Source organism: Thioclava indica (assembly GCF_000714545.1).
Classification (GTDB): Bacteria; Pseudomonadota; Alphaproteobacteria; order Rhodobacterales; family Rhodobacteraceae; genus Thioclava; species Thioclava indica.
In genome coordinates this window covers 57,672-115,342 of record NZ_AUNB01000029.1, presented here as the reverse complement: position 1 = coordinate 115,342, position 57,671 = coordinate 57,672, and the positions used below count along the sequence as shown (strand labels likewise).

The window sequence follows — 57,671 nt, the reverse complement described above, 5'->3', positions numbered from 1 at the left end:
GAAAACAGCACCAGCGCAAAGCCTGCGCCGATCAGCGAGCCAACCGCCAGCATCACCAAGCCCTGCCCGGTAAACAGGATCTCGGGGGAAGAACTGACATTGGTAAAAGCCGACAGCCCCATGAACAGCGCAAATGTCGTATGCGCGAAGAACACCCAGAACATGAACATCATCAGGATCAGCATCGCCATCGAGGGAATTTGCCGGTCCTTCTGCGAGACGCAACACGAGATCACCTCGCCCCAGATCAGCGGCTCGCCTACTTCGATGCGGCGGCTGACCTCATACAGCCCGATCGCGGCAAACGGCGCAAGCAGCGGAAACCCCAGCGCGAACGGGATCAGCCACCATTCCTGGCCCTCTGCGGCGAACACCATATACAAGATGATCCCGCCCAGAACGTAAAACCCCGAAAAGGCCAGCCCAAAGGCAGGCGCGCGCATGAAATCCCGCAATCCGGCGCGCAAAATCTGTGGAATTTCCGATACCGAGACATCGCGGAACTGCGGCAGTTCCGATGGCTGAGACATCACTTGAGGCATTTTTCTCTCCCTGATTACGCACGCCCTCTCCCAAAAGCGCGTGGCAACAGGTTGCGTCACGAAGCCGTGATCTGTCGAGAGAATTCAACGCTGCAGCGCAGCATCACATCCGCCCAGTCAACCAGAGCGAGAGCCGATACGGCAGGCGTTGCAGCAGCTTAAGCCCCCAAGTCAGGCGGCGCGGAAAATGCGTCTCAAATGCGGTGCCCGCCAGCCCGTCTGCGATCCGGCGCGCGGCGGCGTCGGGCTCCATCACGAAGGGCATGTCGAAATCGTTCTTTTCCGTCAGGCGCGTGTTCACAAAGCCGGGCGAGATCAGCCGCACGTCGATCTCGGGTGCGTATTCGACGCGCAGCGACTCAACCAGATTGATCACCGCCGCCTTGGACGCCGAATAAAGCTGCCCCTTGGGCAGCCCGAAATAGCCCGCGACCGAGCCGAAGAGCACCAATTGCCCGCCCTCGCGCAGCAAGCCCTTGGCGGCTTGGGCAAACCACAGCGTGCCAAGCAGATTGACCTCAACCAACTTGCGCGCGCTGTCGCGTTCGATTTGATCAACATGGCCGGGATCATAGAGCGCCGCAGTCGTAATCATCGCGTCCAACTTGCCGCTGGCCAAGATCTCGGCGCGCGCGTCATCCAGACTTTCGGGGTCGGAAATATCAACCGGCACGACCTCGCCCTGCCCCAGTTCCCTTGCAAGCGTTTCAAGCGGCTCAACCGAGCGCGCCGACAGCACCAGCAGCGCCCCGCGCCGCGACAGTTCGCGTGCCAAAGTCTGCCCGATGCCCGAGCTTGCGCCCACAATCCATATCCGTTTTCCGCTAAAATCCATGCCCGTCGCTCCTTTTGCCGCAAAGGATACGCAGCGGCGCGGCGCTTGGTTTCATCGCAAGCGTTGCAAACAGCGCGCCACAAGGGCGTCCAGATCCTGCGCGCCCGGTGCCTCGATCACCGGTTCCAAGCGTCCCACCAGCCATTCGCGGTGGCGCGCCAGCGAGCGGCCCGAGAAATACGGCTCGTCATAGCTTGCCGCCCATTTCAAAAACGCGATGTGGTTGTGATGCATATCGCCGCCCGGCTTGATGCGCGCACCGAACTTTTCGGCCTCGCGCTTGCGCAAGCGGGCCAGCCGGATCGGCGTGGGCGCGGTCAGAAAGATGATCGCATCCAACCCGCCAAGCGCCAGCTCGCCCCAACCGTCCAAAGACCCGGATAGCACCCAGCCGCCATCAATACTCTGCGCGACCTGATCGGCGGCAATCAGCGCCAGACGGTCCTCAACGGGGCGTTTTTGGGTGAAGGGTGGCTCTGACGGGGCCCAGAAATAGCTATCGGTATCAAGATGGGGCACGTTCAGCGCGCGCGCTAATTCGCGCCCCAGCGATGAGGTGCCCGATCCAGCGGCGCCGGTGATATAAACCCGCGCCGCCATGTGATCAGTCTTCCGCCTGCGCGTCGGCGCGGCTTTTTCCCTCGACCCCCAGCGCAAGGGTCGCGGCCATGAACCCGTCCAGATCGCCGTCCAGCACCCCTTGGCTATCGGAGGTCTCGTAATTGGTGCGCAGGTCTTTCACCATCTGATAAGGCTGCAAGACATACGAGCGGATCTGGTTGCCCCAACCCGCATCGCCCTTGTTCTCATGCGCCTCGTTGATGGCCGCGTTGCGGCGGTCCATCTCCATCTGGTAGAGGCGCGATTTCAGCGCTTTCATCGCGATGTCACGGTTCTGGTGCTGCGATTTTTCCGAAGATGTCACGACGATGCCGGTGGGCATGTGGGTGATACGCACCGCCGAGTCGGTGGTGTTGACGTGCTGCCCGCCTGCGCCCGACGAGCGATAGGTGTCGATGCGGATATCGTTGGGCGCGACTTCGATTTCGACATTGTCGTCCACCACCGGATAGACCCAGACCGAGCTGAATGAGGTATGCCGCCGCGCCGCCGAATCGTAGGGGCTGATGCGCACCAGACGATGCACGCCGCTTTCCGATTTCAGCCAGCCATAGGCGTTGGGGCCGGTGATTTTATAGGTCGCGGATTTGATCCCCGCCTCGTCGCCCGCCGTTTCCGATTGCAGATCGACCTCATAGCCCTTTTTCTCGGCCCAGCGGACATACATCCGCGCCAGCATCGAGGCCCAGTCGCAGCTTTCCGTGCCCCCCGCGCCGGAATGGATTTCGAGGAACGTATCGTTGCCATCCGCCTCGCCATCCAAAAGCGCCTCAAGCTCTTTCGTGTCGGCCTCTTCCTTGAGGATACGCAGCGATTTTTCGGCCTCGGCGACGATCTCGTCATCGCCCTCCATCTCGCCCATCTCGATCAGCTCGACATTGTCGGTCAGTTCCTGATTGATGCGGGTGTAGGTCTCATATTTGTCCAGCAATTGCTGGCGGTCGCGCATCAGCTTTTGCGCGCGCGCCTGATCGTCCCACAAGGTGGGATCCTCAATCATCGCGTTGAATTCCTCAAGCCGGTGCGGCGTGGTTTCCAGATCCATGCGCTGGCCCAGCAGCGTCAGGGATTTGCGGATCGCATCGGCGATATTTTGCGTCTCGGCGCGCATGGGTCATCCTTTGAAACTCTTGGCGCGGTGATACGAAATCGGGGGCGAGGCTGCAAGCGCCGCGCGCGCATCTGGGGCGCTGCCCCCAGCGCGTGCCGCGCCGCCCCCGGGATATTTTGATCAAGAGGAAGAGGGGGAGCCGGGCGCGCGCCCAACTCAATACAGCCCGCCCGCGCTGAGCGTGCCGAAATCGGCCTTTTTCGGGATCACCTTGGTTTTGCCCGTCGAGGTGGTGATAGTCTGGCCACCTTCGTCGCTTTGCCCTTGCGAAAAGAGTGGCAGGTTCACGCCCATGCCAAAGCCGCCATCCACGACCAGCGCGCCCAGACCCGACATATCCTGACCGGGGCGCAGATATTCGGCCTGCACGAACTCGCCCGTGGCGCTGTCAGACAGGCGCTCGCCGGTGTAGCGGTTGAACTTGACCCAAGTGCCGCCCGGGGGAACCTTGAAGTTGGTGCCACCGAAATCCTTGACCGCCTCTTTCATGAACTCGTTGAACACCGGCACACACAGCGTGCCGCCATAGGCGTGTTTGCCAAGCGAGCGCGGGTTGTCATAGCCCATGTAGCATGAGGCCACGATGTTAGACGTAAAGCCGGTGAACCAGACATCCTTGGCGTCATTGGTGGTGCCGGTTTTACCCGCGACCGGCACGTTCAGGTTCACGCCTTTGCCCGAGCCGCGTTTCACCACGCCCTGCATCAGCGAGATCATCTGATAGGCGGTGATCGGGTCGATGATTTGCTCGCGGTGGCTGGTGATGTGGGGGCCGCGCCCCTCGGGGAGGTTCGGGTCATTGCAAGTGTCGCAGGTACGCGTGTCATGGCGATAGATCGTGCGTCCGTAGCGGTCTTGCACGCGGTCCACCAGCGTCGGTTCAACCCGCTCGCCACCATTGGCAAACATCGCATAGGCCGAGATCAGCCGGAACATCGTGGTTTCCTGCGCGCCCAACGCATTGGCGAGGAACTCGCGCATATCGTCATAGACGCCGAATTTTTCGGCATAGGCAGCGATCGTGTCCATGCCGATTTCCTGCGCGATGCGGATCGTCATCAGATTGCGCGAATGTTCAAGCCCGGTGCGCATCGGCGTCGGGCCATAATAGCGGTTTGACGCGTTTTTCGGGCGCCACATACCTTGGGGTGTGTTCACCTCAATCGGGGCATCAACCACAATCGTTTCGGGGCTGAAACCGCTATCAAGCGCGGCGGCGTAAACGAAGGGTTTGAAGTTCGAGCCCGGCTGGCGTTCGGCCTGCGTGGCGCGGTTAAACACCGAGGATTGATACGAGAACCCGCCCTGCATCGCCAGAACGCGCCCGGTATTCACATCCATCGCCATGAACGCGCCTTCGACCTTGGGGACTTGGCGCAAGGTCCAGCGGATGAACGACCCGTCGCTGTCTTTGGTCATCGCGCGCACTTCGACGACATCGCCGGTTTCCAGCAGGTCTTGCGCCTTTTTCGCGCGCGGTCCCAACTTGCCATCGGCGTTCAGCTTGCGCGCCCAAGTCACGTCCTCGGGCGGAATCCAGTGGCCATTGGCGTCGTCTTTGATGCCCTCGATGCCGATGCGCGCCGAGTTGCCCTCAAATCCCAGCACCACCGCAGGATGCCAGCCCACGACATCGCGCGGCGCTTTATTCGTGGGCACATCGGCCAACGCGGCGCGCCAAGTGGCCTCATCGCCCAGCTTGTCTTGCGCTATCTTCGCGCCCGTTCCGCGCCAGACCCCACGACCACGGTCATAACGTTCCAGCGCGCGCTGCAATGCCTTGCCCGCAAGCGCCTGCAAATCGGGGTTTACCGTCGCGCGGATCGTCAGACCTCCGCCGAAAAATTCCTCACGCCCGAAACTTTTGGAAAGCTGGCGGCGGATTTCATCGGTGAAATAGTCGCGCGGCGGGAGTTGCTCGCGGAACGGCGGGTAGTCGCCATTCTGCACGGATTTGAGTGGCGAGGCCTGCTCTTTATCAAGCATCGCCTTGTCGATCCTGCCATCTTCAAACATCCGACGTAGCACGTAGTTGCGCCGCAGACGGGCCTTTTCCATATTGCGCACCGGGTGCAGCGCGGCGGGGGCCTTGGGCAGAGCAGCCAGATAGGCGGCCTCGCCGGGGGTCAATTCCGACAGGGTCTTGTCGAAATAGGTCTGCGCTGCAGCCGCCACCCCGTAAGAGTTCTGTCCCAGATAAATCTCGTTGAGATAGAGTTCGAGAATGCGATCTTTGCTTAGGACGTTTTCGATGCGCGAGGACAGGATCAATTCCTTGATCTTGCGCTCAATCTTGCGATCCGAGGATAGCAGCAGGTTTTTCGTCACCTGTTGCGTGATCGTCGAGGCCCCGCGCACATCGCGCCCGCCCGTCTTCACCGCCGTGATCATCGCCGAGGCAATGCCGCGTGGATCAAAACCGGGATGGTGGTAGAAATTCTTATCCTCAGCCGAGATAAACGCGCCTTTCACCAGATCGGGAATATCCTGACTGGGCACGAACAGGCGGCGCTGCTCGGCGAATTCGTCGATCAATCGGCCATTGCCGTTATAGATCCGCGAGATCGTCTTGGGGCGATATTGCGCCAACTGGTCGGTGCTGGGCAGATCGCGCGAGTATATCCAAAAGATCGCCCCGACGGTGAGCGCGGCAAAAACCAGCCCGGTCACAACCCAGGAAAACACACCACCAATGGAGCTGAGAACGAATCGAACCAAGAGATATTCCTCGCAAGGGGCGCCGTTCGCCCCGGTTTGCCCTGCCTATACATCGCGTTTACGTGACGGTCAAAGTAATGCGCATTCACGCAATCGGGAAGTGGGGTGGCGGTCACATCTTCGCCCGATGCGCGGATGCCCGCGCGTCAACGTCGTTTTGCGCCGCTATTGGCGCAGCAGTTTTGCCTCGGCGGCATCCGATTGTGCCCAGCTTAGAACGCCCTTGGTGATCGCTTCGGCCATGCGCGCGCGCCAGTCGGGGTCTTGCAAGCGCTTGCGGTCGGATTGCGAGGATAAAAACCCCAGCTCGATCAGCACCGAGGGAATATCGGGCGATTTCAGCACCGAGAAATTCGCCCCCTGCACCGGGCGTTTGTGCATCCGCAGCCCGTCGCTTTTGATCGCCCCCGCCAGCACTTGTGCAAGACGAACCGAACGCGGCTGGGTCTCGCGCCGCGCCATGCCGATCAGGATCTTGGCAATCTCATCGCCCTGCCCGTCCAGATCCACCCCGGCCAGAATGTCATCGCGATCATGGCGCGCGACCAGCTTGCGCGTCGCCTCATCCTCGGCGTGATCGCCAAGACGGTAGATCGCAGCCCCCGAGGCCCAGCCCTCGGCAATCGAATCCGCATGCAGCGAAATGAACAAATCTGCCCCCGCCGCGCGCGCCACCGTAACGCGCGTTTCCAGCGGCACGAACACGTCCTGATCGCGCGTCATCACCACCGTCATCCCCGCGCGGCGCATCTTGTCGCGCAACTGGCGCGCAAAGCTTAGTACGATGTCGGCCTCGTGCAGGCCTGCGTCCTCGGCCCCCGGATCAATCCCGCCATGCCCCGGATCAAGCACGACTTTCAGCGGGCGCGATCCGTCCTGGCGACGATGGGGGGCGGTAACCTCGGCAGGCTGGGGCAAGCCCCAAAGCGCGCTATCGGCCGCGCCTTTCTCCGCTTTGAAATCGGCCGCAGGAACCGAGCGCAGCGCAAGCCGGATTTGTGGATTGTCGCCGCTGCGCTCCTCGGCCGAGACCAGCACCATCGGGCGCGACAGTTCGGCGACCATGCGCGACCAACCGGGGCGAAATGCGCCCCAGCGCAGATCGGTCACCGTGCTGGCGTGGCCCAGCAGCGCCTTGGGATCATGGCCGGTAAAATTCACTTCGCGGAAATCGACCACCAGCCGATAAGGATCGGCCAGAAGAAAGGCGCGATAGGGCACCGGCTGGCTGATCCCAATCGCGATATCGGTCTGCCCGCCGCCTTGGCTGATCTTGGAACGCGCAGGGTCCAACTGCGCCAGCGCCGACAGCCCCTGCGCAGGCGTTTGCGCGAAACTCGGGCCCGCCAGCGCGCAAACCGCCGCGAGAAGAATAAGAATCTGCCTGATCATGCCCGTCGCCAACCTTCATGCCGCCCTGTTGTTTTGCGCGCCACTATAACGAGGCGGCGCGCAAGGGGCAAAGGCTCAGCGCGCGGCCATAAACGCCGCGAGACGTTTCAGCCCTTCGGCGATGCGCTCGGGCGATTGCGCGTAAGACAGCCGGATCGTGGTCGCGCCACGCTCGGCGTCGAAATCCCTTCCCGGCGTGACCGCAACGCCCGCACTCGCCAAAATCTCGGCGGCGAAAGCGGCGCTATCCTCGGTAAGCGTCGACACATCGGCGTAGATGTAAAACGCCCCGTCGGGCGGTGCGATGCGCGAAAAGCCCATCTTGGGCAGCTCCTCCAGCATCATCGCGCGGTTTTGCGCATAGGCGGCGCGGTTTTGTTCCATCTCGTCAAGGCTTTCGAGTGCGCCAAGCGCTGCGATCTGCGAGGCATGGGGCGCGCAGATGAACATATGCTGGGCGAGGCGCTCGATGGTGCGCAGATGGCTTTCGGGAACCACCATCCAGCCCACGCGCCAGCCCGTCATCGAGAAATATTTCGAGAAACTGTTGATCACAAACACATCGTCGGAAATCTCCAGCGCCGAGACTGCGCGGGTGTCATATTGCAGCCCGTGATAGATCTCGTCGGACACAAAGGCGATGTCGCGCGCGGCGCAATGGGTCATCAGCGCCTCTAGCTCCTCTGCACCCAGCATCGTGCCAGACGGGTTCCCCGGAGAGGCCACGATCAACCCGGCCAGATCGTCGGGAATTTCGCTGGGCGTGGGCTGATAGCGGTTTTGCACCTCGGTCGGAATGCTTACCGGCTCGATCGACAGCCCCTTCAGGATCTGGCGATAGCTGGGATAGCCCGGCGCGCCCAAGCCCACCTTGTCGCCCGCATCAAACAGCGCGGTGAAGGCCAGCAAGAACGCCCCTGAAGACCCCGAGGTGATCACCACCCGCGCCGGGTCCAGATCGACGCCATACCAACGCTTGTAAAGTGCTGCGATCCCCGCACGCAGCTCGGGTAGGCCCAAAGCCACGGTGTAGCCCATCGCCTCTTGTTCCAGCGCCTGCGCCAGACGGGCGCGCGCAGCGGCAGGCGCGGGCGTGGCGGGCTGGCCGACCTCCATATGCACAATGTCACGCCCGGCGGCCTCGGCCTCAGCCGCCAGCCGCATCACATCCATCGCAAGAAAAGGCTCGACCTGACCCCGTTTCGACTGCCGCATGGTGTTTCTCCCGTTTTCGTGACTGATCGGGGGCGGGTTAGGCCCTGCGCCCTGCCCCGTCAATGCGCTGTAACGTCCAGCCGCTGTCACTAACCCTTGAACCTGCGCGCGCAAAAGGCCAGTTTGACGCGCAACAGCACCGAACAAAGGAAACGCCCGATGCTCCGCACCCTTTTGGCCGCCACGGCCTTTGCCGCGCTTGCCAGCGCCGCGCCCGCGCAGGACTTCGATTTCTCAAAAATGAGCGCGCCGCAAAAAGCCCAGTTCGGTGACGCGGTGCGTGACTATCTGATGGCCAATCCGCAAGTTCTGGTCGAGGCGATCAACGAGCTGGAATCCAAGCAGCGCGCCCAGCAGGCCGATAATGATGCGCAACTGATCCAGACCAACGCCAAGGACATTTTCGAGGATGGTCATAGCTGGGTCGGTGGTAATCCCGATGGCGATATCACCATCGTGGAATTCACCGATTACAAATGCACCTATTGCAAAAAAGCGTTCGGCGAGGTCAATGACCTGCTTAAGAATGATGGCAATATCCGTTTTATTATCAAAGAGTTCCCGATCCTCGGGCAGCAATCCGAACTGGGCTCGCGCTTTGCCGTCGCGGTGCAGCAGCTTGATGGCGATGCGGCCTATGAAAAGGTGCATAACGCGCTGATGAGCATGCGCGGCGATCTCACCGTCGGAAGCCTGAGCAAGCTGGCCAAGGATCAGGGGCTGGACGCCGATGCGATCCTCAAGCGGATGAATGAAGACTCCGTCAGCGACGTGCTGCGCGCCAATTACCAACTTGCGCAACGCATGGCGATTTCGGGCACACCCGGCTTTGTAATCGGCGATCAACTGCTGCGCGGTTATGCGCCCGAAGCGGCGATGGCGCAGATCGTGGCAGAAGAGCGCAAGGCCAAAGCCGACAAGTAAGCGCGAAACGAAAACGGGGGGCCAAGCCCCCCGTATACCCGATCAGAAACCGCAGGCACAAAGGTCTGCGGTTTTTTCGTGCGGTTATTCGGCGGCGTCTTGGGCGGCGTCCAGTTCGGCGGCGCGTTTTTCCACCAGTTCCACGATGTGATCAATCATCTGATCGTTGGACAGTTTGTGGCTTTGCTTGCCCGCCAGATAGACCATCCCCGAACCGGCGCCACCGCCGGTAAAGCCAAGATCGGTCATCAACGCCTCGCCCGGACCATTCACCACGCAGCCGATAATCGACAGGCTCATTGGTTGCTTGATATGCTCCAGACGTTGCTCCAGCGCCTCGACGGTCTTGATCACGTCAAAGCCCTGACGCGCGCAGCTTGGGCAGGAAATGATCTGCACACCACGGGTGCGCAGGCCAAGTGATTTCAGGATTTCGAACCCGACTTTGACCTCTTCAACCGGATCCGCCGACAACGAGACGCGCAACGTGTCGCCAATGCCCATCCACAGCAGATTACCCAGACCAATCGCCGATTTCACGGTGCCCGAGACCAGCCCGCCTGCCTCGGTAATCCCTAGATGGATCGGCGCGTCGGTGGCCTCGGCCAGCCCTTGATAGGCGGCGGCGGCGAGGAACACGTCCGAGGCCTTCACCGAGATCTTGAACTCGTGAAAGTCGTTATCTTCCAGTAGCTTGATATGATCGAGACCGCTTTCCACCATCGCCTCGGGGCATGGCTCGCCGTATTTTTCCAGCAGGTGCTTTTCAAGGCTGCCCGCGTTCACGCCGATGCGGATCGAACAGCCGTGATCCTTGGCCGCCTTGACCACCTCGCGCACGCGCGACGCATCACCGATATTGCCCGGATTGATGCGCAGACAGGCCGCGCCCGCCTCGGCCGCCTCAATCGCGCGTTTGTAGTGGAAATGAATGTCAGCCACGATCGGCACCGGGCTTTCGCGGCAAATCTCGCGCAGCGCACGGGTGCTTGATTCATCAGGCGTCGAGACACGCACGATATCAGCGCCCACATCGGCGGCGCGGATGATCTGATCAAGCGTCGCGCGCACATCCGAGCTGTCGGTATTGGTCATCGTCTGCACGCTGATCGGCGCATCGCCCCCCACGGGCACGTTGCCAACCATGATCTGACGAGATTTGCGGCGGTAGATATTGCGCCAAGGGCGCACCGGGTTGAGCGACATCGCCCCCTCCTTTGCGGATTTCGCCCCAGACATAGGCCAAGCCCTGCGCGGACGCAACGCTTGGGCACCAATTGTGAGCGGCTATTTACTGCTGCGCGGCCTCGGACTGGGCGCTGATCGGGCCAGCATCGGCCACCGCGATCATCTTGGCCAGATCCTTATCCTGCCCCAGATCGGCGACCGGATAGCTGTCATCCAGATTGCTCGGCGAGAGCGTGATGTTCTTGGTCACTTCGCCACGCTTGCCAACCGGGCCATGCGTCACACCGTTGACCGCGAAATAGATCGCGCCGGATTCGCCTGTGCGCATGCTGGGCGCTTCGGCCAGTTTGGGCAGCGCGAAACGTTCGCCCGCATCCATGACTTTCTCAAAGATCGTCGCGCCATCGGCGGATTTGATGCGCACCCAAGACGGGCGCACAGCCATCACCACCACCTGCGGCGCATCCGCGCCAAGCGCTTTGGCAACAGCCGACTGGATGTCGCCTTCAGGGCCAGCGGCACTCGCCACTTGAGCCGGCGCAACGCCCGAGAAATTCGGCGTCAGATCGGGGGCAATCGCGCCCGCAGCTTGACGCAGCAAGCCATTCGTCGCGTTCGGATCAATCGAGGCAATCGGCCCATCGCGCGAAATCAACACCGGCGCATCCAGCGCAGCGGGGCGATAAATGCGGTCCGTTGCCTCGGGCTGGGGCGTGTCGGGCAGCGTGTCGGTTTGCGCGACCTGCGTCACCGAATCAAGCGGATCAAGATCGGCCACCACACCGGGAGCCTGATCAACCGGGGACAGTTGCACGCGCTGCACCTCTTGCAAGACGGTCCAGCCACCGTAGCCAATCCCGCCTGCGATCAGGGCCAGAACCATCAGTGACCCAACGGCGCGCGGTTCGATCTGCGACCAAAGCGCCTTCTTCTTGGGGATAAACGTTGCGTTCGGATTGGCCAAAGCATGGGCCACATCACTCGGATGGCGCTGCGGTTTGGGGCCAGAGGCTGCCGATGACATCCCGTGAATCGGTTGATAGCCGGATTCGGTTGAAAACCGTTGGAACGCCCATTCGGGATCAAGGCCAAGATAGCGCGCGTAAGAGCGCACATAGCCTGCGATGAACGAGGGCGTATCGAAGGCCTCAATATCGCAACTTTCAATGGCAGCAATATAGGCAGCTTTGATGCGCAGCTCACGCTGAACATCCAGAAGCGATTTCGCAAGCGTTGCACGCTCACCCCGCATCACATCGCCTAGGCGCAGTTCGAAATCGTCAAAGCCCTTCGGCTTAGCGTCGTCCTGCGTCGAAGGTTTCGCCCTCCGCCCGATCATGCCGCTTGTCCCTGCCCCAATTTTTTGCCCGTTTTGCCTGACTCGATTCGCGGCATATAGCCACTTCGATTAAGAAAGACTTATCACAAGCAGGAGAGCCGTGCACCTGCAGAAATCGGTTAAGCTGATGCTTCGGCGCGATTTAGCTCACAACGCGACCAGAGCTGATCGATGCCCTTGACCAATCCATCGATCATCCCAAGGTCGTGCACCGGCGAGGGAGTAAAACGCAAACGCTCGGTCCCGCGGGGCACGGTGGGGAAGTTGATCGGCTGCACATAGACGCCGAATTCCTCAAGCAGCATGTCCGAAAGCGCCTTGGTGTGCTTGGGATCGCCAATGATCACCGGCACAATATGGCTGCCATGATCAATGATCGGCATCCCCATCGCTTTCAGGCGCATTTTCAGCACCTTGGCGTGGAGCTGCTGCTTATCACGCAGCTCTTGCCCCGCCGCCGTCTTGAGAAACGCGATCGAGGCCGCCGCACCCGCTGCAATTGCTGGCGGGATCGAAGTGGTAAAGATAAAGCCCGGCGCATAGGAACGCACCGCATCCACCATCTTGGCACTGGTCGCGATATAGCCGCCAAACACGCCAAATGCCTTGCCCAGCGTGCCGTTGAAAATGTCGATGCGATCCATCTCGCCCAGCTTTTCGGCAATACCGGCCCCGCGCGGGCCATACATGCCAACAGCGTGCACCTCATCAAGGTAAGTCAGCGCGTTGAATTCTTCGGCGAGATCGCAAATCTCGGAAATCGGGCCGAAATCGCCATCCATCGAATAGACCGACTCAAACGCGATCAGTTTGGGTACGTCGGGGGCATCAGCGGCCAGCAATTCGCGCAGATGCGCCACGTCGTTGTGGCGAAAGATGCGCTTTTCACCGCCGTTGCGCTTGATCCCCTCGATCATTGAGGCGTGGTTCAGCGCGTCGGAATAAATGATCAGGCCGGGAAACAGCTTGTGCAAGGTGCTCAGCGTTGCGTCATTGGCGATATAGGCCGAGGAAAACACCAGCGCCTGTTCCTTGCCGTGCAGATCGGCGATCTCGGTTTCCAGACGTTTGTGATACACCGTGGTGCCCGAGATGTTGCGCGTGCCACCCGAGCCTGCGCCCGTGGCATCCAGCGCCTCATGCATTGCGTCCAGAACGACCGGGTTTTGACCCATCCCGAGATAGTCGTTGCCACACCAGATGGTGATGTCTTTCTGGGTGCCGTCTTCCTTGGTCCAGACGGCCTTTGGAAATGCGCCCTTCTCCCGCTCGATATCGATAAAGACGCGGTAGCGACCCTCGGCGTGCAGCTTGCCAATCGCCTGATCGAGACCCTTGTCATAATCCATCTTGCGCATCCCTTGCTATTCCGTTCGCTGGGGTTAGTCCTAGAGAGACTAAACAAGCGTTACTTTGACTGATGTCAAATTCCTCACTCGAGGGGTGAAAATGTCTAAAAGATGTGCGAAAAGCAAACATTCATTTTACACAATTTGTCACACCCTCGCGTCAGCCGCTCTGGACAGTGCCGCGTGGCGCCTTACGCTATGGCAAAACAAAGGAGGTCCGAATGGGTCTGAACGACGTGCTAACCGAAATCGATTCCGGTCTGGAAGACGCAATGACGCGGCTGTTTGATCTGCTGCGCATCCGCTCTATTTCCACCGATCCCGCGTATAAATCCGAAACGAAAGACGCCGCCGAATGGATGGTCAAGGAATTGAATTCTCTTGGCTTTGAGGCAGAGCTTCGCCCCACGCCCGGCCATCCGATGGTGGTGGCACATCACCGGGGCGAAGGCCCGCGTCTGCTGTTTTACGGCCACTATGATGTGCAGCCCGTTGACCCGCTGGAGCTGTGGGATACCCCCCCGTTTGAGCCCGAGATTCAGGACACTCCCAAGGGGCGCGTGATCCGGGGGCGCGGCGCGTCCGATGACAAGGGTCAGTTGATGACCTTCATCGAAGCCTGCCGTGCCTATAAAGCGGTAAATGGCACCCTGCCCGGCAATTTGACGATCTTCCTTGAGGGCGAAGAGGAATCAGGCTCGCCCTCGCTGATCCCGTTCATGAAAGACAATGCCGAAGAATTGACCTGCGATCTGGCGCTGATCTGCGACACCTCGATGGTCTCACCCGGTGTGCCCTCGATTGCGGGTCAGTTGCGCGGGATGCTTAAGGATGAGTTTACTCTGCGCGGGCCGCGCATTGATCTGCATTCTGGCCATTACGGCGGCCCCGCCCTGAACCCGCTGCGCGAGATTTCCAAGATCATCGCCAGCTTTCACGACGATCAGGGTCGAGTTGCGATTGACGGCTTTTATGACGGCGTGCACGAAGTCGCGCCCGAGCAGCTAGACGCGTGGAAAACCTGCGGCTTTGACGAGTATGAGTATCTGTCCAGCGTCGGCATGACACAGGCGCATGGCGAGGCGGGATACTCCGCACTTGAACAGCAATGGGCGCGCCCGACGTTGGAAATCAACGGATTGTGGGGCGGTTATCAGGGTGCAGGGTCGAAAACCGTGATCCCCGCAGAGGCACATTGCAAGATCACCTGCCGGCTTGTGGGCGATATGGACCCCGATCATGTGCGCAAAGTCCTGCGCGCCCATGTCGAAGCCCGACTGCCCACCGATGCCAAGATCAGCTGGGATAACGATCTTGATGGTGCGCCGGCTGCGGTGATGAACACCGACCGCCCCGAATTCGAACAGGCCCGTCAGGCGCTGTCGGATGAATGGGATCGTGAGGCCGTAATCACCGGCATGGGCGGCTCGATCCCGATTGCCTATTACTTCAAGTCGATCCTGGGGATGGATGCGATGCTGATCGGGTTTGCCAATGATGATGACGCAATCCACTCGCCCAACGAGAAATACGATGTGAAAAGCTTTCATAAAGGCATCCGGTCTTGGGCGCGGATTCTGGATCGTATCGCCAAATGACGAGCGCCGGGGGCTTCGCGCCCCCGGACCCCCGCGGGATATTTTCGTCAAGAGGAAGTAAACGCGTTATGATCTTCCTCTTGACCTAAATATCCCGGGGTGAATTTGCGCAGCAAAGAGGGGCAGCGCCCCTCTCTCCCCTCATCCGATCATCGGGCTCGCGCCGCCATAGGTTTCGTCATAATGCTGCTTGAGGCGCTGCAAAGCGATGCGCAGCACGATTTTGCCCGAGCGCGCCGACCAGCCCAGCCGCTTTTCTGCTGTCTCCAACCCTTCAAGGAAGCAACAGCAGCGCAGCGCCATATCGCCAAGCCCGGGCCCAAGATCACGCAACGCTAGGGCAACGCGTTCACGCGCGCGCTCCGACCCGCCACCACCTTGCGTCAGATCGGGACGATATTGCCCGCGCCCGCCGCCACCGGTCAAAAAGCGTTCCCAGTTCTGCCCGACGCGCGGCCCCATCTGCGCCAGCTCGAAATCCTCGCGTAGCTGCTCGCCGGCGGCGACCAACTCGGCGCTTAGAAACGGCGCACCATGCTTGTCACGCCGCCGCGCCAGCACGCCCAGAGGGCTTTCGGCAAGGTTGACCCGCATCCGGCGGCGCTGGCCATCGGGCGCAACGGTTTCGCGCGTATCAAAGCTGCGATGTTGGGCACCAAAGGGCTGCGCGTCGTCTTCACTTTCACCGACAACAGGTTGATCTTGTTCGAGTAAACGCTTAAGCGCCGCGCGCCCTGCCTGCGTTACGCGATAGCTGGTGACGCGGCCCACATGCGCCACCTCGATCCAGTCTTTCAGCGCAAACGCCTGCGCAACGGCGCGTTCCAGCACCGCCGTGCGCACCGTGCCGCGCAGCACCACCGATTTGTCCATATCTGCCGCGACAATGAGCAGCGCGGTGGGTTCACACAGACGGCGCAGGATGCGCTTGGCCTCGCGCAGCAGGGTCGTTTCATCGGCGGGGATTTCGCTGGGGCGGAAGGGGGCAGTCATGGGCAGTTCGTCCTTATCAGGGACGGTTGCAGGGGGGGGCGCAGGTTCATTGGCAGCGCTTTGAACGGCACTCTGGCCGAGCCGTGCCAATGCTTCATCGACCAGCGGATCATCCCGCCGTGCCTCGATCCGGCGCACGCGGCGCAAAATGGTCGAGGCAGCGCATCCTTCGGCCCGTGCAAGCGCCCGGATTGGCACGCCCTGCTCTACATGGCGCAGGTATAGCCGGGCGTGGTCAGGCAGCCAGGCGGGCAGATCCGCCAAGACCGGTGCGGTCGAATTCATGTGTTCCCCCAGATAGCACCGCGGTTAACCGGCGCGTCCGTTTCATACAACCGTGAGTTGCTTTGATTACCCGTTCGTTAATAAATCGGGCAGAGGAAAGAATTCCTTAAACTTCCTAAACAAATCCTTGCAAGGCGAACGCTGGAACCCCGGCGCGCGCAACACACGCATAGGTTGAGTCATGGTGTGCCCCATCATTGACAGGAGATCGCCATGACCGCGCCCATCACCGCCCCGCTTATCCCAGACCTGCGCCAGACGCTCGAAGCGTTGCGCCGCCCGCCGCTTTTGGTGCGCGCCGCACGTTTCGGAGTGCAGGATTATAGCCGCAAGCGCGATCTCAAACGCTTGTTGCGTACGCCCGACCTGCCCCGCCCCGGTGCGGCGCTTTTTCAGTTGATCGAGATGGAAGCCGACCAAGACGCTCTGCGGCGTGCGGGCGAGGCCACCTATATTCTGACCCGCCAGATTGATCTGTTGATCGCAATCATGGCCGAGTCTCGCCTGTTGTCCCGCGCGCCCAACCTGCACTGACCGCTAGCGCGATTTGAACAGCGACCCCAGCACCCCGCGCACCAGCGCCTGCCCGGTTTTGGTGCCAAGTTGGCGCGCCAAAGATTTCCCAAAGGTCGTCACAACCGAATCAGACCGGCTGGATCGCGTAGAGGTTTTGCGTGGCTTGGCTTTGCTTGCAGGCTCGTCCCGGCGGGCGTTGTTGAACTCGGCAAAGCTGTCATCCAGCTTGCTTGCCGCCCCCGATTGCGCGCTCGCTTTGGCCTCGGCCTCGGCGGCTTCTTTCGCCGCCGCATCCGCCCGACGCGCCAGAATTTCCTGCGCCGAGTCGCGATCGACCGTGGTGTCATATTTCGCACCAAAACCGGAATTGGCCATGACATCGGCGCGCTCGGCATCGGTGAGCGGGCCGAGGCGCGATTGCGGCGGGCGCACCAAAGTGCGCTCGACGACGCCCGGCACACCCTTGGATTGCAGGAACGAGGTCACAGCCTCTCCGGTGCCGACCTCTTTGATCGCAATTTCCGTGTCAAAGCGCGGATTGGTGCGGTAATTTTCGGCGGCGCGTTTGAGATCACGCTGATCGCGTGCGGTAAAAGCGCGCAGCGCGTGCTGCACCCGATTGCCAAGCTGGCTGAGGATGCCATCGGGCACATCGGTCGGGTTTTGCGTAATGAAATACACCCCGACCCCTTTGGAGCGGATCAGCCGCGCGACCTGCTCGACCTTGTCCACCATCGCTTTGGGCGCGTCGTCAAACAGCAGATGCGCCTCGTCGAAGAAGAAAACCAACTTGGGCTTATCGGGGTTGCCGACCTCGGGCAGTTCTTCGAACAGCTCCGACAGCAGCCACAAAAGGAAGGTCGCGTAAAGCTGCGGGCTTGCCATCAGTTGATCGGCGGCCAGCAGGTTGATCTGGCCCATGCCATTGGAATCAGTGCGGATTAGATCACTCAGCTCCAGCGCAGGTTCGCCAAAGAACTGATCGCCGCCTTGGTTTTCCAGCACCAAAAGCTGGCGCTGGATCGCCCCGACCGAGCGCACATCGACATTGCCATACTCCAGCGCGATTTCCTTGGCCTGCTCGCCGACATGGCGCAGCATCGCACGCAGATCATCCAGATCGAGCAGCGCCAGACCCTCTTTATCGGCCAGATGGAAGGCAATATTCAGCGCGCCTTCCTGCGTATCGTTCAGCCCCAAAAGACGGCTCAGCAGAAGCGGCCCCATCTCGGACACTGTGGTGCGCACCGGGTGACCCTTTTTGCCAAACATATCCCAGAAAACAGTGGGATAGCTGCGGTAGTTCAAGTCAAATCCAATAGTCTCTGCGCGCTCCATAAAGGGTTTGTGCAGCTTGCCCGTTTCAGACCCTGCCGCCGCGATTCCCGACAAATCCCCTTTTACATCGGCCATAAACACCGGCACGCCCGCGCTGGAAAAGCCCTCGGCCAGAATTTGCAGCGTGACCGTTTTGCCCGTGCCGGTCGCCCCCGCGATCAGCCCGTGACGGTTGCCATATTTCAACGTCAGCTGCTGCGGCACGCCGTAGCCTTCACCGCCACCGCCCACAAACACCCCGTCTTCGGTCAAAACACCCGTCATATCCGCCGCCTCTGCCAAATTATCTCGCCCCGACAATACAAAATTAACCTTTTTGCGCCAGTCTGTTCCTATCCCATCCCCAAGTTCTTTTGGCGGATCGGGCACTTCCTCCCTGTCAGACTGGACCGCGCCCTTTTGGCGCGGTCTTTTTTCAGGCGCGCCAGTGGCTTGAGCCACCTAATGTCGCGCGCCCTGTCCGATCACGATTCATCACGATTGCCTGTTGACCTGTAAAAATTTCCGCCATAGCTTCGCCTCAATAACGAAGTCGGCCAGTCCGGCAGGGGGAATAAGGAAGGGGTCCACTGTGGCCCCTTTCGACTTTTACGCCCCCATATCACGCCCAAGACGCCATCGTTTCACCGTCATCGGCAGCTGCGCGCTTATCCGTGATTAAACGACCCCATATTGGCCCTGACATGTCTGAAAGGGCATGATAAGCCGCACCCGATGAAGTTCAGGAGTAGAGTAACCATGTCTCAACTGACGAAGCCGCTTATTCTGGCGCTGACGCTTGGAATGGCGCATGGCGCTTATGCGCAAGACGCCACAACTGCGACCGATCAGACCGCACCCGCAGCTGACGCCGCAACCCCGACCCCGGCCGCCCCGGCAAGCGATGCCACCGCGCCGACGGCAGATGCCCCGGCAGCGACAGCCCCGGCCGCAGATGCAACGGCCCCGGCGGCTGACGCCGCGGCACCGGCTGCGAGCGCCGCTCCGCAGCCGCCCGAAAACAACACCTACGTCAAAGCAACCTATGACGACTGGGAAATGCAGTGCATCAAGACCAAAGATGGCAAAGATCCCTGCCAGATGTATCAGGTGCTCAAGGATGCCAAAGGCGGCAATGTCGCTGATATCTCGCTGTTCGGCCTTCCCGCCGGAGGCAAGGCAGTGGCTGGTGCGACGATCATGGTGCCGATGGACACGTTGCTCACGCAGAACCTGACGATCCAGGTCGATAGCAGCGAACCGCGCGTCTACCCGTTCACCTTCTGCCAGCCGATGGGCTGTTTTGCCCGCATCGGTCTGACCCAAGGCGAGCTTGACGCCTATAAAAAGGGTGGCAAGGCCACGATTACCATCGTGCCGCTGGCATCCCCGAACCAAAAGGTCACGGCGGATATCTCACTGAAAGGGTTCACCAACGCCTATAATGCAGTTGTGAAATCCAATGAAGAGACCGGCGCAGTCAAATAATCTGCGTTAAGACCGTCGCGTAAGTGACTGAAAAACAAGAAACGCCGCGCCCAATCCGCGCGGCGTTTTTATATCGCGCGCAAGGCCAGCACCGCGTTGAACCCACCAAAGGCGAAGGCGTTTGATAGCACGGCCCCAACCTGAGCGCGCCGCGCCTCATTCGGGACGACATCGAGATCGCAGTCGGGATCGGGCGCGCCGTAATTGATGGTCGGCGCAATCACCCCGTCTTGCAGCGCCATCAGGCAGGCCACCAATTCGACCGCGCCGGTCGCGCCGATGCAATGACCATGCATCGATTTGGTCGAACTGACCGCAACATGATCGGCGGCCTCGCCAAAAACGTGACGGATCGCGGCGGTCTCGATACGGTCATTGGCCGCCGTGGCGGTGCCATGCGCGTTGATATAGCCGACCTCCTCGGGGGCCATCCCGGCATCCTTCAGCGCCTCTGCGATTGCGCGCGCGGCGCTGTCTTGATCGGGCATCACGATATCGCTGGCATCACAATTCATCGAAAATCCGGTGATCTCGGCCAAGGGCGTGGCCCCGCGCGCAAGCGCCGCGTCAAGCGTTTCCAGCACGAACACCCCCGCGCCCTCGCCCTGCACCATGCCGTTGCGATCTGCCGAGAACGGACGGCAGCCATCGGGAGACATCACGCGCAGCCCCTCCCACGCCTTGAGCCCGCCGAAGTTCAGCATCGCCTCTGCCCCGCCTGCCAGCATCCCGTCAACCATGCCCGAGCGCACCATCTGAAACGCCAGGCCAATCGCGTGATTGGAACTTGCGCAAGCCGTCGAAACCGCAAAACCGGGGCCTTGCAGATGAAAGCGGATCGCCAGATGCGCCGGCGCAGCATTGGCCATCAGCTTGGGCACGGTCAGCGGATGCACGCGGGTCTTGCCCTGCGCATAGACCGCGCGATAGGCGTCATTGGCGGTGCCGTGCCCGCCCCCCGCCGTGCCGATGATACAGCCCCAGCGCGCAGGATCGGGCGCATTTTCCAGCCCTGCCTGCGCCATCGCTTCGGCCCCCGAGACCAGCGCATATTGGGTAAACGCATCATACAGCGCGAGCTTGCCCGGATCGAAACGATCCTGCGGCGCAAAGCCGTGGATCTGCGCGCCGATGCGCACATTCAACCGCTCAACATCAGGGAATTGAAGCGCCCCGATCCCCGAACGCCCCGCCGCCAGCGCTGTTTTCGTCGCGCCCACCCCCTCGGCCAGCGCGTTGATCGAGCCAGCGCCAGTGATCACGACGCGGCGCATCACGCGACCGCCGCTGAGGGGGACTCTCCGGACATCAACCGCTCGACCGCGCGCACAATCGCGCCCACCGAGGAAATATCAAACTGCGCTTGCGCCATGTCATTGGCGTTGAAGGGCACCGAAATATCGAACTGCTCTTCAATGGCGAATATCACCTCGACCAGCCCAAGACTGTCGAGCCCCAATTCCTCAAGCGTCATATCCGCGCGCAAATCGGCGGGCTCGCGATGCGCCTCGCGCGCGATGATCGAAAGAACCTGATCGTGCACCTGTGACCTCATTGGCTGCTACTCGGCGCCCCCTTTTTGCGTGAGTCGCGTAACAGTTTCCCGAAGGTCTTTGACTTGCGCAAACAATCTGGGCAATCGACGCAGCGATTTGTTGATCTCGACCTGCGTGTCCATCTTCACCGCCGGACTGCCCCAGACCACGCGCCCCGAGGGCACATTGGTATAAACATCCGTGCCCCCGCCGGTGATCACGTCATCGCCGATAAAGATATTGTCCGACACGCCGACCTGCCCGGCCAGCACCACGCGATCCCCGATTGACGTAGACCCCGCGATCCCGACCTGCGCGCAAAGCAGGCAATCGCGCCCGACCTGCACGTTATGGGCGACATGCACAAGGTTATCGAGCTTGGTGCCCGCCCCGATTTTCGTCGCGCGCACCGTGCCGCGATCAATGCAGGAATTGGCCCCGACCTCGACATCGTCGCCAATCTCAACCGTGCCGAGAGAATGAATTCTCACCCAAGGCTGCTCATGTATTTCCGCATGTTTTCCAAGGCTTGCACGCGCTTCTTCAACCATAGACGGTTCGGGCGTGACAAAGGAAAACCCGTCTGCCCCGATCCGTGCGCCGGGCTGACAGATAAAGCGCGCGCCAATCACCACGCGCGCGCCGATATGCACCTGCTCAAGGATCAGCGCGTCGCTGCCAATTTGCGCATCTTGCGCAATGCTGACATGGCTGGCGATGCGCGCATTCGCCCCGATCACCACATCGCGCCCGATCACGGTAAACGGCCCGATCGCCGCCCCCGCGCCGATCACAGCGCTTTCATCTATGACCGCACTCGGGTGGATGCCGGGCGCAATCTCGGGACCGGGATCAAAGGCGCGCGACAGACCCGCCATCGCCAAACGCGGGCGGGTCACGAAAATCGCAGCCTCTAGCCCGAAGCTTTGCCAATCCGCGCCCTGCCACAAAATCGCAGCGCGCGCATGGCCCTGCGCCAGCCCCTCGCCATATTTCGGGTTCATCGCCAAGGCGATCTGATCGGCGCGTGCGCTGGCGGGTTCAGAGGCGCTGCCCACGACAAGGTCCAGATTGCCCACGGCCTCGGCCTCAAGCGCCTGCGCGATCTGCGCGATTGTCTGCGACATGAGAGCAGTCCTTTTTGCAGGTCAAACCAGAACGGCGGGCGCAGCCTTTGCCCGCGTTCCTAGATTTAACCCTTTGACCCGGGCAATTCCACCCCGGCGCGCTGCAACGCTGTGAAAAGCGTCGCGTCACGTCCGTATACATCGCGGCGATACTCCACATGGCCCGAGGGCGTGGGCCACGCGGTGAAATACACCAGATGCACCGGCACGGGTTGCTTCAACGGCACCGTGGTTTCGCGCCCGGAATTCAGGATGCGCTGGAATTCCGCGCGCGGATCATCGCTTTGCGCGCCCAGCAAAACATAGGCCAGATCAAAGGGTTGCCCGACACGCACGCAACCATGACTAAAGGCGCGGCTCTCTTTTTTAAACAACGACTTGGACGGCGTATCGTGCAGATAAATGTTCCACTTGTTGGGAAACAAAAATTTCACCAACCCCAGCGCATTGCGGTTCGAGGGCGGCTGTTTCATCGCGAAGGGAAAATTGCGCGCGCTATAGGCTGCGAAATTCACCGCCGAGCGCGGCACCACACGCCCACGCGAGTCGATCAGATCCAACTGCCCCGCCGCGTTGGGATTGCGCTGCATCATCGGCAGGTATTCTTTGGTCACAATTGAACGGGGCACATGCCACGCGGGGTTGATGACCATCCGCTCCATCTCATCGGAAAACTCGGGCGTGCGCCGGTCGGAATTATTCTGCCCCACCACCGTCACCGAGCGGAACGTAGTCTTGCCATCATCGACCACACGCACCGAGAAATCGGGGATATTCACCCAGACGTAGCGCCCCGACAGATCCAGCCCGTTCAACCAGCGCACCCGCTCCAACGCGACAAGGATCGACTTCATCCGGTCTTCGGGCGATTGATTGATCTGCTTCAGCGTGCCTGCGCCCGCCACACCATCGGGCGTCAGCCCCTGATCGGCCTGATAGGCTTGCACTGCCTTTTGGATATTGGCGTCATAAACAGCCGTGGCCGAGCGCCCGAGATACCCCATCTTCTGCAAGCGGTCGCGCAGCGCGATCACCGCGGGGCCGGTATCACCGGGCTGCAATTTCTTGGCCGAAACACGTGCGCCCCAGCCGCCCTCACCCAGTTGCGCTTGCAGATCCAGCTTGGCTTTCAAAAGCTGCGCATATTGAGGCATTTTCGGCGCCAGGTCGCGGATGAACAGCGCCGGGTTTGCACTCGCGGCAAAAGCCGTCAAACGCGCCTGCGGATCGGCGCGCAGCGGCTCGCGCTTGATATCAGATAGCACTTTATGCGGATCAAGCACGCCATGCGAAACGTCATGGGCGTAATCCAAAAAGACCTTGCTCAGCGCGACTTCCAACAAACCGCGCTGGCGTTCCGACTGCACCGAACCAAACCGCGCGCGCAACGCTTTGGGGTCATAATGCGCTTGTGGCAAGCCCTGCATCCCCGACACATCAAGCGCGGAAAACAGCGCGGCGCGGCGCGGCGCATCATCGGCAGAGGTCCAGATTGGGCGGTAATCGCGCGCGGCGTAAAACGCCGCAAGCGCGGGATCAGAGGCGGCCGCCTCGGCAATTGCCTGCGTGAAACCGCTAAGCTCAATACCGCTGACGGGCGACATCGCGCCTTGAGCTGCGATCTGCGCGGTTCCCTGCGCGAACGCTCCAAGCGCCACACCCGAAACTGTTGCCGCAAGCGCAATTGCGCGCAAACCGAACACCATAAGACTGCCCCAACACTACTAAACCCATCTTTGATCTTTCAAATTTGGGGCCGTGAGTCCAGAAAAGCTTTGACAAATCGGGGTAAAATCGGCGCGCATCAATCGAAAGATGCACCAACGCAACAGCTTTGATTATAGCGCTAACCGGCGAGATTTTGCCGATTTTTGATCACGCGAGCGTGTGCGACAATTCGATTCTTTATCGTTAGAATGGTCTATGCCATAACGGTGCCACAGTTTGGGATTATGCTTTCGTTAGTCGCCCGACCAACAGGGTGAAATGAGAGACAGGCAACGACAGGACAATGAGCATGACGACATTTTCCCGGCGCGGAGTATTGGGCGCCTTCGCCGCGACCATGGTAACCGCAGCGCCGACGATGAGCAGCGCATTTGGTCTTCTTAAAGGTGCTGGCGATATCCGACGTATTCGCATGTATAACGGGCGCACGGGCGAAAGCCTTGACACCGTTTACTGGATTGAAGGGGAGTACATCCCCGAGGCGCTGAAGGAAGTGACCTATTTCGCCCGTGACTGGCGCACCAATCAGCTCAAGACGCTTGACGCGCGCACGATCGATATCGCTGCCGCTGCGCATAACCTGATGGATATCAACGAACCCTATCTGCTGTTGTCGGGCTATCGTTCGCCCAAGACCAACGCAATGCTGCGCTCGCGCTCCAAAGGGGTTGCGAAACATTCGCTGCATATGGAAGGCAAGGCCACCGACCTGCGTCTCAAATCGCGCTCGGTCAGCCAAATGTTCCGCGCCGCCTCGGCCTGCCATGCTGGTGGTGTTGGCAAATATTCGCGCTCGAATTTCGTGCATATGGATTGCGGCCCCGTGCGCCATTGGGGTGCCTAAGCCCGCCATCTTCTAGACAGATCCCGAAATAGCGTCGCTCTCGCGGCGCTTTTTCTTTTGCGCTATTGTCCGGATATTCAGCTGAAGAAGACATCCTCCCCAGCGCATCACCTACGACAGGCAAGCCGCAGGCCACCCTTTCATCTGGCCAGAAATACTCCCGCCGGAGGCTTCGACACAGGCCAAGCCGTGCGCCATGAAAAAGGGGCCTCTGGAAACAGGGGCCCCTTTTGCGTTGAATGATCCCGCCGCGTCAGTCGATGATCCGCCCGGTCTGACGGAAATACGCCTCTGCTTCGGGGGTCAGATCGACCTGCTCATACCCCGTCACCATCGGGCGCACATGGTGGCGGAAGCCCCCGATCGTCAGCAGATAGACATGGATCACCACAAAGCTGGCAATCGCGAAGGCCGCAAGCACGTGGAAGTTTGCAATGATCTGCAGCAAAAAGCTGCCGCCATCCAGATGATCCCAAAACCCGTAGCTCAGATACGCGATGCCAGAGATCCAGATCGCGGGGAAAAGCGCCGATTTCAGCACGAAATAAGACGCAGCCTGAAGCGGGTTATGACGATGCTCAAAGCTTTTGTGGTAAGGATGTTTCTCGCCCTTAAAGACGCCATAGGCGTAAAAGCGCGAGACCTGCCACATCCCCGACAGCCGCGGCACGAATTGCCGCCAGCCCCCCGTAGTGAACAGCCAGAACGTTGCAAACGCCCATAGCAGCAAAAGCGCCAGCGCCACCACCGTATGCACCACGACCGCAAGGCCGAACGGACCCAACTGATGCAACCCCAATAGCCGCGCACCGGTGAAAAACAGCAGGAAGATTGAAACAACCTGCGACCAGTGCCACAGCCGGTTGAACCGCGAATAGACCTTAACGCAACGCTCAGCCATGATGGTCCCCTTTTCCTTTAGCGCGAGAAATGACACGCAGCAGCCCGTGACCAAATGCGCCCAGTATAGCCATCAGGAATATCGCCAGACCGATTTTGCCGCCCAGATTGATACCGGCACCGGGCACGTAGATCCCTGCAAGATTGGCCATCCGACCGTCCTGCGCGTGACAGCTTTCACAGCTCACCGCGTCTTCTTTGGGCGCGACCATATGGGTGATCGGCCAATACATGTAGGTATCGACGAACCCGAAATCGCCCGAATACTCCAGCCCGACATAGTCCATCCCGGCCTTGAGCGATTTCTCCCAATCGTAATATTGCCACAGCGCCGTGCCATCGCCCGGACCATAGACATGGTTATAGAGCAAGACATCGCGCTGCTTGTCATAGGCTTGCGAGCCATCAAGGCGCTTGAACGGGAAGATCCGACTATCCGCAGCGCCCGGCGTGCCGCCGATCTTGTTGATTTCGACAACCTTGGAGGGATCAATTTTCTCCTCGGGCATCGTGTAGGTCATCTCGCCATTGGACCATGCGTAGGTCGGCACGACATCCTCGCCATACTCGAAATCACCCTTGATTGTCAGATAGGTATGCAGGTGCTCGCCATTGCCTTGAACGTAATTCTCTTCCGAATAGGGCTTGCCGTCTTTCAACTTACCAGCCGTCGACCAGTCCCATTTCATCTTGGTCGCAACACCGCCACGCGCAAAACTGGGGATGTGGCAGGTCTGACAGGCCAGCGTATCGGTGTGATCGTTCAGCTTGGCCGCGATCAGCACGTTTGGCCCCTTATGTGGTGTGTCGGAATGGCACGACTGACACGCCGCTGCATCATGACCCGCGCCCGCCATGCGGTCGGGATGGGGGTCAACCACATCCGTTTCATAGCGCGAGCCTTCAAACACGTGCTTGTCCGACACATGGCAGGTGGCGCACACAAAATTGCCGCCATCGGGGGACATATGCACATCGACATCGCGCGGCGGATCAAACAGCACCGAGCTGAGATCGCCGTGCTTTACGTTATCGCCGCCACCGCCGTAGAAGTGGCAATTGCCGCAATTATCGCGCCCCGGAGGCGGGCCAACCGATTGCGCAGCCTCGGCCAGATCGACGGGCCAAGCGGGTTCGCCCGTAATGGTCTTGGCCCCGGTTGCGACCGGCTCGAGCGGAGGCTCGCCTGCCAGATTGTCCTGCTTGGTATATTGGCCCGATTTGTCATGGCACACGAGACAATCGACCTTGGTCGGATCATCGGGCATTTCGGCGCGAACATCTGTCCAGCCATAACCAGTGTGACATGACGTGCAGCGCACCTCGTTAGAGGCGACATTGCCGCAAAACGCGTTCATCTCATGCGCTTTGCCCAGCAGTTGCCCGGTCTTTTCGTTCTGGTATTCCCATTTCCAATGCACCGAATGCATCACCTGATTGCCCGCCTCGGTATGGCAGGACAAGCAGGCCTCGGTGACCTGAGTGCCAGAGGCGAACGGCCCCTTGAGCTTCATGAATTTCGAGTGATCAGCCGTGCTCTTGGAAACCGGGTCGCTCATATGAGCAGGCGTCGGCCCGGCGGGGCGCGATTGCGCACCGATTGCGGGTGTCTCTTCCGCGGGGGTGGCTTGCTGCGCATATGCAGGTAGCTGGCCCAAAATTACGGCTGAGACGAGTGCCGTAATCCGCAACGCGGTCTGTCTCATCAGTGCTCCAATTGCAAACGGCCGTGGGGGCGAATTTTCAAATTGCAAGGCCTCAGCCTCACGATTGCGCGAATTTCCGTAAATATCAAGTGACCAACTGTCGCACCAAATTGTCACAAAAGCCTTAACAAGCGTGAAACTGCGTGTTGGAACGATGCTTTATAGCATGGGTTATCAGGGTATCTGCGCGCGCAGGCTTGGCGATTGGCGCATTTTTCGTCCGCAAGAGTTCAGGAGTTTTTTCATGTTCAGAATGTCTCAAATGCTTATCGCAAGCACATTCGCCCTTGGTCTTGGCGCGTCCGGCGCGGTCGCAGCCGGCACGGATGCCAGCGCCAAAACGGTTTGGGTTAATCCGGTTGTTAAGGATTACGGGCGGATGAATCCGGTTCCCAACGGCGCGCTGCAACCCGACCCCGATAAGACCTGGAAGGTGGTTTTCGACGTGAATAACGGCTCATCCGATAGCGACGGGGTGAATTCTGCGCTTTGGCATGTGGCGCGCGCGGTCAATGTCTATGCCGAGGCGGGCGTGGATCACGAGCACCGTAAATTCGCCGTGGTGCTGCATGGCGGGGCAACGAAAGACGCGCTGTCAGCCGAGGCCTATAAAGCGAAATTCGGCCAAGATGACCCAGATACCAAGCTGATCAAAGAGCTCGCGGCGGCAGGCGTACATTTTTACGTCTGCGGGCAGGCACTGGCCGATAACGGCTTTACGCCCGATCAAGTCAGCAGCCATGTCGATGTCGCGCTCTCGGCGCTTGCGGCAGTGCCCGTGCTGGAAAGCGAAGGCTATCAACTGTTCGAAATGTAAGCGTTAAAGCAACGCGCCCGGTGGCGTCACAATCATCGGTCGCGTGGCTTAACCCTTGTTGAGGAACTCTAGAACCGAGCGCGCGGCGCGCAGGCCCGGTGCCTCGCCCCCCTCGCCCAGCCGCGCCATCGTCTCTTCCATCGCGGCCATCTGCTCATTGCGCGCGCCGTCTTGTTCGAGCACTTCCAACATCTTGCGCGAAATCATCCGAGGCTTGCAGTCCGGCCCCAGAAATTCCGGGATCGCACGCGTGTCCGACACCAGATTGACCAGCGTCACCGTGTCGATCTTCATCAAATGCCAGATCAGATGCCATGTCAGGAAATTCGCATCATAAGCGATCACCATCGGCACCCTGTTCGCCGCCAGCTCAAGGCTCACCGTCCCCGAGGCCGCAAGCGCGATATCGGCGGCGGCAAAGGCGGCGCGCTTATCTGCCGAGTGCTCAACCACGATCGGGGCGATAGGCCAGCGCGCGCTCATCTCGCGCACCATCGGCGCGACGCCATGCACCGTCGGCAGCACCACGCGCAAACCCGGCTCGCGGTCGCGCAATTGCATCAGCGCCTCGTCAAAGCGCTTGCCCAGACGTTTGACCTCTCCCGCGCGCGAGCCGGGCAGACACAGCGCAAGCGGCTGATCGGCACCGATCATATGGGTCTCGCGAAAGGCGGCGGCCTCAGCCTTGCTCGCGCGCGGCTCGGCGACCACAGGGTGGCCAACGAAATCGCAGCTCATCCCGGCGGCCTGCATAAAGGGCGGCTCAAACGGCAGCAGTGCGAGCACATGATCCACCACCTGCGCCATCTTCGTCGCACGCCCCGGACGCCACGCCCAAACCGAGGGCGCAACGTAATGTATCACCTTGAGATCAGGCAGTTTTTCACGTGCAAGCCGCGCCACGCGCAGGCAGAAATCGGGGCTGTCGATGGTAATCAGCGCATCGGGGCGCATCTCGATCACCGCCTGCGCCGTTTGTGCGATACGCCGCTTGAGATGGCGGTATTTCGGCAGAACCTCCATCACGCCCATGACCGACAATTCCGCCATATCAAAGCGGCTTTGCAAGCCCTGCTCGGCCATGTCCGGCCCGCCGATACCCTGCCATTCGATCCCCGGCGCAAGCTGCGCCAAACCCGCCATCAGCGCCCCGCCAAGCTTGTCCCCCGAGGCCTCGCCTGCGATCACAAACAGCTTCATGGCGCACAGGCCCATAGAAACAGATCGGCGGCGCGCGCCGCTTCGATCACCGCATCACGGTCAAGCAACATCACGCCGCCTGCCTCAAACGCAATGCCTGACAATCCGGCAGCGGCGGCGTTTACAACCGTTTGCACCCCGATGGCCGGCAGATCGGCGCGGCGATCCTGATTAGGTTTCGGAGCCTTGAAAAACACCCCGCGCACTGATTTAAGATCATCCCGCAAGCCTTTGTGAAGGCGCACGAAATCCAACATCGCATCGGTGCCTGGTAACGTCTCTACCGCCAGACACAAACCACCCGCGACAACCGCGCCCTGACCGATATCGGCGCGGCCCAGATCGGCGACGATGGCCGCTGCACGCTCTGCATCGGCGTGGTCACGATCAGACGGCGCACCGCAGATCACACCGGGGGCACAGACCAGATCGGGCGCAATTTCATGTGCGCCCACGACCTTGAAATCCCAGTCCTCGAAGATCTCGATCACTGCACGCAGCGTCGCGTCATCGCCTGCCTGCATCGCCATCGCCAGACGTGGCACAAGCTGCGCCGAGCGAGGGTCGATCATCTCCATATCAACATGCGGACGCTGCAACGCGCCGGCAAACACCACCCGCTTGATGCCGCGATCTGCGAGCGTATCGAGAAAGGGCACCAACCGCTCAATGCGAAAGCGCAACGTGTCGGGCGTGCCGATGTCGCTGGGCGTGCCCTCCATCTCGCAAACCAACACCCCCGGCGCGGCGCGCGCAATCAGACCGGGCAAGGCACCCTGCCCTGCGATCACAGCGATATCGGCCCCGCCGCTCATTTATGCGGCGTCAGAAAGCTGCGATCAGAGGGGCCGAGGATGAACTCCAGCACTTCGCGCGCCAGATCGCCCTTCACCTCCCCTTCGGACAAATCACGCGCCGTTTCGCGAAAATTACCCTTGGAAAGTTCAGCGAATGTTGCGCGCAACGCCGACAGCTCCTCACGCGAAGTGCCGCGACGCTTGAGACCCACCAGATTGAGCCCCTCAAGCCCCGCGCGCGGCCCCGCAACAAGCGCGTGGGGAATAACATCGGCCGTCACCATCGAGAGCGCGCCAATAATTGCGCCGCGCCCGATGCGCACGAATTGATGCACCCCCGACAAACCGCCCACGATCACGTCATCTTCCAGCACGCAATGCCCCGCCACCGCGACCGAATTCACCAAGATCACCCGGTCGGCAATCTTGCAGTCATGCGCGACATGGCAGGACGACATGAACAGCCCGTCATCGCCCACCTGCGTCAGCCCGCCGCCGCCCTCGGTGCCGGTGTTCATCGTCACATATTCGCGGATGCGGTTGCGCGCACCAATTTTCAGTCGCGTCTTTTCGCCTTTGAATTTAAGGTCTTGCGGGATCTGGCCGAGCGAGGCAAACGGAAATACCTCTGTTTCATCGCCAATTTCGGTGGCGCCCTGAATGACCACATGGCTGTGCAGCACAACCCCGCGCCCCAGCTTAACCTCGGGGCCGATCACGCAGAACGGGCCGATCCGGCAATCGGGGCCGATCACGGCCCCGTCCTCGATCACCGCCGAGGCGTGGATTTGCGCGCTGGCATCAATGCTCATGCGGCTCAGTCCTGCAGGTCCATCATCGCGGTGAACTCGGCTTCGCAGGCCAGCTCTCCGTCAACCAGTGCGCGGCCCTCAAACTTCCAGATCTTGCCGCCACCGCGTTTGACCGTGACGTGCAGCTCCAGCACATCGCCGGGCACAACCTTGCGGCGGAATTTGCACTTGTCGATGCCCATGAAATAGGTCAGCAGATCGCGATCCACCACATTGAGCGAAATCCCGACCACAACAGCTGAAGTCTGCGCCATCGCCTCGACAATAGTGACGCCGGGCATGATCGGCATGTCAGGGAAATGGCCTTGGAAATGCGGCTCGTTACAGGTCACGTTCTTGATCCCGACAGCGCCCTTCATCGGCACAATGTCGCGCACCTTATCGATCAGCAGGAACGGGTAGCGATGGGGGATGATGCGCTTGATCAGAGACAGATCGGCTTCGGTGTAGGGGGCGGGTTCGGTCATCGCAAAAGGCTCCTTCAACTCAGACCGCATCCGGTGCGGCCCGCTCGATTGAATTGTTGCTAGCAACGGATCAGGGGCTTGGCAAGGATTGCCGGGACAAGATCAGTTCTGCGTCTTGGGCTTGCCCAGCCCGAATGGCGGGGTCGGGTCGGGCGGATCGCCGCCATTAAGCGCAGGATCGCCGCCGGTTTTTGCCTTTGTGTTCAGGCTGTCATCGACATAAACGCCGCCCTCTTTCGCCTCAGCCGAATCCGCCGGCGCGCCCGCAGATTTATCCGCGCCATCTTCGGGCGTCGCATCCTTGGCATCTGGGCTTTGCGCCCCGGCAACCGGCACGCTGGCTTGCACCCGTCCTGCCCCGTCCCCAACTTCTGCATCAATTCGTTTGCCAAGCTGCTCGGTCACATCCGCCGAGGACAGCCCGCGAATGATCACCCGCGAATCCAGCACGACCTCGGCATTGCGCGCGTGCAGCACCTCGTCAAGCTTGGGCATCACCGCTTGCAAAAACCCCTGCCGCTCGTTGTTGATCTGCTGCTGAATCGCTTCGGATTTGGCTTTTTGCGCGGCACGGATGGCCGTGGCGCGTTTGTCAAACGCATCCGCTGCAGCTTGAAATGCGGCCGGGTCCATCTTGGGGCGGCGATCGGTCAGATCGCGTTCTTCGGCCTCAAGCTGGCTTGCGATGCGGTTGTTTTCGGTGCGCAGATCATTCGAGGCGGCCTCAATTTCACGCGCGACCCGCTTGCCCCAAAGCGACCCTGTATAAAGCCGTTCCCAATCAAGCGTCAAAACCGGGGTTTGAACGCCCGCCGGAGCGGGCGCATCAGCGGCCTGTTGCGCAAGCCCCGGCACGGCGAAACTTGTCATCACCAAAGCCAGAGCAAGCGCAGTTTTCATCCGGTCAACCCAATCAGAATTGCGTGGACAAAGTCAGGTCGAAGTTCTGCGTGTTGTCGTAATCTTCTTTCTTGATCGCGCGCGAGAAGTTCAGGCGCAGCGGGCCGATGCCCGAGTTCCAGAAGATCGACACGCCAACGGCGGAGCGCACATGCATGGAGTCGTCAACGGGATCTGTTCCCGCTGTATTATCAAGCCCCCAGACAGACCCGACATCCCAGAACACGCCGCCGGTGATGCCGTATTCTTCGGGCAGACCAATCGGGAATTGCGCCTCGACCTTGCCGACCCAGTAGTAGTTCCCGCCCAGTGCATCTTTGTTTTTCGCACCAAGATCACGCGGACCGATGCCGTAGCTTTCAAAGCCGCGGACCTGGCTGCCGCTGTAGCGCTGCAAGATCGTGGTGCCGCCCGAGGCATGGACCGCGCCGCCCTCTAGCGAGGCACGCAACGTGACCTCTTCGTTCATGATCTTGCGCTCGCCCTGAATCTTGGCCGAGGTAATGCCGCCGGTAATATCGCCACCCAGCCCCCAGAAATCCTGCGAGACCGAGAACTTCATGTTGTAGCGCGGGTCGATCTGGTCAATCGAGGTATCGAAGGTGTAGGTATAGCCCAGACCGGAATAGACCTGCTTGCCCAAGTTTTTTTCTTCGTCAATCAATATCTGAGAAGAGTCGGTCGTATTGACGTTTTTCAGCTCATCCTGGCCGACCTTATAGCGCACTTCCAGACGACCCCGCTCGGACACGGGGAACTCAAACGCTGGCGAAATCGACATGCGTTTGGTGTCGTAATAGGTGTTCGAAGCATCGCTTGAGGTGGTGTAATAGGCCCCAAACGAGAATTTCACGTTACGCCCCAAAAAGCGCGGCTCGACAAAGCGCAGCGAGGACGAGTTGTTATCCGACGTCGTGCCCAGCGACAGACCCAAGAACTGCCCACGCCCGAGGAAGTTGTTTTCCTGCAGAGACGCGTTCAGCCCGATCCCGTCGCTTGCGCTGTAGGACGCCCCAAACCCAAGAGAGCCGGTGGGCTGCTCTTCAACGTTGACGTCAACCACGACCTGATCGGGCGAAGAGCCCTGCTTGGTGCTGACATCGACATTCTTGAAATAGCCCGTGGCGCGAATGCGATCTGCGGCGTTCTTGATCTCACGCGGGTTATAGGCGTCGCCCTCAACAGTGCGGAATTCGCGCCGCACCACCCGGTCAAGCGTGCTGGTATTGCCTTCAATATCAATGCGCTGCACGAAGACGCGCGGCCCGCGCACCAATGCGAATGTCACGTTGACCGCTTGCGTGCGCGGATCTTCGGTGATGCGCGGATCAACACGCACGAATTGCTGGCCATCCCTGATGGCCTGCTGCTCCATCCGCGTTACGGCCAGTTCGATCGCTCTGGGCGAATAGGTTTGCCCGGCACCGATCTTTGTCAGCTTGTCGTATTGCGCAACGTCCAACCCGGGAATTTCCGAGACCGTATTGACCGCGTTGAAGTGGTATTTCTGCCCTTCGATCACGTTGAAGGTCATGTAAAAGGCGTCACGTTCGCGCGTCATCTGCGAGGACACACCCGTAACCTGCGCATTTTTGTAGCCACGCGCCCGATAGAAATCGAGAAGCTTTTGCTGATCGACAGGAACACGATTGGCGTTAAAGGTGTCGTTCTTGACGAAAGTGCGGAAGATACCGGCCTGCTTCGTCTCCAACACCTGACGCAAACGGCGGTCGGAATAGGCGCGGTTGCCGGTGAAGGTCACGCGCTCGACCGAGGTGATCTTGCCTTCTTTTACCTCGAACGCGACATCAACGCGGTTGTCCGCACGACGGATCACTTTGGGCGTGACGCGCGCGGCCATGCGACCATCTTGTGCATAGGCCTGCACGATACGCTGGGCGTCGGCCTCAACCTCTGAGGGTTTGTAAACGCGGTTCGATTTGCTTTTCACCATAGTGGCCAACTGCTCATCCTTGATGCGCTTGTTGCCCTCAAAGTTGATCACGCTGATCGTGGGATATTCCTGCACCTGGATCAGCAACGTGCGACCCTGCGGCGTCAAAGACACGTTCTCAAACAGGCCCGAGCCGGAAATGCGTTGATAGGCGGCATTCAGATCGGCGGATGAGACCGGTTGATTGCGCGCGATTCTCGCATAGGTCAGGATTGTTGCGGGCTCGATGCGTTCGTTACCCACCACCTTGACCGAAGAGAAACTGTATTGCTGTGCCTGCGCCACCTGCGGCATGGCCATCCAAGCCATTGCCACCGCTGGGAAAACAGCGCTCGCCCGAAGGGCGTTTCGCGTCGCACAGATTCTGAGCATTGATTGCAAGCCGATCGACATCGCCCTCTCCCGCCTGTATTCACTTTTCTTTGGTAAAGTGACTACCGAAGCGAACTCGCGTTGTCAAAGTCCTGTGCTCCTCTAAGGCGCAACTATTTGCGGTAGGTTACGCCAAGGACACAACTGATCGAAAGTTATACGGGTCTTTAGATGCGATTCAGCGATGCCGGATCAATGCCAAGCACGTCAATCAGTTGCATACCAATGACGCCCGCGCCCAACAAAGCGATGATGATGGCGACGGGGATCAACAGGCGATCCGAGATGATCTCAAAGATAACGCCCATTCCGCGATAGCTTTCGGCAATCATCATAGACATGGTTCAACCCTCCGTTGGCGCAGATTGGCGCAAGCAAAGGGGTACAAACACAAGATGGCGCAATTCGGGGCCAATTGGGGCAAAATTACGGCATCTGCGCAATTTGCCCCCTAACCTCCTAGCAGGTGATGTCGTTCCACAAGCCAAACAACATCAACGTCGCCACCAGCGCCAAGCCGACCGACATGAACAGGTTCATCAGCCGTTCCGAGGGCGGCTTGCCCGCAATCGCCTCATAGGCGTGAAACATCAGATGCCCGCCATCCAGTATCGGTATCGGAAACAGGTTGAGAAACCCGACCGCCGTGGACAGCACCGCGATGAACCAGATGAATTCGACGGGGCCAGACTTTGCTGCCGCTGCCGAGGTCTCCGCGATCCGCAGCGCGCCCGACAGATTGCACGACGAAATTTGCTGCGCAATCATCGCCTTGATGCCCGAAACCGATTGCGCGACAATGCCGTAAGTCGATTTCACCGCACCCGTAAGCGCATCCACCGGACCCACCGAAACCGTGATTGGGGTGAACATGTAGCTGCCTGTCGCCCCGATCAGAAACCGCGTTTCAAAACCACCCTCGCCATTGGGCAGATCGGTGCGTCGCGGCACAAGCGTGACGTTGAACTCTTTCGGCGCGCCCGTTTTTTCGGGCCGCCAGATCGACAGCTCCATCGGCGCACCCGCGCCTGCCTTCACCGCATCTTGCAACTCGGAAAACTGCCAAACCGGAGTGCCATCAATCGCGGTGATTACATCGCCTCCGCGCAGCCCCGCATCATAGGCCGCCGATCCCGGCGAAACGCCCGTAAAGCGCGCGGGGAACAGTTGCGGGCCGCTCACATCAAGCGTTTTTCCTTCACGTTCAACGGTGTAGTTCACCGTTGCCCCCCCAGGCAGAGCGTTACTCGCATCCTCCAAATCGGCGTAATCTGTGATTTTGACACCGTTGACAGCCACGATCTTGTCATCATGCTGCAACCCGCCCGCGCCTTGAGGTAACGCCACGATGGTATCGATATCGGGCGTGTCGGTCGCCTGCCCGCTCCACATCGACAGCCCGGTGATAATCGCAATCGACAGGATAAAGTTGAACACCGGGCCCGCCGCAACGGTCGCCGCGCGCGCCCAAAGCGGGGCGCCATGCATCGTGTGGCGTCGCTCGGCCTCGCTGAGCTGCGCCATCTCTTCTTCATCTGCCCCAGCCGAGGCCGCATTCGCATCGCCCAAAAACTTGACATAGCCACCCAGCGGGATCGCCGCGATCTGCCAGCGCGTGCCATGTTTATCCACGCGGCTCAGCAGCTTGGGGCCAAAGCCAAGCGAGAACACCTCGGCCTTGATGCCCGACCAGCGCCCGACGATATAATGGCCAAACTCATGCACCGCCACGATGATCGAAAGCGCAACGACAAACGCGACAATGGTATAAAGCAGATTGCCGAATTGGGGCAGAAGTTCCAAAGCCTAAATCCTTTTTTGATCACACAGCGCGAAGGCCAGCCTGCGCGCCTCGCCATCGGTGTGCAGCACGTTATCAAGGCTCATCGCGGCATTTCCAAGGCCCTGACGCGCACTCATTTCATCTAAGACCTGCTCCACCACGCGGCTCATATCGAGAAAGCCGATCCGCCCTGCGATGAACAAATCGAGCGCGGCCTCTTTAGCGGCATTAAACGCAGCCCCCGCCATCCCGCCGATCTCCATCACCTCGCGCGCAAGGCGCAAAGCCGGATAGCGCACGGGATCAGGGGCGCGAAACTCGAGTTGGCCGATCTTAGCCAGATCAAGGCGCTCGACGGGCAGCTCACGCCGCGCGGGCCAGTTCAGCGCATAGCCAATCGCGTGGCGCATATCGGGCACGCCCATATGCGCCATCAGCCCGCCATCGTTAAACCCCACCAGCGCGTGAACGATGGATTGCGGATGCACGACGACCTCGATCCGATCCGGCGACATGGCGAAAAACTCTTTCGCTTCAATGACCTCCAAGGCCTTATTAAACATAGATGCGGAATCAATCGTGATGCGCTGGCCCATGTCCCAATTGGGGTGAGATGAGGCCTGCGCAACCGTCGCGCTTGCCAGCTTATCCATCGGCCAGTCACGAAACGCCCCACCCGAGGCGGTGATGATGATGCGCTCGACCGCAGCGATATCCTCGCCCACAAGGCCCTGAAAAATCGCGGAATGTTCGCTGTCCACGGGCAGGATTGTGGCACCATGCGCGCGCGCCTCGCCCAGCAACAAAGGCCCCGCCGTGACCAGCGATTCCTTATTGGCCAGCGCCAGCGTGCGCCCTTGCGACAGCGCCGCAAACCCCGGAGCCAGCCCCGCCGCGCCGACAATCGCCGACATCACCCAATCGGCGGGGCGATGCGCGGCCTCAACCAGCGCCTCGGCGCCAGAGGCCACCGCAATCCCGCTGCCTGCAAGTGCCGCAACCAGATCGGCGTAGCACTCATCATAAGCGGTCACGGCGATCTCGGCGTGCAGCGCACGCGCCATCTCGGCCAGCCGTGTGACATTACGCCCGCCAGTTAGCGCGACCGTGTGAAACGCCTCTGGCCCGCCTTGGCGCATCAGCAAATCAAACGTGCTTTGCCCAATCGAGCCCGTCGCCCCGAAAATCGAAATCCTGCGCATCGCTTAGCCTTCCGTCAGCGGCAGCGGCATCACTTGCGTCAACACAATAAGCACCACCACCGCCCCGATCAGCGCATCAAAGCGATCCAGCACACCGCCATGTCCCGGGATCAGCGCAGAGCTGTCCTTAACCCCGGTCGAGCGTTTGAGCGCGCTTTCCACGATATCGCCCATCTGACCCGCAAAGGCGAGCAACGGCGAGATCCAGATCAGCGAGGTCGCCGCCCCGAACTGCACGAAAACCACCCCAACCAGCGCCGCGCCAACCCAGCCCGCAACCGTGCCAGACCATGTTTTCTTCGGTGACACCTTGGGCCAGAATTTCGGCCCGCCCAGCATCCGACCCACGAAATACCCAGCAACATCAGAGACAACGACGATCACGACGATCCAGAAGATGATGGTCAGCCCCGCGCCTTCACGCAGCGCCACCAGCCCATAGCCCGTCAGCATAATCGCAAACGCATAGGCCGCGCTCACCAAACGCCGCCCGCGCGCATAGACAAAGGCAAGGATCGGCACAATCAGCAGGAAAATCAGCCCGAACGGATTGTGCAGCCAGAACACTGCCACCAGCACCGCCGCCGCGACAATCCCCAGCCCAACCGCATTGGCCGCGCGATCGGGCGCAAGCATCATCATCAATTCCCAGACCATCAGCGCGCTCACCAGCACGGCAAGCCCGGCAAAAACCGGTCCGCCAAGCCAGATCGCCAGCACGCCCACGACGATCATCGCAATGCCCGACGCGGCACGCGGGACAAGATCGCCCCATTTGCCGCCAATCTTGGGCGCGCTCACGTTTTGACCCCGCCAAAGCGGCGCTCGCGACTGCTGAACCGCGCGAGAATATCGGTGAGTTCTTGCACCGTGAAATCCGGCCAGAGCGTTTCAGTGAATTCATATTCGGCGTAAGCCGCCTGCCAGGACAGAAAATTCGAAATCCGCGTCTCGCCCGAGGTGCGGATCACCAGATCGGGGTCGGGCATGCCAACGGTATCAAGGCGCGCCGCCAGCGCGTCGTCGTCGATGTCCTCAGCCGCGATGCGGCCCTCGGCACAATCGAGCGCCAACTGGGCGGCGGCGCGGCGCAATTCATCGCGGCCCCCGTAATTGATCGCAACCGCCAAGGTCAGGCGCGTGTTGGTCTTGGTGCGCGCCTCGATCGTGTCCATCGTTTCGCGCAACGCGGGATCAAGCCGCGAGCGATCGCCGATAAAGCGTAGATGCACGCCTTCCGCCGATAGCGCATCCGCCTCGCGCCGGATCATGAAGCGAAACATCTTCATCAGGCCCAGCACTTCGATCAAGGACCGCTTCCAGTTCTCGGTGGAAAACGCATAGATCGTCATGTAGCGGATGCCCAGATCCGGCGCTTCGCGCACGATTTTCTTGATCTGTTCGGCGCCTTTGCGATGGCCCGCAAGACGTGGCCAGCCGCGCTTTTTAGCCCAACGCCCGTTGCCATCCATGATGATTGCGACATGGCGCACGCCATAATCGGTCATCTCGGGTTGCACGGGCGTCTTGGCCGTCTTTTTACTTTGCAGCGCCATAGGTGGGGTTCTTTCGCCTCAGACCTGCATGATTTCGGCTTGCTTGCCCTCAAGTGCCTTATCCACCAGCGCGGTGTGGGTATCGGTCAGCTCTTGCACAGAGGTTTCCCAGAACTTCACGTCATCCTCGGACATGCCATTGCCCTTGGCCTTCTTGATCTGGTCCATCCCGTCGCGGCGCACATTGCGGATCGCGACGCGCGCGCTTTCGGCGTATTGCGCGGCGACCTTGGTCAGCTCGCGGCGGCGTTCCTCGTTCAGCTCGGGGATCGGCAGCATGATGATCGTGCCATTGGTCTGCGGGTTGATCCCCAGACCCGACTCGCGGATCGCCTTTTCGACCTTGTTGACCAAGCCCTTGTCCCACACATTGACCGTAACCATGCGCGGCTCGGGAACGTTCACGGTGCCGACCTGGTTTATCGGGGTCATCGTGCCATAGGCATCCACCATCACCGGATCCACCATCGAGGCCGAAGCCCGACCGGTACGCAGTGATGCAAATTCATGTTTCAGCGACGCCATGGCACCTTTCATGCGGTGCTCAAGGTCATCAGTGTCGATCTCAATCTCGTCGGACATTGTTCGTTTTTCCGTCTTGGTTGCGGCCTCGGGCTTTGGTTTAGCGCAGTGGCGAGGCGAAAGATAGCATTTGCGTAGCGCTTAGCCCTGCACAAGCGTGTAGGTGCCCTGCCCTGCAAGAATGCCGCGAAAGCCGCCCGGCTCATCAAGCGAGAACACGATGATCGGCTTGTTATTGTCACGCGCCAAAGCAATCGCCGAGGCATCCATGACGCCCAGATTCTTTTGCAGCACGACATCGTAGCTGACCGTGTCATAGCGCGTCGCATCGTCGAATTTCATCGGGTCTTTGTCATAGACGCCATCAACCTTGGTGCCCTTGAAGATCGCTTCGCAATTCATCTCATTGGCGCGCAGGGTCGCGGCGGTGTCGGTGGTGAAATACGGGTTGCCCGTGCCTGCCGCGAAAATACAGATCCGCTGCTTTTCAAGGTGGCGTACGGCTCGGCGGCGGATATAGGGCTCGCAAACCTCATCCATCGGGATCGCGCTGATAACGCGGGTGTGCACCCCCAAAGCCTCTAGCTGGGCCTGCATGCCAAGCGCGTTCATCACCGTCGCCAACATACCCATGTAGTCGGCGGTCGTGCGCTCCATCCCCTGCGCGGACCCCGCCAGACCGCGGAAAATGTTTCCCCCGCCAATCACCATGCAAATCTCGACGCCCAGATCATGGACCGATTTGACCTCTTGAGCGATGCGCGCAACGGTCGGGGGATGCAGGCCGTAGCCCTGATCGCCCATCAACGCCTCACCCGAGATCTTCAAAAGGACACGTTTATACTTGGGTTTCGGATGGGTCTCGTCGCTCATGGTGTGTCCCCTCAGGTCAGACGGTTGTCATCGGCGCGCAAAATGTCGCAAATGGGGGCCGGGTTCAACCTCTCGTGCCGAGGGATCGCACCCGTTTTACTCTTGTGACCCTGTGATCGGCTGTAACACCGTGCAAAACCTGCCTGAAATCGCTTCAAATATCCCCGTTTTGATCGCCGGACCGACCGCCAGCGGCAAATCCGCGCTGGCCTTGGAAATTGCGCAATCGGCGGGGGGCGTGGTGGTTAATGCCGATGCGCTGCAGGTTTGGTCGTGCTGGCGGGTGCTGTCAGCGCGCCCCTCGGTGGCGGAAGAAACCCGCGCGCCCCATCGCCTTTATGGCCACATCGCGCCGGGGGCGGAGTATTCCGTGGGCCACTGGCTTAAAGAGGTGGCGGCGATTTTGGCCGATCACGCCCAAGGCGGTCCGCGACCGATCATCGTGGGCGGCACGGGGTTGTATTTCACCGCGCTGACCCAAGGTCTGGCGCAAATCCCCCCGACGCCGCCTGCCATCCGCGCCGAGGCCGACGCGCGGCGCAACCAAGACGGGCATGGCGCGCTGCTGGAAGAGTTGGACGCAGCAACCCGCGCGAAAATCGATACGCAAAACCCGATGCGGGTGCAGCGCGCCTGGGAGGTGCTGCGCGCTACCGGCGAAGGGTTGGCAAGTTGGCAAGCGCGCACCCCCGCGCCGCTGTTGGCACTTGAGGATTGTGTGCCGCTACTGCTCGAGGCCGATCGCGACTGGCTCGCCGAACGTATCGACTGGCGCTTTGATCTCATGCTGGAACAGGGAGCTTTGGACGAGGTCGCAGCCGTCGCCCCCATTTGGCAGCCCGAGGCGCTGTGGGCGCGCGCCATCGGGGCCCCCGAACTGATCGCCTATCTGCGCGATGAGATCGATTTGAGCGAGGCGCGCAGCCGCGCACAGGCAGCTTCCCGCCAATATGCCAAGCGCCAACGCACTTGGTTTCGTGCTCGCATGAAAGCATGGCACAAGATCGCGTGTGCGTGACCGCGCCGCCACAGCGCAGCGGGTGTAATGTTGAAAAACGATTGGTTGAAAGCGGGTTACACAGTATTCTTCACGCGTTCGGCCAATCGAAAGATCGCAAAAGTGAAATTTTTCTCCACACCGCCGCTGTCGCAGTTCTCGCAATCCAAGCCCCGCGTGCCAGCCGTTGCATCCGGTGATGCCGGTGCCAGCTTGCCAAGCGCACCCTCGCTTGCGCGCGTCAGCCAGATCAGTCGTTTGGCCAAAGCCGGGCGTTGGCGGGTGGAGGCCATGCGCGCGCTGTCAGAGCCGTGCCTTTTGTGGTTCACGCGCGGTCAGGGCCGCATCACTTTGGGCGGCGTGACGCGCGGCTATGGCCCCAACAACGTGATTTTCATTCCCGCCGGAGTGATGCATTCCTACGAACTCGGCTCACAACCGCAAGGTCAGGTGGTGCATTTCGGGCGCGAAAGCGATCTCGTATTGCCCCATTCGGTGCAGCATTTGCGGGTGCGCGATGCGATTTCCCAAGGTGAGATCAGCTCCATTCTAGAGGCGGTGCAGCGCGAATTGGACAGCGAGCGTCCGGCTGCGGATCGCGCCTTGCAGCACCAACTTGGCCTGCTCAGCGTGTGGCTGGAGCGCCAGATTGCCAGCAACCAGACCGCCGCGATCCAAACTTCGGGGGCGCGTCGACTGGTGTCGCGCTACACAACGCTGGTTGAGCGCGACTTCCGCTCGGGTGTTGGCGTGGGTGACATGGCCGATGAGCTGGGCGTGACGGTGACGCATCTCACGCGCGCATGCCGTGAAAGCTGCAACAAAGGCGCGTCCGAGATGTTGCAGGAACGCAGACTATATGAGGCGCGCGAATTGCTGCGCGACACCAAAATTCCGGTGAAAGAGATCGCGGCAAGCCTTGGCTATACCAGCCCCGCCTATTTCACCCGTGCCTTCCACGCCAAGACTGGCAAGACGCCGATTGATTTTCGTCGCACCGGCTAAAGGCCGCGTCACCGCCTACACCAAAGCTTTAAGCAACAATTGCGCGGCCCCTACGTCATTTTTGACATAAGGCCCGCGCCTACCTTTCTATTGCGCCGCAATGACGGGGGCCAAATCCATCACGATGTCCAGCGTTGCGCGATCGGGCAAATTGAACGCGGCGACAGATCCCATCAAGCGCGCGCTTTCTCCTAGCATCGCTCGGCTCGCGGTCGTTGTGCGATCAAACATCGCCGCGCTGCGTTGGGTGGCCTGATCAAGCTGGTGGACTGCGGAGTTGATCTCGGAAATCCCGCTGGCTTGCTCGCCTGAGGATACGGCGATGGTGCTGACCCGATCGTGGATTTCGCGCACAGATGTTACGATCCGTCCCAGCGCCTCGCCGGTTTGACCAACCAAAGTGACACCGGATTGCACCTGCGCATCCGAAGACGCAATAAGTTCCGAGATTTCCTTGGCCGCATCAGAGGAGCGCTGCGCAAGTGCGCGCACTTCCGAAGCGACAACCGCAAAGCCACGTCCGGCCTCACCGGCGCGCGCGGCCTCAACCCCGGCATTCAACGCCAGCAGGTTCGTCTGAAACGCGATGTCGTCGATCACCGATGTGATGCGCGATATCGACTTGGCCGAGCTTTCGATCCCCGCCATCGCAGAGACTGCGTTTTCCACGATCTGCGCACCGCTTTCAGCATGTCCGCGCGCCTCATTGGCCAGCGAACGTGCCGATTGCGCCCCCTCTGCCGCCGATTGCACCGACACGGTCAACTCGTTCAGTGCCGCCGCCGTCTGTTCCAGCGTTGCGGCATTGCGTTCGGTCTGCTGGCCCAATTCGTCCGCCGATGAGGCGACTGATTGTGCCTCGGTATCGATAAGCTGGGCGCCCTGTTCGATTTCGCTAAGCGAGCGGGCAAGCTGGGCGACGGCGGCGTTGAAATCAAGGCGCAACTGTTCGTATTCGCCCGGCAAAGCCTCATCCAGCGTGGAGGCGAGATTGCCATGCGCCAACGCATGCAGCCCGGCGGCCAAGACCGACACGATGCGGGCCTGTTCCTCGAGCTGGCGGCGGGCGACGTCTTCGCGCTCGCGCAGGGCTGCTTGCTCTTCGGCCTCGACCTTGCGGCGCAAGACTTTGGCCTCTTGTTCGACCGCAGCTTGGCTTGCCGCAGCCTTTTCTGCCTCGGCAAGGCGGGTTTTTTCGGCCTGACGGGCGTTTTCTTCCTCAAGACGCAATGCGTCTTGCATTTGCGCGTTCTTTTCCAAGTTCTCGGCAAATACTGTCAGAGCGCGCGCCATTTCACCCAACTCGTCCTGGCGATGCGTCCCCTCGACTTTGATAGAAATATCGCCCTGCGAGATCGCTTGCGTCGCGCTGGCTAGACCCGAAATCGGGCGTACGATGGCCCCGCCCAACCGCCAGGCAATCAATGCGGAAATGACGAAAGACAGTGCGGCTAGCGCAAGAGAGATCTTTGTCATCATAGCATTTAGAGCGGTGACCTGCGTGGCCGGAGCCGCCATCGAAAACACACCGACCACATCGCCGCTATAGTCGCGAACGGCAAAGGCGCGCAGAAAGTTTTTCGCCCCGCCAAGATCGACATTGCCATCAAGCGAGCCGCCATCGCGCAGCTCTGTGAGTTCTGCGTCACTTAGGAAGGACGCGCTATCGCCGGTCTTTGCCAGCACTTTGGCAGGGCCTTGCGCTTGATAAGCGTAGTATTCGTATTGCACGCCTGTCGTTTTGGTAAGCTGATCAAGCAAGTTTTGCCCGACATTCAACCCGACCTCGACCGAGCCGACTTGGGCGCCCTGATGAAACACCGGGGCGACACCGCGCGCGCCGATTCCGGCGCTCCCCGATTCCAGCGCCATGATGGGCGTGCCAGTCGCATTCACATCGACCACGGTTTTGCGAAACGCCGACAGGTCATCGCCGCGTTTTTCAAGGTTGTGGATACGGATCAGCGACGTCGCGGGGGCGGTGTGAAACTGCAGTTGCTCAATCCCGGTTTCATCGCGCAAAACGGGCCAGTTTTTTGCCCAGATCGCCTCTAGCGCGCTATCGTCACGTGCGGCCATTGCCGCCTGCACCTGCGGCAACCCGGCAATGATCTTGGCGCGGTCCAGCGCCTCGCGTTCGGTCGCGGAGATCTTGTCCTTTAGTCGATTTGCCGCGCTGTTCGTCAGGTTGGCGCGCGTCATTTCTTCGACCTTGCCACTCATCCAGAACACCCCGACCTCCATCAGCGCGCAGGCAAGAAGCGCAACGAATATCGGCAGAATCAGGATTTGGCGGCGAAGGGTCATGACGTGGCTCCGATGGACGCGATGTCATCGGAATAGTCGCTATTCGCTAAGATCAGGTTTACGCATTTAATGCCTCGCACGCAGAAACATGCGCTGCGAAAAATATGTCGGGCGAGACGTAGTGCCCCGCCCGTTCAATAGTCGCACTTAAGCAGACATATCCAAAACGATCCGGCCATCAATTTTGCCTGCAATCATCTTGTCGAAAATGCCATTGATATCATCAAGCTTACCGGGGGCCGTGTGCGCATGCACCAGACCAAGTGCCGCAAATTCAAGGCTTTCTTTCAGATCAAGGCGTGTGCCCACGATTGAGCCGCGCACCGTGATACCCTCAAGCACCATATCAAAGATCGGCAGCGGAAAATCGCCCGGCGGCAAGCCGTTCATCGCAATCGTGCCGCCACGGCGCGCCATTTTGAGCGCCTGCGCGAAAGCAACGGGCGACACGGCCGTCACCAGCACGCCATGCGCGCCGCCGATCTCTTTGCGCAGATAGGCGCCCGGCTCGGTTTCCATCGCGTTGACGGTCACTTCGGCACCCAGTTCACGCGCCAGTTTCAGCTTGGCGGGATCGACATCAACGGCGGCCACATGCAGCCCCATCGCGCGCGCGTATTGCACTGCCATGTGACCCAAGCCGCCAATGCCCGAAATCGCCACCCAGTCGCCGGGTTTGGCCTCGGTCATTTTCAGGCCCTTATAGACCGTTACGCCAGCGCACAGAACCGGAGCAACTTCCAGAAAGCCTACATTATCAGGCAGATGACCGATGAAGTTCGGGTCGGCAATCGCGTAATCGGCAAAGCCGCCATTGACGGAATAACCGGTATTCTGCTGGCTTTCACACAGGGTTTCCCAGCCGCCAAGGCAATGCTCGCAATGCCCGCAAGCGGTGTAAAGCCACGGCACGCCAACGCGGTCGCCCTCTTTGACATTGCTCACGCCTGCGCCAACGCCCGAGACATAGCCCACACCCTCATGGCCGGGAATGAAGGGCGGGTTGGGTTTGACGGGCCAGTCACCATGCGCGGCGTGCAGGTCGGTGTGGCAGACGCCGCAGGCCTCGATCTTGACCTGAATCTCGCCGGGACCGGGTTCGGGAACGGGGGCATCCTCAATCACAAGAGGCTTGCCAAATTCGCGCACAACGGCGGCTTTCATCATCTTTGCCATCAGTTTGTCCTTTCAGTTTTGGGGGAGATCGAAACTCATACAGACACAGGCCTGCGACACAGCGCGTCGCAAAGCAGAAAAACCGGAGAAAATTGGGGAGAAAATCCAACCAAAGTGACAGGCAGCGAGGGTTACCCCTCACCGCCTGCCGGGGAGGATTAGAAGAACCCGAGTTTGTTCGGGTTGTAGCTGACCAGCATGTTTTTCGTCTGCTGGTAGTGATCAAGCATCATCTTGTGGTTTTCGCGACCGATGCCCGATTGCTTGTAGCCCCCAAACGCAGCATGCGCGGGATAGGCGTGGTAGTTGTTGACCCAGACCCGACCGGCCTCAATCGCGCGGCCAAAGCGATAGCAGGTGTTGGTGTCACGCGACCAAACGCCCGCGCCCAAGCCATACATCGTGTCATTGGCGATCTCGAGCGCCTCGGCCTCGTCCTTAAAGGTCGTGACCGACACGACGGGGCCAAAGATTTCCTCTTGGAAGACCCGCATCTTGTTGTGGCCCTTCAGGATCGTGGGCTGGATGTAATAGCCGTTGGACAGATCGCCGTTAAAGCGCGCAGCCGCACCGCCCGTCAGCACCTCGGCCCCCTCTTCGCGACCGATTGTCAGGTAAGAGAGGATCTTGTCTTGCTGCTGCTGGCTGGCTTGGGCCCCGACCATCGTCTCCATCAAACGCGGATCACCCTGTTTGATCGCCTCGACGCGGGCAATGCAGCGCTCCATGAAGGCTTCATAGATGTCTTCCTGGATCAGCGCGCGGCTTGGGCAGGTGCAGACCTCGCCTTGGTTGAAGGCAAACAGAACAAAGCCTTCGACCGCTTTATCCAAGAACGCATCATCCTTGGCCATCACATCGCTAAAGAAGATGTTGGGCGATTTGCCCCCCAGTTCCAGCGTGACGGGGATCAGGTTTTCAGTCGCGGCCTGCATGATCTTGCGACCCGTGACGGTGGACCCGGTAAAGGCGATCTTGGCGATGCGCTTGGAGCTGGCAAGGGCCGCCCCGACTTCAGCACCATAGCCGTTGACGATATTGAGCGCGCCGGCGGGCAGAATATCGGCGATCAGCTCGGCGAGAACCAGAATGGCGGCCGGGGTTTGCTCGGCAGGTTTCATCACGATGCAGTTGCCAGCAGCCAGCGCGGGGGCCAGTTTCCACGCCGCCATCAGGATCGAGAAGTTCCACGGGATAATCTGGCCGACAACGCCCAGCGGCTCGTGGAAGTGATAGGCGACCGTGTCTTCGTCGATCTGCGACATCGTGCCTTCCTGACCGCGCAGCACGCCTGCGAAGTAGCGGAAGTGGTCGATTGCCAGCGGAATATCGGCCAGCGTCGTTTCGCGGATCGGCTTTCCGTTGTCCCACGTCTCGGCAGCGGCCAGCAGGTCAAGATTTTCCTCAATACGGTCGGCGACTTTCAAGATGATGTTAGAGCGTTCTGCCGCCGAGGTCTTGCCCCAAGCGTCTTTAGCGGCATGCGCGGCGTCCAGCGCCAGTTCGAGATCGGCCTCGGTCGAATGGGCAACTTCGCACACCTTGCCGCCCGTGATCGGGGTAATGTTGTCGAAATACTTGCCCCCCACCGGATCGACGAATTTGCCGCCGATGAAGTTGCCGTAACGCTCGCGGAACGGTGATGTCATTACGCCTTTGAATTCTGCTGCCATGTCATTGGCCATCTGTCTTCCTCCCGAAAAAACGCCGCTCACTCCTCATGACGAGCGGTATGGGAAAAGGATGACGATACTACCGCTGCCTGCATAGCCGCCCTGCGCGAGGCGAATGGCTGATCTGTCTCAGGCACGAGACAGGTGCAGGTGCAGAAACCCGCAAAATGGTCACAGACGCGTGATTTCGCCAATGCAGCAAGGGAAAAATGCAAAACGGGCGACCCTGATCGAGTCGCCCGCCTGAGAGATTCGCACGCTCTGAGTGCGGGATTATTTCTCGACCGTGGCCGAGTCGATATAGTCGGGATCTTCAACCAGACCGTTTTTGGCCGCATCGCCCTTTTTGATCTTATCGACCACATCCATGCCCGAGATCACATGCCCCACGACGGTATATTGACCGTCAAGATTGGGCGCGGGTGCGAACATGATGAAGAACTGCGAATTGGCGGAATTGGGGTCGGACGAGCGCGCCATGCCCACGATGCCACGCTGGAACGAGCGGTTGGAAAACTCGGCAGGCAAATCGGGCAGATCGGAACCGCCCATCCCCGCCATCGAGGTATCGCCACCCTTCTTGCCAAACTGCACATCGCCGGTTTGCGCCATAAAGCCGTCGATCACGCGGTGAAACACCACGCCATCATATTTGCCCTCTTTGGCCAGCGTTTCCAGCCGTTCGACCGCTTTGGGGGCGACATTGGGCAGCAGGTCGATCACAACCTTGCCCGTCGTCGAGCCGCCGATTTCCAGCACCAGTTTCGGGCCGCCGGTATCGGCCACGCCCGAGCTGTCGCTATCGGCAAAGGCCGCAGGCGCTGCAAACGCGAGCGCGGCAGCCAGAACGGTGCGACGGGTGAAATTACGCATCAGACGCCACCTTCACCGAGACCATGCGATCAGGGTTTTGCGGCGGCTCGCCGCGCGCGATCTTGTCGACATGCTCCATGCCGGAAATCACGCGGCCATAAACGGTGTATTGCCCGTTCAGAAAGTGATTGTCCGAGAAGTTGATGAAGAATTGCGAGTTGGCCGAGTTCGGATTGGCCGAACGAGCCGCGCCCAGCGTGCCGCGATCATGGGGCAATTTGGAGAACTCTGCGGGGACATCGGGATACTCCGACGCTCCGGTGCCCGCACGGCCCGGATTGTAGTCTTTTTCCATATTCGCATTGGCGACATCGCCCGTCTGCGCCATGAAACCGTCGATCACGCGGTGAAACGCCACGTTGTCATAAGCGCCATCACGCGCAAGCTGCTTCATGCGCTCGGCATGTTTGGGGGCCACATCAGAAAGCAGTTCGATCACAACGGGACCGTCCTTTAGCTCGATGATGATTGTGTTTTCGGGATCTTTGATCTCGGCCATGAAAAACCTCCTTTGGCAATTGGCGCGACCATAGGGGGGCAAGCGGGTCACTCGCAAGGGCAAAGCGGCGCAAATCGGCGACGGGACGTTGACCTTGCCACCCCATATCGGCAAGTTTACGCAAGCGCACAGACGCATGACAAACGCATCGCGATCCAGCGACGAATGGGAGAGATTTTTTATGGCTTGGAAAACCCTCGACGAGGTCGATCTTGCAGGCAAGGTCGTTTTGGTGCGTGTCGATATCAATGTGCCGGTCGAAAACGGTCAGGTCACCGATGCCACGCGGATCGAGAAAATCGTCCCCACGGTGCGCGACATTCTGGAAAAGGGCGGCAAGCCGGTGCTGCTGGCCCATTTCGGTCGCCCCAAAGGACAGGTCGTTCCCGAGCTAAGCTTGAAGCAACTGGTGCCCGCGCTGCAAACCGCGCTGGGTGTGCCTGTGAAATTCGCCGAGGATTGCATCGGCGGGCCTGCGAAACGCGCCGTGAGCGCGCTGGAACCCGGCGAAGTGCTGCTGCTGGAAAACACCCGCTTTCACGCGGGCGAGGAAACGAATGATCCGCAACTGGCGGCCTCGATGGGCGCGCTGGGCGAGGTTTACGTCAATGACGCGTTTTCTGCCGCCCATCGCGCGCATGCCTCGACCGAAGGCATCACCCATGTGCTGCCCTCTGTGGCAGGGCGCTTGATGGAGGCCGAGTTAAAGGCGCTCAACGCCGCGCTGGGCAATCCTGAACGCCCTGTGACTGCCGTGGTGGGCGGGGCGAAAGTCTCGACCAAGCTGGATCTGCTGGGCAATCTGGTCGCCAAGGTCAATCATCTGGTGATTGGTGGCGGCATGGCCAACACCTTCCTTGTGGCGCAAGGCATTGATGTGGGCAAATCGCTGGCCGAACATGACATGGCCGACACCGCCCGCGAGATCATGGACAAGGCCAAAACCGCTGGCTGCACGATCCACCTGCCCGTGGATGTTGTGGTGGCGCGCGAGTTCAAGGCGGGGGCAGAAAATGAAACCGTCGCCAATGACGCCTGCCCGCCGGATGCTATGATTCTGGATGCCGGGCCGGACTCGGTGGCCGAGATCATCAAAGTGTTTGAGGGCAGCAAAACCCTGATCTGGAACGGCCCGCTTGGCGCGTTCGAGATCGCGCCGTTTGATGCGGCCACCAATGCCGCCGCCGCCAAAGCCGCCGAGCTGACGCGCGAGGGCAAGTTGATTTCGGTCGCAGGCGGGGGCGATACGGTTGCCGCGCTGAATAAAGCCGATGCGGCCAAGGATTTCACCTATATCTCGACCGCAGGCGGAGCCTTCCTTGAATGGATGGAAGGCAAGGAACTGCCCGGCGTCGCCGCTTTGGAGCGTAGTTAACATGAGCGGCCCGCGCGGCTGGGCGCTGGTCACCGGAGCCTCTTCGGGCATCGGCCTTGAACTGGCGCGCTGCGCGGGGGCCGATGGCTATAACCTGATCCTCTCGGGGCGCAATATCGCCGCGCTTGAGGAACTGGCGCGCGAGATCGAAGGGGCATCGGGCGTGAGTGTGCGCCCCTGCCCCGCCGATCTGTCCCAACCCGGTGCGGCGCTGGATTTATGGACGCGCGCGCAAGCGCTGGCGGATGGCCCGATCCATGTGCTGGTGAACAATGCAGGGCTTGGCCGCCACGGGTTGTTTGCCACAGACCCGGCGGGCGATGCGCTTGAAGATGAGGTGATCGCGGTCAACATCACCGCCGCGACGCAGCTGATGCGTCTTGCTATCGCGGAAATGCGCGAGCGCGGCGCGGGGCGGATACTGAATGTCGCCTCGGCCGCTGCGTTTATGCCGGGGCCGAATATGGCTGTTTATCACGCCTCCAAAGCCTATCTTTTGTCGCTTAGCGAGGCCGTCTCGCATGAGGTGCGCCACACCGAGATCACGATCACCGCGCTGTGCCCCGGCGCCACGCGCACCGCATTTTTCGAGCGCGCCCAGACCGGCACAACATGGCTGATGAAGCTCGCCCCGATGCCCTCGGCGCAAAGCGTGGCGCGCACGGGTTGGCGGGGGTGCATGAAGGGGCGGCGCATTGTCGTGACTGGGCTGGACAACAAGATCTTCACCTTCATGCCCCGACTGGCCCCGCGCGCCCTTGTGACCGCGCTAACCGGCTGGTTTTTGCGCCGCACAAGCTAAAAAGCGCGCCCCTTCCCGACTGTTAGCGTCACCAGCGTTGCATTGCCTAAGCGTCAAGCCTATCCCTTCCTAGACCCATTTCTACGAGGAGGCACTGGCCCATGGCGAACGCTCAACAAACCGCGAAAATGCGCGAAGGCAACGGCTTTATCGCCGCTCTCGATCAATCGGGCGGCTCCACGCCCAAGGCGCTGGGGCTGTATGGCGTGACCGAAGACGCCTATAGCTCGGAAACCGAGATGTTCGATCTGATCCACCAGATGCGCACCCGCATCATCAAATCACCCGCCTTCTCGGGCGAGAAAGTCGTTGGCGCGATCCTGTTCGAACAGACGATGGATCGCAATGTCGATGGCACGCCGACCGCCACCTACCTGTGGGAAACGTGCAATGTCGTGCCCTTCCTCAAGATCGACAAGGGGCTAGAGGTCGAAGCCAATGGCGTGCAGTTGATGAAGCCGATCCCCGGCCTTGACGATCTGCTTAGCCGCGCCGTGAAAGCGGGGATTTTCGGCACCAAGGAACGCTCGGTCATTTCGGCGGCCAATGCCGACGGGATCAAGGCGATTGTCGATCAGCAATTCGAGCTGGGCGCGCAGGTGATCAAGCACGGGTTGATGCCGATCCTCGAGCCGGAAGTGACGATCTCGATCAGCGACAAGGCCGAGGCCGAAGACATGCTGCTGGCTGAAATCCTGCGCCACCTTGATGCGCTGCCCGAAGGCCAGCAGGTGATGCTCAAGCTGTCGCTGCCGAGCAAAGCCAACCTCTACAAGCCGCTGGTCGATCACCCCAAGGTGCTCAAAGTCGTCGCCCTGTCGGGTGGTTATCCGCGCGATGAGGCCAATGCGAAACTGGCGCAAAACACCGGCATGATTGCGTCCTTCTCGCGTGCGCTGACCGAAGGGCTCAGTGCGCAGCAATCGGACACCGAATTCGATGCGATGCTGGGCGATGCGATCACCTCGATCCACGCAGCTTCCGTCGCAGGCTAAAGCGTATTCAAGCGTCTGGGCCAAGCCTTTTGGCCCAGACGTCGCCTAGCGATCCTAAGCAATTGCCTAGGGCGCTTATTAACCCGCGTCGTCCAGCAAATCCGCAAACAGCGCGGTTTGCTTGGTCATCTTCGCTTGTAGCGCCTTCATCAAATCCTCGGGGCGCAGCATCCCGCCATTCCACGTCGCGATCTGATCCAAGCCATCGGCCACGCCATGATCGCGCGCATAGGTCAGCGCGTTTTTGGTGCCCGCAATGGCGAGCGGCGATTTCGCCGCGATCTCACGTGCCATCGCAAGGGCGGATTCGATTGTGGCCTCGCGATCAGGGTGGATCGCGTTCACGAGGCCCCAACCCTTAGCCTCATCCGCGCTGAAGCGCCGCCCCGTATAGGCCAACTCACGCACGATGCCGGGCGCAATCAGCTTGGGCAGGCGCTGCAATGTGCCGACATCTGCGGTCATACCGATGTGGATTTCTTCGATCCCAAAGGCGGTCTCGGTGCTGGCGACGCGGATATCGCACGCCGTGATAAGGTCAATCCCGCCGCCCAGACAGACGCCATGCACGGCGGCGATAACTGGCACGCGCATCTCTTCAAGGCTGCTCAGCGAGGCTTGGAATTTGCGCACCAGATCGCGCAGCGCATAGGCTCCGCGCCCCGGTTCGGACTGCATCAAGCCGGTGATGCCGTTAAACACCGCCAGATCCATCCCCGAGGTGAAATGACGCCCGCGTCCCGATAGCACGACGCAGCGCACCGCCGGATCGGCATCCAAAGCGGCGGCAATACGCGGTAGATCCGCCCAGAAATCGGGCGTCATGCTGTTGGCCTTGTCGGGGTTATTCATCTCAAGATGGGCGACGCCATCCTCGATGGAGAGCGCGAAATAGGTCGAAGAAATGCTGTCGGTCATGGCTGCCTCATGCGGGTTAAGGGCGCGTTGCATCCTTGCTAGCATTGCCTGCCGGGACTCGGAAACGGGTTTGCGCGGTGCGCGGGTAAAACGTCACGGCACTTTGCGTGGCACGACCAAAGGATTGGGCGCTGACAAGCCGGGGAGAACGCCCCCGGCCCGTTTCGCACTATTTCACAATCGTTTCCGGCCCCATCGCCATATTGGGCAAGAAGGTTGAGATAAATGGCACATAGGTGATCAGGATGAGGAAGACGAACAGCACCGCAAGGAACGGCGCCGAGGCCTTGACCACCCGCATGATCGGCATCCCCGCCACGCCCGATGTGACAAACAGGTTGAGGCCAACCGGGGGCGTGATCATCCCGATCTCCATATTGACCACCATGATGATGCCCAGATGGATCGGATCGACGCCCAGTTGGATCGCTATCGGGAATACCAGCGGCGCGACGATCAGGATCAGACCCGAAGGTTCCATGAACTGTCCGCCGATCAGCAAGATGACGTTCACGATCACGAGGAACATGATCTTGCCCAAGCCTGCGCCAATCAAGGCTTCGGTGATCTTTTGCGGGATCTGCTCATCCGTCAGAACATGTTTCAAGATCAGCGCGTTGGCGATGATGAACATCAAGGTGATGGTCAGCTTACCCGCCTCAAATAGCGTGTCGCGCGTGCCTTTGTGCCAGATCACCTCGATCAGCGCCTGCGGGCGTTTGAACAGGCTGATCTTGGTGTCGCCCTGATCGAGCGGCCCCATGTCGCGATAGATGAAATTCGCCACGATCCAGGCGTAAACGGCGGCGACGGCGGCGGCCTCGGTCGGGGTAAAGATACCGCCGGTGATGCCGGGGATGCCATAGAGGCCGACCATAATGATCGCGATCAACATCAGCCCCCAGAAGGCATCGCGAAAGCTCGCCCAGACCTCGCCCCAGCCCTGCCACTCGCCCTTGGGCAGCTTGCGCCGGATCGCGATGAACAGGATCGTCGCCATCAGCATGAAGCCCGCCAGAAGGCCAGGGATGACGCCTGCAAGGAACATCCGACCGACCGACACATCGGTCGCCGAGGCATAGACCACCATCACGATCGAGGGCGGGATCAGGATGCCCAGCGTGCCTGCGTTACAGATCACGCCAGCGGCGAAGTCCTTGGAATAACCCACCTGACGCATTGCCGCGATCACGATAGAGCCGATGGCCACCACAGTCGCGGGCGACGACCCTGACAGCGCGGCGAACAGCATGCACGCAAACACGCCCGCAATCGCAAGCCCGCCCGGCAGATGCCCGACCACGGCGATCGCAAAGCGGATGATGCGCTTGGCCACGCCGCCGGTAGACATGAAAGACGAGGCGAGAATGAAGAACGGGATCGCCAGCAGCGTCGCGTGATTGTCCATCGCATCAAAGAGCGCCTGCGCCACCGAGGCGAGCGAGGCATCCGAAAAGATCAGCAAAAACAGCGTAGAGGCCAGACCCAGCGAAACCGCAATCGGCACGCCCACCAGCATAAAGCCGATCACCATCAAGAACAGGAATAGGATATCCATACGCTCAGTCGTCCTTGTTCATATGGGCTACATCGGCGATCTGGTCCTCGGCCTCGTGGCTGACGATCAGGGCCGTGCGGGTGCCGCGCACAATGCCGATCCCCGCTTGGATAAAGCGAAACAGCAGCAGCGCGACGCCAAAGGGCAGGATGAAATAAGGCAGGAACCGGGGCAGCTTGTCATAGGTCTCGCCTTGATTGACCCAGCCCTCAAGGAAGGACAGAAACTGCGGGAACGGCACCTGATCGGTCATATAAAACGCGCGATCCCGGGTTGGGATAAAGCCGGTCGGAAACCAGCGTCCGCCGGTTTGTTCCAGCCCGGCAAAGGGCGCCCAGTAATCCCAAGCGCCTTTCATCAGCAACACCGCATACAAGATGCACAGCGCCGCCGCCAGCAGCGCCACCGCCTTGCGCGGGCGCCGCGGCAGCATGTTGATCACCGCATCTACGCCCAGATGTGCCGTGACCTTGACCGCATACGACATGCCCAGCAACACCAGCCAGGCAAACAAGATCAGCGTGACCTCCAACCCCCAGATCAGCGAGGAGTTGAACACGTAACGCAGCACCACATTGACGAAGGTGATCAGCGTCATCATCCCAAGGATCAACGCAATCGCGCCCTCCTCGATATGGTGGATCACATAGGCCAAGCGAGAGCGCGGCTCATAGCGCTGGGTCATAGGACTCTCCGGCTGTCATGAAACAAAGGGGGTCAGGCGCGCGCATTCGTGTGGGGCCGCGCGCGCCTGAGTATCCGGGCAGGCTGTGGGGGCCGCCCGGAATTCTGCGATCAATGCTTGGCGTTGATCGCTTGAGCCGCGTCGATGTTTTCCTGACCGACATCATCGGTAAACTGCGCCCAGACGGGTTTCATCACATCAACCCATTGTTGGCGCTGCTCGGGAGTCAATTCGCGGATTACGCTGCCCGCGTCAAGGATTGCTTGACGATTGTCGTCATTTACCTTGCCCACGGCGGCGTTACGCTCTTGCGTCACCTCATCGAGGATCGATTTCAGCTGATCGCGCATAGCAGGATCAAGGCTGTCCCACCAATCGACCGAGGTCACGACCATATAATCCAGCAACCCGTGATTGGTCTCGGTGATGCCGTCCTGCACCTCGTAGAATTTCTGCCCGTATATGTTGGACCAGGTGTTTTCCTGCCCGTCTACAACGCCGGTTTGCAGCGCGCCATAGACTTCCGAGAACGCCATCGGCTGGGGCGAAGCGCCAAGCGCTTTCATCTGCGCAATCAGCACATCAGAGGGCTGCACGCGGAATTTCAGCCCCTTGGCATCGCCAGGCACCAGCAACGGCTTGTTGGCCGAGAATTGCTTGAGCCCGTTATGCCAGAAATCAAGACCCAAAAGCCCCCGACGCACCATCGCCTCTTTCATGTTCTGCCCGGTTTCTGAGTTCTGGAACTCGTCAACGGCAGCCATGTTCTTGAACATGAAGGGCAGATCGAAGATGCGGTATTTCTTGGTGAAGGTTTCGAATTTCGACAGGCTGGGCGCGGCCATTTGCACATCGCCCTGCAACATCGCCTCTAGCACCTGATCGTCATTATAGAGCGTCGAGTTCGGGTAAACCTCGACACAGGCCTTGCCGTCCATTTCTGCGTTCACCCGCTTGGCAAACAGCGCCGCCGCGATACCCTTGGGGTGTTTGTCGGTGTTGGTGACATGGCTGAACTTGATGACCATTTCGCCCGGATCGCATTTCATCGGATCAGCCGAAACGACCGAGGCCGAAGCCAGCAAAGCGAGCGCCGAAACGGCGGCGGTGAATGTCTTCATGATGTCCTCCCAGACGGTATTTATCGCGCACCAATCCTCTTTGGCGCTTGCGCCACAGCAAAGGGCCACATGCAGGCGCGATCAACAGTTTCGTGAAGGCAATGTGACGCAGAGTGAATTTGATGTAAAATCATGGGCTTGAGCGACAAACGCAAACGCCCGTCGCCAAATCCTGTGCGAAATCCCGCACAGCTCCGCACCTTGATGCGGCGAATCCCCGCCAAGCCCCAAGCGCCACCCTGCCCCAAATTTGCCCAGCCCACGCCGAACCGGTGCCTTTAAGGGCGGTGAGCATGGCAGTGTTTGGATAAGGGGATTTGAGAATTGAGTGGGATGAATATCAACCTTCAGACTCCCGCTATTTACGCGGGCGGTGGGGCGGCAAGGTCATGCTCTGCTGACTATCGCCAATTTGGGTCGAAATTTTGAGAAAGAGGGACAAGGGATGACGCAAGAGGTCTGGGTCAGTTCGGTGATGACTGAGGGTGGGATCGGCAACAAGCAAGGGATCCGTGAGAAATACTACGGTGAGGACTGGGCGCCGCCGACGTTCATTCTTGGCGTCCCTCCGGAACATGTGATTGCCGCGACGGACCGCCATTACCGCGGTCACGCCCTGACGCGCGAAGAGTTCACTGAGGCAATGTATGTCTTTGATGAAAAACGCTGGGCGCGGCAGAAGGACCTGTTCATGGCTGGCGGTTTCTATGCCGTGCGGGGCAAGCTGGCCGAAGTGCTCAAGCAGTTCGATCTGGGCGCGGGCGGGCTGATCGAATTCCCGATCTATCAGGCCGACAAGGTCACCCCCCTGCCGGGCCCGTTCTATCTGCTGAATTTCGGCTGCATCAAGGACAGCGTGGTGATCGAGCAGTGCCAGAAGCTGCACCACGTGTTCGAAAAGAAAATTTTCGGCTACGACCAATGGAGCGTTTCCAACCTCGAGGATGGCGAGATCGCCGTCACCGCCGCGGCGCTTGAGGGGCCGGATCTGTGGTTCGAGTCCAAGCTCCGCAAAAAGATCTTAATGAGCGGGCGGCTGCATGACGCGATTGTGGCGGAAAAGATCAAGGTAAACTTCAAGTTCGCGCGGGCGCGGATTGAATAAGGCCCCCACATCGCTTTGCGCTTCAGATCACCGCAGCCCCGCAAAACGGTCGCGCC

Annotated in this window: 52 protein-coding genes (1 of these 52 only partly in view); 12 read left to right on the top strand and 40 right to left on the bottom strand. The window is 60.3% G+C overall.

Translation table 11 applies throughout. From position 1 onward, the window contains the following. From DT23_RS10305 to DT23_RS10275, 7 genes are all read right to left on the bottom strand, one after another. On the bottom strand, positions 1-542 hold the 5' portion of the coding sequence (locus DT23_RS10305) for a DUF2189 domain-containing protein (protein ID WP_038130967.1). The gene continues 232 nt to the left of window position 1, outside the view; 542 of the gene's 774 nt are visible here — the first part of the coding sequence; its start codon is at positions 540-542; its stop codon lies beyond the left edge, outside the window. Between the two features lie 103 nt (positions 543-645). Next, entirely contained in the window at positions 646-1,377 is a 732-nt protein-coding gene (locus DT23_RS10300; RefSeq protein ID WP_038130965.1) for an SDR family NAD(P)-dependent oxidoreductase, read from the bottom strand. A gap of 51 nt (positions 1,378-1,428) precedes the next feature. Further along, complete coding sequence (locus tag DT23_RS10295; protein WP_038130963.1) at positions 1,429-1,977, bottom strand: AAA family ATPase; 549 nt, start codon at positions 1,975-1,977, stop codon at positions 1,429-1,431. 4 nt (positions 1,978-1,981) lie between these two features. Then, a complete protein-coding gene (gene prfB / locus DT23_RS10290; protein ID WP_038130961.1) occupies positions 1,982-3,109 on the bottom strand; it encodes a peptide chain release factor 2 in 1,128 nt (375 codons plus the stop codon). Between the two features lie 156 nt (positions 3,110-3,265). Then, a complete protein-coding gene (locus DT23_RS10285) occupies positions 3,266-5,827 on the bottom strand; it encodes a penicillin-binding protein 1A (RefSeq protein ID WP_038130960.1) in 2,562 nt (853 codons plus the stop codon). Between the two features lie 165 nt (positions 5,828-5,992). After that, positions 5,993-7,219 (bottom strand): N-acetylmuramoyl-L-alanine amidase, encoded by a 1,227-nt coding sequence (locus tag DT23_RS10280; RefSeq protein WP_038130958.1) that lies wholly within the window; start codon positions 7,217-7,219, stop codon positions 5,993-5,995. Positions 7,220-7,294: 75 nt separating this feature from the next. Then, entirely contained in the window at positions 7,295-8,434 is a 1,140-nt protein-coding gene (locus tag DT23_RS10275; RefSeq protein WP_038130957.1) for a pyridoxal phosphate-dependent aminotransferase, read from the bottom strand. A gap of 159 nt (positions 8,435-8,593) precedes the next feature. Here DT23_RS10275 and DT23_RS10270 point away from each other — a divergent pair, with 159 nt between their 5' ends. Beyond that, positions 8,594-9,358: a DsbA family protein gene (locus DT23_RS10270; RefSeq protein ID WP_038131141.1), complete on the top strand. Its 765-nt coding sequence runs from the start codon at positions 8,594-8,596 to the stop codon at positions 9,356-9,358. A gap of 84 nt (positions 9,359-9,442) precedes the next feature. Here the strand turns inward: DT23_RS10270 and ispG are convergent, their stop codons facing one another. From ispG to hemA, 3 genes are all read right to left on the bottom strand, one after another. Then, positions 9,443-10,564, bottom strand: a complete 1,122-nt coding sequence (gene ispG / locus DT23_RS10265) for a flavodoxin-dependent (E)-4-hydroxy-3-methylbut-2-enyl-diphosphate synthase (RefSeq protein WP_038130955.1) — start codon at positions 10,562-10,564, stop codon at positions 9,443-9,445. 85 nt (positions 10,565-10,649) lie between these two features. Continuing rightward, complete coding sequence (locus tag DT23_RS10260; RefSeq protein ID WP_038130953.1) at positions 10,650-11,885, bottom strand: helix-turn-helix domain-containing protein; 1,236 nt, start codon at positions 11,883-11,885, stop codon at positions 10,650-10,652. A 119-nt stretch (positions 11,886-12,004) separates the two neighbouring features. Further along, positions 12,005-13,234, bottom strand: a complete 1,230-nt coding sequence (hemA, locus tag DT23_RS10255) for a 5-aminolevulinate synthase (protein ID WP_038131140.1) — start codon at positions 13,232-13,234, stop codon at positions 12,005-12,007. 221 nt (positions 13,235-13,455) lie between these two features. Between hemA and DT23_RS10250 the strand changes: the two genes are divergently transcribed. Continuing rightward, a complete protein-coding gene (locus DT23_RS10250; protein WP_038130952.1) occupies positions 13,456-14,832 on the top strand; it encodes a dipeptidase in 1,377 nt (458 codons plus the stop codon). Between the two features lie 141 nt (positions 14,833-14,973). On the opposite strand, the gene DT23_RS10245 is transcribed toward DT23_RS10250, so the two are convergent. Continuing rightward, the gene (locus tag DT23_RS10245; RefSeq protein ID WP_038130951.1) at positions 14,974-16,110 is read right to left on the bottom strand and encodes a DUF6456 domain-containing protein; all 1,137 of its coding nucleotides are present in this window, start codon (positions 16,108-16,110) and stop codon (positions 14,974-14,976) included. A gap of 213 nt (positions 16,111-16,323) precedes the next feature. Here DT23_RS10245 and DT23_RS10240 point away from each other — a divergent pair, with 213 nt between their 5' ends. Beyond that, a complete protein-coding gene (locus DT23_RS10240) occupies positions 16,324-16,644 on the top strand; it encodes a DUF6477 family protein (RefSeq protein ID WP_051697211.1) in 321 nt (106 codons plus the stop codon). Positions 16,645-16,647: 3 nt separating this feature from the next. Here DT23_RS10240 and DT23_RS10235 read toward each other — a convergent pair whose 3' ends face one another. Further along, positions 16,648-18,228 carry a helicase HerA-like domain-containing protein gene (locus DT23_RS10235; protein WP_038131137.1) on the bottom strand — a complete coding sequence of 527 codons (1,581 nt, stop codon included), beginning with the start codon at positions 18,226-18,228 and terminating at the stop codon, positions 16,648-16,650. A gap of 474 nt (positions 18,229-18,702) precedes the next feature. On the opposite strand from DT23_RS10235, the gene DT23_RS10230 reads away from it, so the two are divergent. Continuing rightward, positions 18,703-19,431 carry an invasion associated locus B family protein gene (locus DT23_RS10230; protein WP_081847090.1) on the top strand — a complete coding sequence of 243 codons (729 nt, stop codon included), beginning with the start codon at positions 18,703-18,705 and terminating at the stop codon, positions 19,429-19,431. Between the two features lie 68 nt (positions 19,432-19,499). Here the strand turns inward: DT23_RS10230 and DT23_RS10225 are convergent, their stop codons facing one another. From DT23_RS10225 to DT23_RS10210, 4 genes are all read right to left on the bottom strand, one after another. Beyond that, positions 19,500-20,705, bottom strand: a complete 1,206-nt coding sequence (locus DT23_RS10225) for a beta-ketoacyl-[acyl-carrier-protein] synthase family protein (protein WP_038130948.1) — start codon at positions 20,703-20,705, stop codon at positions 19,500-19,502. Then, positions 20,705-20,986 (bottom strand): acyl carrier protein, encoded by a 282-nt coding sequence (locus DT23_RS10220; protein WP_038130947.1) that lies wholly within the window; start codon positions 20,984-20,986, stop codon positions 20,705-20,707. Before DT23_RS10220 ends, DT23_RS10225 begins: the two co-directional genes overlap by 1 nt. 6 nt (positions 20,987-20,992) lie before the next feature. Then, positions 20,993-22,093 (bottom strand): UDP-3-O-(3-hydroxymyristoyl)glucosamine N-acyltransferase, encoded by a 1,101-nt coding sequence (gene lpxD, locus DT23_RS10215; protein WP_038130945.1) that lies wholly within the window; start codon positions 22,091-22,093, stop codon positions 20,993-20,995. Positions 22,094-22,158: 65 nt separating this feature from the next. Then, positions 22,159-23,799 carry a L,D-transpeptidase family protein gene (locus DT23_RS10210; protein ID WP_038130943.1) on the bottom strand — a complete coding sequence of 547 codons (1,641 nt, stop codon included), beginning with the start codon at positions 23,797-23,799 and terminating at the stop codon, positions 22,159-22,161. 311 nt (positions 23,800-24,110) lie between these two features. Here DT23_RS10210 and mepK point away from each other — a divergent pair, with 311 nt between their 5' ends. After that, positions 24,111-24,665 (top strand): peptidoglycan L,D-endopeptidase MepK, encoded by a 555-nt coding sequence (gene mepK / locus DT23_RS10205; protein WP_420804688.1) that lies wholly within the window; start codon positions 24,111-24,113, stop codon positions 24,663-24,665. A gap of 253 nt (positions 24,666-24,918) precedes the next feature. Here the strand turns inward: mepK and DT23_RS10200 are convergent, their stop codons facing one another. Continuing rightward, positions 24,919-25,566 carry a cytochrome b/b6 domain-containing protein gene (locus DT23_RS10200; RefSeq protein ID WP_038130939.1) on the bottom strand — a complete coding sequence of 216 codons (648 nt, stop codon included), beginning with the start codon at positions 25,564-25,566 and terminating at the stop codon, positions 24,919-24,921. Beyond that, complete coding sequence (locus tag DT23_RS10195; RefSeq protein WP_038130937.1) at positions 25,559-27,271, bottom strand: tetrathionate reductase family octaheme c-type cytochrome; 1,713 nt, start codon at positions 27,269-27,271, stop codon at positions 25,559-25,561. Before DT23_RS10195 ends, DT23_RS10200 begins: the two co-directional genes overlap by 8 nt. 244 nt (positions 27,272-27,515) lie before the next feature. Here DT23_RS10195 and DT23_RS10190 point away from each other — a divergent pair, with 244 nt between their 5' ends. Beyond that, positions 27,516-28,088: a DsrE family protein gene (locus DT23_RS10190; protein WP_038131135.1), complete on the top strand. Its 573-nt coding sequence runs from the start codon at positions 27,516-27,518 to the stop codon at positions 28,086-28,088. Positions 28,089-28,136: 48 nt separating this feature from the next. Here the strand turns inward: DT23_RS10190 and lpxB are convergent, their stop codons facing one another. The 13 genes from lpxB to pyrH form a co-directional block, all read right to left on the bottom strand. Further along, entirely contained in the window at positions 28,137-29,288 is a 1,152-nt protein-coding gene (lpxB, locus tag DT23_RS10185) for a lipid-A-disaccharide synthase (protein WP_038130935.1), read from the bottom strand. After that, a complete protein-coding gene (locus DT23_RS10180; protein ID WP_038130934.1) occupies positions 29,285-30,103 on the bottom strand; it encodes an LpxI family protein in 819 nt (272 codons plus the stop codon). Before DT23_RS10180 ends, lpxB begins: the two co-directional genes overlap by 4 nt. Continuing rightward, the gene (lpxA, locus tag DT23_RS10175; protein WP_038130933.1) at positions 30,100-30,897 is read right to left on the bottom strand and encodes an acyl-ACP--UDP-N-acetylglucosamine O-acyltransferase; all 798 of its coding nucleotides are present in this window, start codon (positions 30,895-30,897) and stop codon (positions 30,100-30,102) included. The genes DT23_RS10180 and lpxA overlap by 4 nt, the downstream gene beginning before the upstream one ends. 5 nt (positions 30,898-30,902) lie before the next feature. After that, a complete protein-coding gene (gene fabZ, locus DT23_RS10170; RefSeq protein ID WP_038131133.1) occupies positions 30,903-31,364 on the bottom strand; it encodes a 3-hydroxyacyl-ACP dehydratase FabZ in 462 nt (153 codons plus the stop codon). 102 nt (positions 31,365-31,466) lie between these two features. Further along, a complete protein-coding gene (locus tag DT23_RS10165; RefSeq protein WP_051697209.1) occupies positions 31,467-32,264 on the bottom strand; it encodes an OmpH/Skp family outer membrane protein in 798 nt (265 codons plus the stop codon). A gap of 13 nt (positions 32,265-32,277) precedes the next feature. Further along, positions 32,278-34,527 carry an outer membrane protein assembly factor BamA gene (bamA, locus tag DT23_RS10160; protein WP_156023917.1) on the bottom strand — a complete coding sequence of 750 codons (2,250 nt, stop codon included), beginning with the start codon at positions 34,525-34,527 and terminating at the stop codon, positions 32,278-32,280. Between the two features lie 230 nt (positions 34,528-34,757). Continuing rightward, positions 34,758-34,931, bottom strand: a complete 174-nt coding sequence (locus DT23_RS19510; RefSeq protein ID WP_156023916.1) for a hypothetical protein — start codon at positions 34,929-34,931, stop codon at positions 34,758-34,760. A gap of 118 nt (positions 34,932-35,049) precedes the next feature. Continuing rightward, entirely contained in the window at positions 35,050-36,393 is a 1,344-nt protein-coding gene (gene rseP / locus DT23_RS10155) for an RIP metalloprotease RseP (RefSeq protein ID WP_038130931.1), read from the bottom strand. A 3-nt stretch (positions 36,394-36,396) separates the two neighbouring features. Next, the gene (gene dxr, locus DT23_RS10150) at positions 36,397-37,575 is read right to left on the bottom strand and encodes a 1-deoxy-D-xylulose-5-phosphate reductoisomerase (RefSeq protein WP_038130930.1); all 1,179 of its coding nucleotides are present in this window, start codon (positions 37,573-37,575) and stop codon (positions 36,397-36,399) included. A gap of 3 nt (positions 37,576-37,578) precedes the next feature. Beyond that, on the bottom strand, positions 37,579-38,376 hold the full coding sequence (locus DT23_RS10145) for a phosphatidate cytidylyltransferase (protein WP_038130928.1): 798 nt from the start codon (positions 38,374-38,376) through the stop codon (positions 37,579-37,581). Continuing rightward, positions 38,373-39,131: a polyprenyl diphosphate synthase gene (gene uppS, locus DT23_RS10140; protein ID WP_081847088.1), complete on the bottom strand. Its 759-nt coding sequence runs from the start codon at positions 39,129-39,131 to the stop codon at positions 38,373-38,375. The genes DT23_RS10145 and uppS overlap by 4 nt, the downstream gene beginning before the upstream one ends. Before the next feature lie 18 nt (positions 39,132-39,149). Then, positions 39,150-39,713: a ribosome recycling factor gene (gene frr, locus DT23_RS10135; protein ID WP_038130926.1), complete on the bottom strand. Its 564-nt coding sequence runs from the start codon at positions 39,711-39,713 to the stop codon at positions 39,150-39,152. Positions 39,714-39,794: 81 nt separating this feature from the next. Then, a complete protein-coding gene (pyrH, locus tag DT23_RS10130; protein ID WP_038130924.1) occupies positions 39,795-40,526 on the bottom strand; it encodes a UMP kinase in 732 nt (243 codons plus the stop codon). Positions 40,527-40,638: 112 nt separating this feature from the next. On the opposite strand from pyrH, the gene miaA reads away from it, so the two are divergent. Together miaA and DT23_RS10120 are read left to right on the top strand one after the other, a co-directional pair. Next, the gene (gene miaA, locus DT23_RS10125) at positions 40,639-41,544 is read left to right on the top strand and encodes a tRNA (adenosine(37)-N6)-dimethylallyltransferase MiaA (RefSeq protein ID WP_240473587.1); all 906 of its coding nucleotides are present in this window, start codon (positions 40,639-40,641) and stop codon (positions 41,542-41,544) included. A gap of 102 nt (positions 41,545-41,646) precedes the next feature. Continuing rightward, positions 41,647-42,528, top strand: a complete 882-nt coding sequence (locus DT23_RS10120; protein ID WP_240473586.1) for an AraC family transcriptional regulator — start codon at positions 41,647-41,649, stop codon at positions 42,526-42,528. 87 nt (positions 42,529-42,615) lie between these two features. Here DT23_RS10120 and DT23_RS10115 read toward each other — a convergent pair whose 3' ends face one another. From DT23_RS10115 to DT23_RS10095, 5 genes are all read right to left on the bottom strand, one after another. Next, positions 42,616-44,835: a methyl-accepting chemotaxis protein gene (locus DT23_RS10115; protein WP_051697208.1), complete on the bottom strand. Its 2,220-nt coding sequence runs from the start codon at positions 44,833-44,835 to the stop codon at positions 42,616-42,618. Positions 44,836-44,982: 147 nt separating this feature from the next. Beyond that, on the bottom strand, positions 44,983-46,011 hold the full coding sequence (gene adhP, locus DT23_RS10110; RefSeq protein ID WP_038130923.1) for an alcohol dehydrogenase AdhP: 1,029 nt from the start codon (positions 46,009-46,011) through the stop codon (positions 44,983-44,985). A 158-nt stretch (positions 46,012-46,169) separates the two neighbouring features. Then, positions 46,170-47,696, bottom strand: coding sequence for an aldehyde dehydrogenase (gene adh, locus DT23_RS10105; protein WP_038130921.1), 1,527 nt, complete (start codon positions 47,694-47,696; stop codon positions 46,170-46,172). A gap of 261 nt (positions 47,697-47,957) precedes the next feature. Continuing rightward, positions 47,958-48,557 carry a peptidylprolyl isomerase gene (locus DT23_RS10100; protein ID WP_038130919.1) on the bottom strand — a complete coding sequence of 200 codons (600 nt, stop codon included), beginning with the start codon at positions 48,555-48,557 and terminating at the stop codon, positions 47,958-47,960. Continuing rightward, entirely contained in the window at positions 48,550-49,056 is a 507-nt protein-coding gene (locus DT23_RS10095) for a peptidylprolyl isomerase (protein WP_038130918.1), read from the bottom strand. Before DT23_RS10095 ends, DT23_RS10100 begins: the two co-directional genes overlap by 8 nt. A 181-nt stretch (positions 49,057-49,237) precedes the next feature. Here DT23_RS10095 and DT23_RS10090 point away from each other — a divergent pair, with 181 nt between their 5' ends. The 3 genes from DT23_RS10090 (at position 49,238) to DT23_RS10080 (ending at position 52,228) form a co-directional block, all read left to right on the top strand. Further along, entirely contained in the window at positions 49,238-50,431 is a 1,194-nt protein-coding gene (locus DT23_RS10090; RefSeq protein ID WP_038130917.1) for a phosphoglycerate kinase, read from the top strand. 1 nt (position 50,432) lies between these two features. Then, positions 50,433-51,233, top strand: a complete 801-nt coding sequence (locus tag DT23_RS10085; RefSeq protein ID WP_038130915.1) for an SDR family NAD(P)-dependent oxidoreductase — start codon at positions 50,433-50,435, stop codon at positions 51,231-51,233. A gap of 101 nt (positions 51,234-51,334) precedes the next feature. Beyond that, positions 51,335-52,228 (top strand): fructose bisphosphate aldolase, encoded by an 894-nt coding sequence (locus tag DT23_RS10080; RefSeq protein ID WP_038130914.1) that lies wholly within the window; start codon positions 51,335-51,337, stop codon positions 52,226-52,228. A gap of 78 nt (positions 52,229-52,306) precedes the next feature. Here DT23_RS10080 and DT23_RS10075 read toward each other — a convergent pair whose 3' ends face one another. From DT23_RS10075 to DT23_RS10060, 4 genes are all read right to left on the bottom strand, one after another. Next, positions 52,307-53,146, bottom strand: a complete 840-nt coding sequence (locus tag DT23_RS10075) for a crotonase/enoyl-CoA hydratase family protein (protein WP_038131120.1) — start codon at positions 53,144-53,146, stop codon at positions 52,307-52,309. A gap of 169 nt (positions 53,147-53,315) precedes the next feature. Then, a complete protein-coding gene (locus tag DT23_RS10070) occupies positions 53,316-54,704 on the bottom strand; it encodes a TRAP transporter large permease (protein ID WP_038130912.1) in 1,389 nt (462 codons plus the stop codon). 4 nt (positions 54,705-54,708) lie between these two features. Further along, the gene (locus tag DT23_RS10065; RefSeq protein WP_038130910.1) at positions 54,709-55,389 is read right to left on the bottom strand and encodes a TRAP transporter small permease; all 681 of its coding nucleotides are present in this window, start codon (positions 55,387-55,389) and stop codon (positions 54,709-54,711) included. Positions 55,390-55,499: 110 nt separating this feature from the next. Continuing rightward, entirely contained in the window at positions 55,500-56,510 is a 1,011-nt protein-coding gene (locus tag DT23_RS10060) for a TRAP transporter substrate-binding protein (RefSeq protein WP_038130909.1), read from the bottom strand. A 445-nt stretch (positions 56,511-56,955) separates the two neighbouring features. Here DT23_RS10060 and DT23_RS10055 point away from each other — a divergent pair, with 445 nt between their 5' ends. Continuing rightward, complete coding sequence (locus DT23_RS10055; RefSeq protein WP_038130907.1) at positions 56,956-57,615, top strand: hypothetical protein; 660 nt, start codon at positions 56,956-56,958, stop codon at positions 57,613-57,615. Positions 57,616-57,671: the final 56 nt, after the last annotated feature.

What these genes read in the sequence shown, in the direction of transcription:
- fabZ (WP_038131133.1), bottom strand. Translation starts at nt 31,364, where the DNA reads ATGACCGAACCCGCCCCCTACACCGAAGCCGATCTGTCTCTGATCAAG.
- DT23_RS19510 (WP_156023916.1), bottom strand. Translation starts at nt 34,931, where the DNA reads ATGTCTATGATGATTGCCGAAAGCTATCGCGGAATGGGCGTTATCTTT.
- DT23_RS10180 (WP_038130934.1), bottom strand. Translation starts at nt 30,103, where the DNA reads ATGAGCGGCGGGGCCGATATCGCTGTGATCGCAGGGCAGGGTGCCTTG.
- bamA (WP_156023917.1), bottom strand. Translation starts at nt 34,527, where the DNA reads ATGGCTTGGATGGCCATGCCGCAGGTGGCGCAGGCACAGCAATACAGT.
- DT23_RS10195 (WP_038130937.1), bottom strand. Translation starts at nt 27,271, where the DNA reads ATGAGACAGACCGCGTTGCGGATTACGGCACTCGTCTCAGCCGTAATT.
- uppS (WP_081847088.1), bottom strand. Translation starts at nt 39,131, where the DNA reads ATGGCGCTGCAAAGTAAAAAGACGGCCAAGACGCCCGTGCAACCCGAG.
- lpxD (WP_038130945.1), bottom strand. Translation starts at nt 22,093, where the DNA reads ATGTCGCAGACAATCGCGCAGATCGCGCAGGCGCTTGAGGCCGAGGCC.
- DT23_RS10190 (WP_038131135.1), top strand. Translation starts at nt 27,516, where the DNA reads ATGTTCAGAATGTCTCAAATGCTTATCGCAAGCACATTCGCCCTTGGT.
- DT23_RS10240 (WP_051697211.1), top strand. Translation starts at nt 16,324, where the DNA reads ATGACCGCGCCCATCACCGCCCCGCTTATCCCAGACCTGCGCCAGACG.
- DT23_RS10070 (WP_038130912.1), bottom strand. Translation starts at nt 54,704, where the DNA reads ATGGATATCCTATTCCTGTTCTTGATGGTGATCGGCTTTATGCTGGTG.
- DT23_RS10060 (WP_038130909.1), bottom strand. Translation starts at nt 56,510, where the DNA reads ATGAAGACATTCACCGCCGCCGTTTCGGCGCTCGCTTTGCTGGCTTCG.
- DT23_RS10090 (WP_038130917.1), top strand. Translation starts at nt 49,238, where the DNA reads ATGGCTTGGAAAACCCTCGACGAGGTCGATCTTGCAGGCAAGGTCGTT.
- DT23_RS10235 (WP_038131137.1), bottom strand. Translation starts at nt 18,228, where the DNA reads ATGACGGGTGTTTTGACCGAAGACGGGGTGTTTGTGGGCGGTGGCGGT.
- DT23_RS10055 (WP_038130907.1), top strand. Translation starts at nt 56,956, where the DNA reads ATGACGCAAGAGGTCTGGGTCAGTTCGGTGATGACTGAGGGTGGGATC.
- DT23_RS10230 (WP_081847090.1), top strand. Translation starts at nt 18,703, where the DNA reads ATGTCTCAACTGACGAAGCCGCTTATTCTGGCGCTGACGCTTGGAATG.
- DT23_RS10210 (WP_038130943.1), bottom strand. Translation starts at nt 23,799, where the DNA reads ATGGTGTTCGGTTTGCGCGCAATTGCGCTTGCGGCAACAGTTTCGGGT.
- hemA (WP_038131140.1), bottom strand. Translation starts at nt 13,234, where the DNA reads ATGGATTATGACAAGGGTCTCGATCAGGCGATTGGCAAGCTGCACGCC.
- dxr (WP_038130930.1), bottom strand. Translation starts at nt 37,575, where the DNA reads ATGCGCAGGATTTCGATTTTCGGGGCGACGGGCTCGATTGGGCAAAGC.
- DT23_RS10085 (WP_038130915.1), top strand. Translation starts at nt 50,433, where the DNA reads ATGAGCGGCCCGCGCGGCTGGGCGCTGGTCACCGGAGCCTCTTCGGGC.
- lpxA (WP_038130933.1), bottom strand. Translation starts at nt 30,897, where the DNA reads ATGAGCATTGATGCCAGCGCGCAAATCCACGCCTCGGCGGTGATCGAG.
- DT23_RS10275 (WP_038130957.1), bottom strand. Translation starts at nt 8,434, where the DNA reads ATGCGGCAGTCGAAACGGGGTCAGGTCGAGCCTTTTCTTGCGATGGAT.
- adh (WP_038130921.1), bottom strand. Translation starts at nt 47,696, where the DNA reads ATGGCCAATGACATGGCAGCAGAATTCAAAGGCGTAATGACATCACCG.
- DT23_RS10270 (WP_038131141.1), top strand. Translation starts at nt 8,594, where the DNA reads ATGCTCCGCACCCTTTTGGCCGCCACGGCCTTTGCCGCGCTTGCCAGC.
- DT23_RS10220 (WP_038130947.1), bottom strand. Translation starts at nt 20,986, where the DNA reads ATGAGGTCACAGGTGCACGATCAGGTTCTTTCGATCATCGCGCGCGAG.
- prfB (WP_038130961.1), bottom strand. Translation starts at nt 3,109, where the DNA reads ATGCGCGCCGAGACGCAAAATATCGCCGATGCGATCCGCAAATCCCTG.
- DT23_RS10295 (WP_038130963.1), bottom strand. Translation starts at nt 1,977, where the DNA reads ATGGCGGCGCGGGTTTATATCACCGGCGCCGCTGGATCGGGCACCTCA.
- DT23_RS10115 (WP_051697208.1), bottom strand. Translation starts at nt 44,835, where the DNA reads ATGACCCTTCGCCGCCAAATCCTGATTCTGCCGATATTCGTTGCGCTT.
- DT23_RS10100 (WP_038130919.1), bottom strand. Translation starts at nt 48,557, where the DNA reads ATGCGTAATTTCACCCGTCGCACCGTTCTGGCTGCCGCGCTCGCGTTT.
- DT23_RS10165 (WP_051697209.1), bottom strand. Translation starts at nt 32,264, where the DNA reads ATGAAAACTGCGCTTGCTCTGGCTTTGGTGATGACAAGTTTCGCCGTG.
- DT23_RS10245 (WP_038130951.1), bottom strand. Translation starts at nt 16,110, where the DNA reads ATGAATTCGACCGCACCGGTCTTGGCGGATCTGCCCGCCTGGCTGCCT.
- pyrH (WP_038130924.1), bottom strand. Translation starts at nt 40,526, where the DNA reads ATGAGCGACGAGACCCATCCGAAACCCAAGTATAAACGTGTCCTTTTG.
- DT23_RS10260 (WP_038130953.1), bottom strand. Translation starts at nt 11,885, where the DNA reads ATGATCGGGCGGAGGGCGAAACCTTCGACGCAGGACGACGCTAAGCCG.
- frr (WP_038130926.1), bottom strand. Translation starts at nt 39,713, where the DNA reads ATGTCCGACGAGATTGAGATCGACACTGATGACCTTGAGCACCGCATG.
- mepK (WP_420804688.1), top strand. Translation starts at nt 24,111, where the DNA reads ATGACGACATTTTCCCGGCGCGGAGTATTGGGCGCCTTCGCCGCGACC.
- DT23_RS10080 (WP_038130914.1), top strand. Translation starts at nt 51,335, where the DNA reads ATGGCGAACGCTCAACAAACCGCGAAAATGCGCGAAGGCAACGGCTTT.
- ispG (WP_038130955.1), bottom strand. Translation starts at nt 10,564, where the DNA reads ATGTCGCTCAACCCGGTGCGCCCTTGGCGCAATATCTACCGCCGCAAA.
- DT23_RS10300 (WP_038130965.1), bottom strand. Translation starts at nt 1,377, where the DNA reads ATGGATTTTAGCGGAAAACGGATATGGATTGTGGGCGCAAGCTCGGGC.
- adhP (WP_038130923.1), bottom strand. Translation starts at nt 46,011, where the DNA reads ATGGCAAAGATGATGAAAGCCGCCGTTGTGCGCGAATTTGGCAAGCCT.
- DT23_RS10200 (WP_038130939.1), bottom strand. Translation starts at nt 25,566, where the DNA reads ATGGCTGAGCGTTGCGTTAAGGTCTATTCGCGGTTCAACCGGCTGTGG.
- DT23_RS10095 (WP_038130918.1), bottom strand. Translation starts at nt 49,056, where the DNA reads ATGGCCGAGATCAAAGATCCCGAAAACACAATCATCATCGAGCTAAAG.
- DT23_RS10225 (WP_038130948.1), bottom strand. Translation starts at nt 20,705, where the DNA reads ATGCGCCGCGTCGTGATCACTGGCGCTGGCTCGATCAACGCGCTGGCC.
- DT23_RS10250 (WP_038130952.1), top strand. Translation starts at nt 13,456, where the DNA reads ATGGGTCTGAACGACGTGCTAACCGAAATCGATTCCGGTCTGGAAGAC.
- DT23_RS10065 (WP_038130910.1), bottom strand. Translation starts at nt 55,389, where the DNA reads ATGACCCAGCGCTATGAGCCGCGCTCTCGCTTGGCCTATGTGATCCAC.
- DT23_RS10280 (WP_038130958.1), bottom strand. Translation starts at nt 7,219, where the DNA reads ATGATCAGGCAGATTCTTATTCTTCTCGCGGCGGTTTGCGCGCTGGCG.
- DT23_RS10075 (WP_038131120.1), bottom strand. Translation starts at nt 53,146, where the DNA reads ATGACCGACAGCATTTCTTCGACCTATTTCGCGCTCTCCATCGAGGAT.
- lpxB (WP_038130935.1), bottom strand. Translation starts at nt 29,288, where the DNA reads ATGAAGCTGTTTGTGATCGCAGGCGAGGCCTCGGGGGACAAGCTTGGC.